This window comes from Bartonella sp. AP30XZML (assembly GCF_042195945.1).
Lineage (GTDB): Bacteria > Pseudomonadota > Alphaproteobacteria > Rhizobiales > Rhizobiaceae > Bartonella.
This window is the reverse complement of record NZ_JBHIPJ010000102.1, coordinates 57672-105001: the sequence shown is the minus strand read 5'-3', so window position 1 is coordinate 105001 and position 47330 is coordinate 57672. Positions and strand designations below refer to the sequence as shown.

37 protein-coding genes, 1 other RNA gene and 1 pseudogene (1 of these 39 only partly in view) are annotated in these 47330 nt (G+C 38.9%); 17 read left to right on the top strand and 22 right to left on the bottom strand.

Annotation, left to right across the window (positions count from 1 at the left end; all coding sequences use genetic code 11):
- The first annotated feature begins 159 nt into the window (after nt 1-159).
- The 5 genes and pseudogenes from ACFIL2_RS07385 to ACFIL2_RS07365 all read left to right on the top strand — a co-directional run bounded on the left by ACFIL2_RS07385 (nt 160) and on the right by ACFIL2_RS07365 (nt 4829).
- A complete protein-coding gene (locus ACFIL2_RS07385) occupies nt 160-1197 on the top strand; it encodes a tyrosine-type recombinase/integrase (RefSeq protein WP_375640461.1) in 1038 nt (345 codons plus the stop codon).
- 236 nt (nt 1198-1433) lie between these two features.
- Nucleotides 1434-2360 carry a D-2-hydroxyacid dehydrogenase family protein gene (locus ACFIL2_RS07380; RefSeq protein WP_375634608.1) on the top strand — a complete coding sequence of 309 codons (927 nt, stop codon included), beginning with the start codon at nt 1434-1436 and terminating at the stop codon, nt 2358-2360.
- Between the two features lie 231 nt (nt 2361-2591).
- On the top strand, nt 2592-2717 hold the full coding sequence (locus tag ACFIL2_RS07375; RefSeq protein ID WP_375632953.1) for a hypothetical protein: 126 nt from the start codon (nt 2592-2594) through the stop codon (nt 2715-2717).
- Between the two features lie 34 nt (nt 2718-2751).
- Nucleotides 2752-3801 (top strand): annotated as a pseudogene (locus tag ACFIL2_RS07370) (MFS transporter).
- A 200-nt stretch (nt 3802-4001) separates the two neighbouring features.
- Nucleotides 4002-4829, top strand: a complete 828-nt coding sequence (locus tag ACFIL2_RS07365; protein WP_375634611.1) for a TauD/TfdA family dioxygenase — start codon at nt 4002-4004, stop codon at nt 4827-4829.
- A 655-nt stretch (nt 4830-5484) separates the two neighbouring features.
- Here ACFIL2_RS07365 and ACFIL2_RS07360 read toward each other — a convergent pair.
- The 7 genes from ACFIL2_RS07360 to ACFIL2_RS07330 all read right to left on the bottom strand — a co-directional run bounded on the left by ACFIL2_RS07360 (nt 5485) and on the right by ACFIL2_RS07330 (nt 14377).
- Nucleotides 5485-7284 carry an acetolactate synthase 3 large subunit gene (locus ACFIL2_RS07360; RefSeq protein WP_375676882.1) on the bottom strand — a complete coding sequence of 600 codons (1800 nt, stop codon included), beginning with the start codon at nt 7282-7284 and terminating at the stop codon, nt 5485-5487.
- Nucleotides 7285-7554: 270 nt separating this feature from the next.
- Nucleotides 7555-8427: a tRNA (adenosine(37)-N6)-dimethylallyltransferase MiaA gene (gene miaA / locus ACFIL2_RS07355; protein WP_375680381.1), complete on the bottom strand. Its 873-nt coding sequence runs from the start codon at nt 8425-8427 to the stop codon at nt 7555-7557.
- A 774-nt stretch (nt 8428-9201) separates the two neighbouring features.
- Nucleotides 9202-10725, bottom strand: a complete 1524-nt coding sequence (locus tag ACFIL2_RS07350; protein WP_375632961.1) for a Do family serine endopeptidase — start codon at nt 10723-10725, stop codon at nt 9202-9204.
- A gap of 151 nt (nt 10726-10876) precedes the next feature.
- Complete coding sequence (gene hflC / locus ACFIL2_RS07345; RefSeq protein WP_375628861.1) at nt 10877-11815, bottom strand: protease modulator HflC; 939 nt, start codon at nt 11813-11815, stop codon at nt 10877-10879.
- A gap of 2 nt (nt 11816-11817) precedes the next feature.
- Nucleotides 11818-12957 (bottom strand): FtsH protease activity modulator HflK, encoded by a 1140-nt coding sequence (gene hflK, locus ACFIL2_RS07340; protein WP_375632963.1) that lies wholly within the window; start codon nt 12955-12957, stop codon nt 11818-11820.
- 119 nt (nt 12958-13076) lie between these two features.
- Nucleotides 13077-13586, bottom strand: a complete 510-nt coding sequence (locus tag ACFIL2_RS07335) for a dihydrofolate reductase (protein WP_375632965.1) — start codon at nt 13584-13586, stop codon at nt 13077-13079.
- Nucleotides 13583-14377, bottom strand: a complete 795-nt coding sequence (locus tag ACFIL2_RS07330) for a thymidylate synthase (RefSeq protein ID WP_375618242.1) — start codon at nt 14375-14377, stop codon at nt 13583-13585. Before ACFIL2_RS07330 ends, ACFIL2_RS07335 begins: the two co-directional genes overlap by 4 nt.
- A gap of 213 nt (nt 14378-14590) precedes the next feature.
- On the opposite strand from ACFIL2_RS07330, the gene ACFIL2_RS07325 reads away from it, so the two are divergent.
- The 3 genes from ACFIL2_RS07325 (at nt 14591) to ACFIL2_RS07315 (ending at nt 20123) form a co-directional block, all read left to right on the top strand.
- Nucleotides 14591-15898 carry an MFS family transporter gene (locus tag ACFIL2_RS07325; RefSeq protein ID WP_375676881.1) on the top strand — a complete coding sequence of 436 codons (1308 nt, stop codon included), beginning with the start codon at nt 14591-14593 and terminating at the stop codon, nt 15896-15898.
- A gap of 952 nt (nt 15899-16850) precedes the next feature.
- The gene (locus ACFIL2_RS07320) at nt 16851-18161 is read left to right on the top strand and encodes an MFS family transporter (RefSeq protein ID WP_375632969.1); all 1311 of its coding nucleotides are present in this window, start codon (nt 16851-16853) and stop codon (nt 18159-18161) included.
- A gap of 654 nt (nt 18162-18815) precedes the next feature.
- Nucleotides 18816-20123 carry an MFS transporter gene (locus tag ACFIL2_RS07315; protein WP_375632971.1) on the top strand — a complete coding sequence of 436 codons (1308 nt, stop codon included), beginning with the start codon at nt 18816-18818 and terminating at the stop codon, nt 20121-20123.
- 68 nt (nt 20124-20191) lie between these two features.
- Here ACFIL2_RS07315 and ACFIL2_RS07310 read toward each other — a convergent pair whose 3' ends face one another.
- Nucleotides 20192-20497: a DUF2853 family protein gene (locus tag ACFIL2_RS07310; protein ID WP_375662090.1), complete on the bottom strand. Its 306-nt coding sequence runs from the start codon at nt 20495-20497 to the stop codon at nt 20192-20194.
- Nucleotides 20498-20594: 97 nt separating this feature from the next.
- Between ACFIL2_RS07310 and ssrA the strand changes: the two genes are divergently transcribed.
- The 5 genes from ssrA to ACFIL2_RS07285 all read left to right on the top strand — a co-directional run bounded on the left by ssrA (nt 20595) and on the right by ACFIL2_RS07285 (nt 24585).
- Nucleotides 20595-20951: a transfer-messenger RNA gene (gene ssrA, locus ACFIL2_RS07305) on the top strand.
- A gap of 169 nt (nt 20952-21120) precedes the next feature.
- A complete protein-coding gene (locus ACFIL2_RS07300) occupies nt 21121-21672 on the top strand; it encodes an SspB family protein (protein WP_375680380.1) in 552 nt (183 codons plus the stop codon).
- Between the two features lie 8 nt (nt 21673-21680).
- Complete coding sequence (locus ACFIL2_RS07295; RefSeq protein ID WP_375612011.1) at nt 21681-21863, top strand: DUF4169 family protein; 183 nt, start codon at nt 21681-21683, stop codon at nt 21861-21863.
- Between the two features lie 10 nt (nt 21864-21873).
- A complete protein-coding gene (locus ACFIL2_RS07290) occupies nt 21874-22125 on the top strand; it encodes a ribbon-helix-helix domain-containing protein (RefSeq protein WP_273788067.1) in 252 nt (83 codons plus the stop codon).
- A 120-nt stretch (nt 22126-22245) separates the two neighbouring features.
- Complete coding sequence (locus ACFIL2_RS07285; RefSeq protein ID WP_375680379.1) at nt 22246-24585, top strand: ATP-dependent helicase; 2340 nt, start codon at nt 22246-22248, stop codon at nt 24583-24585.
- A gap of 56 nt (nt 24586-24641) precedes the next feature.
- Here the strand turns inward: ACFIL2_RS07285 and ACFIL2_RS07280 are convergent, their stop codons facing one another.
- Nucleotides 24642-25271 (bottom strand): DapH/DapD/GlmU-related protein, encoded by a 630-nt coding sequence (locus tag ACFIL2_RS07280; RefSeq protein ID WP_375632975.1) that lies wholly within the window; start codon nt 25269-25271, stop codon nt 24642-24644.
- Nucleotides 25272-25407: 136 nt separating this feature from the next.
- Here ACFIL2_RS07280 and ACFIL2_RS07275 point away from each other — a divergent pair, with 136 nt between their 5' ends.
- The 4 genes from ACFIL2_RS07275 (at nt 25408) to ACFIL2_RS07260 (ending at nt 29989) form a co-directional block, all read left to right on the top strand.
- Nucleotides 25408-25989 (top strand): SCO family protein, encoded by a 582-nt coding sequence (locus ACFIL2_RS07275; RefSeq protein WP_375632977.1) that lies wholly within the window; start codon nt 25408-25410, stop codon nt 25987-25989.
- A 26-nt stretch (nt 25990-26015) separates the two neighbouring features.
- Nucleotides 26016-26885, top strand: coding sequence for a 50S ribosomal protein L11 methyltransferase (locus tag ACFIL2_RS07270; protein ID WP_375680378.1), 870 nt, complete (start codon nt 26016-26018; stop codon nt 26883-26885).
- Nucleotides 26886-26902: 17 nt separating this feature from the next.
- Nucleotides 26903-28729, top strand: coding sequence for an aminopeptidase P family protein (locus ACFIL2_RS07265; protein WP_375636803.1), 1827 nt, complete (start codon nt 26903-26905; stop codon nt 28727-28729).
- Nucleotides 28730-29650: 921 nt separating this feature from the next.
- A complete protein-coding gene (locus ACFIL2_RS07260; RefSeq protein WP_375680377.1) occupies nt 29651-29989 on the top strand; it encodes a hypothetical protein in 339 nt (112 codons plus the stop codon).
- 753 nt (nt 29990-30742) lie between these two features.
- Here the strand turns inward: ACFIL2_RS07260 and ligA are convergent.
- From ligA to murD, 13 genes are all read right to left on the bottom strand, one after another.
- Nucleotides 30743-32902, bottom strand: coding sequence for an NAD-dependent DNA ligase LigA (ligA, locus tag ACFIL2_RS07255; RefSeq protein ID WP_375632983.1), 2160 nt, complete (start codon nt 32900-32902; stop codon nt 30743-30745).
- 111 nt (nt 32903-33013) lie between these two features.
- Nucleotides 33014-34675 carry a DNA repair protein RecN gene (recN, locus tag ACFIL2_RS07250; protein ID WP_375680376.1) on the bottom strand — a complete coding sequence of 554 codons (1662 nt, stop codon included), beginning with the start codon at nt 34673-34675 and terminating at the stop codon, nt 33014-33016.
- 6 nt (nt 34676-34681) lie between these two features.
- Nucleotides 34682-35575, bottom strand: coding sequence for an outer membrane protein assembly factor BamD (locus ACFIL2_RS07245; protein ID WP_375680375.1), 894 nt, complete (start codon nt 35573-35575; stop codon nt 34682-34684).
- Nucleotides 35576-35733: 158 nt separating this feature from the next.
- Nucleotides 35734-36618, bottom strand: a complete 885-nt coding sequence (lpxC, locus tag ACFIL2_RS07240) for a UDP-3-O-acyl-N-acetylglucosamine deacetylase (RefSeq protein WP_375680374.1) — start codon at nt 36616-36618, stop codon at nt 35734-35736.
- Nucleotides 36619-36831: 213 nt separating this feature from the next.
- Complete coding sequence (gene ftsZ, locus ACFIL2_RS07235; RefSeq protein ID WP_375680373.1) at nt 36832-38595, bottom strand: cell division protein FtsZ; 1764 nt, start codon at nt 38593-38595, stop codon at nt 36832-36834.
- Nucleotides 38596-38660: 65 nt separating this feature from the next.
- A complete protein-coding gene (ftsA, locus tag ACFIL2_RS07230) occupies nt 38661-39962 on the bottom strand; it encodes a cell division protein FtsA (protein ID WP_375613372.1) in 1302 nt (433 codons plus the stop codon).
- Nucleotides 39959-40870 (bottom strand): cell division protein FtsQ/DivIB, encoded by a 912-nt coding sequence (locus ACFIL2_RS07225; protein WP_375618227.1) that lies wholly within the window; start codon nt 40868-40870, stop codon nt 39959-39961. The genes ftsA and ACFIL2_RS07225 overlap by 4 nt, the downstream gene beginning before the upstream one ends.
- On the bottom strand, nt 40858-41778 hold the full coding sequence (locus ACFIL2_RS07220) for a D-alanine--D-alanine ligase (RefSeq protein WP_375632993.1): 921 nt from the start codon (nt 41776-41778) through the stop codon (nt 40858-40860). The genes ACFIL2_RS07225 and ACFIL2_RS07220 overlap by 13 nt, the downstream gene beginning before the upstream one ends.
- A 237-nt stretch (nt 41779-42015) precedes the next feature.
- Nucleotides 42016-42993: a UDP-N-acetylmuramate dehydrogenase gene (murB, locus tag ACFIL2_RS07215; RefSeq protein WP_375634623.1), complete on the bottom strand. Its 978-nt coding sequence runs from the start codon at nt 42991-42993 to the stop codon at nt 42016-42018.
- The gene (murC, locus tag ACFIL2_RS07210) at nt 42971-44398 is read right to left on the bottom strand and encodes a UDP-N-acetylmuramate--L-alanine ligase (RefSeq protein WP_375634624.1); all 1428 of its coding nucleotides are present in this window, start codon (nt 44396-44398) and stop codon (nt 42971-42973) included. Before murC ends, murB begins: the two co-directional genes overlap by 23 nt.
- Nucleotides 44382-45518, bottom strand: coding sequence for an undecaprenyldiphospho-muramoylpentapeptide beta-N-acetylglucosaminyltransferase (gene murG, locus ACFIL2_RS07205; RefSeq protein WP_375632997.1), 1137 nt, complete (start codon nt 45516-45518; stop codon nt 44382-44384). Before murG ends, murC begins: the two co-directional genes overlap by 17 nt.
- On the bottom strand, nt 45511-46665 hold the full coding sequence (locus tag ACFIL2_RS07200; RefSeq protein ID WP_375632999.1) for an FtsW/RodA/SpoVE family cell cycle protein: 1155 nt from the start codon (nt 46663-46665) through the stop codon (nt 45511-45513). The genes murG and ACFIL2_RS07200 overlap by 8 nt, the downstream gene beginning before the upstream one ends.
- A gap of 143 nt (nt 46666-46808) precedes the next feature.
- Nucleotides 46809-47330, bottom strand: partial view of a UDP-N-acetylmuramoyl-L-alanine--D-glutamate ligase gene (gene murD / locus ACFIL2_RS07195; RefSeq protein ID WP_375680372.1) — the 3' portion only. 873 nt of this gene lie beyond the right edge of the window; 522 of the gene's 1395 nt are visible here — the last part of the coding sequence; its start codon lies beyond the right edge, outside the window — the gene reads right to left on this strand; the stop codon is at nt 46809-46811.

The window sequence follows — 47330 nt, the reverse complement described above, 5'->3', positions numbered from 1 at the left end:
CAAAAATGCGAACTCATAGAAATCAAACCTACCGGTGAACTGCTTATCTATCTGAAAGCAGATATCCCATTACCAAACTCAGCAGTAAATCCTGACAAGCTATTGTCTTTGTCAAAAAATGAAAGTGATGAAGTTTTACTTTACAACATGTAATTTACCATGCCAAAATCACGCCCCCCTCATCTCGTCAAAGAAATTACACGCCATGGTAAAATCATATGGTATGTACGTATTGGTCATGGAAAACGTATTCGAATACACGAAACTTATGGAACGCAAGAGTTTGTTGACAACTACAAAAGTGCACTTGCCGAATTACAAGGGCTTATACTCCCTAAATCCAAAACCGGTAAGCTAGTCGAAGGTTCATTTGCATGGCTCCTTAAACAGTATCTTAATAGCTCCAATTGGCATAACCTCGCTAAAGCCACAAAGAAACAAAGAGAATACACTCTTATGAAAGTGTGCAATACTATAGGACACATTTCATACCAAGCAATAGAAAAGAAACATATCATAGCCGGTGTTGAACGGCGCAAAGAAACACCAGCAATGGCTAGAGACTTTCTACAATCCCTAAATGGGCTTTTTAAATGGGCGATTGAACAAGGACTTTTGGAAAGCAACCCTACTTTAGGTATCACAAGACCTCCTCTTAAAAATAAAGAGGGCTTTCCCGTTTGGACAGAAGAAGACGTTGAAAAATATTACCAACGCTGGTCACATGGTACCCATGAACGTGTTTGGATTGATGTTCTTCTTTACACGGGTTTGCGTCGTGGTGATGCAGTCCGCATTGGCTGGAAAGACGTCAAAGATAATATCATTCACATCAAAACAGAAAAGAGCCAATTTCAAACAGATGTCTTTCTCCCAATTTTGCCAGAATTAGCCAAAACGCTTGAAGTTGGTCCTATTGGAGAAGAAACATTCATTTGTGGTAAACGCGGGAAAAAAATACCCAAAAAAAGCTTCGGAATTACATTTTATAATGCTTGTACCCAAGCAGGTATCAAAAAATCAGCGCATGGCTTAAGAAAATTAGCAGCAACACGCGCAGCAAATTCGGGTGCAACGGTATCGCAATTGAAAGCACTCTTTGGCTGGACAAATGACAGTATGGCATCTCTCTACACAAAGAGCGCAGATCGCAAAAAACTCGCTCTTGAATCGATACAAAAGCTCCAAAAAAGTTAGGGATAGAGACAAAAAAACGTAATAAAATCAAAACTCAACTATTCCCTTACATTAAATATAACTTATTGATTTAATTATTATTGGTTACCGTTGCTAGAAATAACAATAAATCAAGGGGTATAATTTGTTAATAGGCTTGGCGTTATGTCAAAATATCAGCGATGAGATTGCTTTTTGGTTGTTTTAGAAATGAAATAATGAGCTCAAATATTGATGAATGAAACGGAAGGTTTAAATTGAAAATATTAATTCCAGATGACTATCAAAAAGCCACTCTAACATTACAGTCTATTACAAAATTAATGACATCACATGAAGTGCTGGTTATAAATAATTTAGCTAAAGAATGTGATTTAGAAGATAAGCTCAAAGAGATCGATATTCTTATCTTAATCAGAGAGCGGACTATAGTTGATAGAAATCTTCTCCTGAAACTGCCAAATTTAAAATTAATCTGCCAAACAGTCCCTATAGGTTCACATATTGATATAGAAGCTTGTAGAGACTTAGAAATTGAAATATTAGACGGTGGTGGAGATCCAACTTCTGCTGCTGAATTTGCGTGGCTCTTAATTATGTCTGCGCGTAGAAAACTCTGTAAATCTGTATCTGATATGAAAAAAGGACGATGGCAAACAACATTTGGCAACCAAATGAAAGGGGCTACTCTTGGAATATTCGGGTTTGGGCGTATTGGTAAAATGGTTGCTCAATATGCTCAAGCTTTTGGCATGTCCATTTTGGTTTATGGGAGCGAGCGTTCAACGCAAGAAGCAAAAAATTTAGGTTATCATTTTACGCATTCAAAAGAAGAATTTTTTACACGTCCTGACATTATATCCATCCATTTACGTTTAAGTGATAAAACTAGAGAAATCATAAAATTAGATGATCTATTGAGCATGAAACCTCATGCTATTTTTGTCAACACAGCGCGTTCAGCTTTGGTTGAAAAAGGGGCGATAGAAAAAATACTAAGTTTGGAAAATTCAACTTACTTTGCACTGGATGTTTATGACAGCGAACCAGTATATGAGAGCAAATTATTGCAATCAGATAGAGTTCTTTGCACACCGCATCTGGGCTATGTGACTGAAGAAAGCTTTGAGAATTATTTTGAAAAAGCTTGCCAAAATATAGCTTCTTTTATGAAGAGCACTTAATGCCGGCTGAGCCAATGTTTGTAAAATTTATCTTATGTCGCTAGCGTATCAAATTTGCACGACACATAATAGCTTATTTCCTTAAATGAAGCATATTCCTTAGCTTTCACATTAAGACCAATCGTATTGACAGATTTTTATGTAATCAGCATAAAATACCTAATTTATTGTTGCAAGCATTATTAAAAAAGGCTACTTTATTGGAATACAATTTAATTGGAGGGGGGCGGAGTGAGCAATAATAAATTTATAGAAAAGAATTATTATAGATGGATTATATTGCTTGTTGCCACTATCGCTCAAGCATCAGCTTGCTTTTTTGTTCAAGGGATTGGTCCTTTAGCTGAATTTTTTTAAGAAGGATTTCTCGCTTAGTGACTCTCAAATAGGTTTGCTGTCTTCAGCAGCGCAGTTCCTACCTATTATTGGATTACTTGTAGCTGGTGAATTACTAGACAAGTTTAACGAGCGCTATATTGTTGGAGTTGGCGCACTCGGCGTTTCTATCGCTCTTTTATTGGGAGCAATTGCAGAAAACTATATTTCCCTTTTGGTTTGTTTGCTCATTGTAGGGGGATTTTATAGCTCTGCTCAACCTGGTGGTGCTAAATCTGTTTCTGCATGGTTTCCACAATCGCAACGCGGATTTGCAATGGGAATAAGGTAAGCGGGGCTACCATTAGGTGGGGCATTAGCTGGGATGGTTCTTCCTGCGAGTGCGCTTGTCTATGGCATACAAGGTGCGTTTTTGGTCGGTGCCATCGTTTCTTTTTTAGGGGGATGTATCTTTATTATTTTTTATCACGCACCAGCAAAAGTTGTCGCTATCGTTCCAAAAAGCAAGGCAAAAGTTTCGTTCTATGCAAATGTAAAGTCTCGTCTTGCGATGTTAACTGCACCACATATGAAGAATATTATTTTTTCAGGCGTTTCACTTGTGATCGTTCAATATGTTTTAACCATTTTTATAACGATTTATTTTTATAGAATCTATCAGCTGTCCTTAAATAAAAGTGCTTATTTGTTTTTTGTTTCACAGGCTTCTGGTGCCTTAGGAAGAATTATTTTAGCAGCGTGGAGTGATCATTGTAGAAAAGGACGATTTTTTCCTGTCTTGTTTTGCATGATTGCAGTCGTTTTTGGATTTTTAATATTAATTTTAGGCATGAGTGGATTCATAATTTATTTAACTATTTTATCTGCTTGGTTAGTTTTTTTTGGATTGGGATGGTATGGCCCTTGGGTCGCCTATATTGTAGACTCTTCACCAAAAGAAAGCGTTGGCTTTTCTCTGGGGTTAGCAATGTCTATAAATCAAATCGCAATTATTACTGCTCCACCATTATTTGGATTAATCCAAGATTTTACAGACACTTATGTACTAACATGGCTGATTTTAATTTTAATTATTATTTTTTCACTTTTCTTAATAAGAAAGTAGGGAAAGATAATTGGGGAGGAAATTATAATGATAAATGAAAATACTTTTGAGTTGAGCAATCTCGAAAGAGACAAACTTTGGGAGGCTTTGGACCATGTTATTTATGATCCATACAGTGGTATTGAATATTCGGTTAAGCTAAAAAAATAGCATTTTCGCTGCTACCCCATAGAATATTGACAATTCTTATGAATCAAAAGATGTCTATTACCCCTAGAGCATATTTAATCTTTGAAAACCTTCCAATTGATAGACAAATTAATACGTCACCTAATCCTTATAATTTAGATGCGTCTTGTAAAAGTGGCTATATTAGCGAAAATTTAATTATGATGTTTTCTTTATTAATCGGAGAGCCTTATTCAATTAAATTTGAAGGCGAACATATAGTAAACAACCTAGTTCCTTTAGAGGATAATAAAAAAGATTATACAGGATTAGGATCTGAAGTTGAGTTAGATTTTCATATAGAAAATGCTGCACTAAAATTTATAAGAGGTTTAAATTTATCTCCTAAAGGGATCTTTTTATCTGGTGTTCGCAATGATGTTGATGGCCCGTTAACGAGAATATCTGATGCACGTCTCGCTCTAAAACTTTTAAATGAGGAGGATTTGAGGAGCTTAAGGGATAATTTATATATAATTAATGTTCCCTATAGATGGAGAAAAAATGGGGTAACCTCTACAAGTAAAGTACCCCTCGTTCAAGGGGACGGTGAATTCCCAGATATCAGCGCTGTTTTTTATCCAGGCATGTTAGAACCACAGTCAAAAAAAGCCAAGGAAGCTTTAGATCATTTTTATGAAGCTATTAAGGCTGTATTTTTTGGAATTGATGTACAACCAGGAAGATTATTATACATTGATAACAGAATGGCTCTACACTCTAGAGATAAATTTTCTGGATCATTTGATCGTTATAAAAATCCAATGCGGTGGATTCAAAGAGTGTTTGTGTCTGCAGATTTATGGAATCATAGATATGTAGAACAAATAAAAGAAAGAGTATTTGATTTTCAATGTTAATGTCCTGATAATGATATGGTGTTGAGTATTATTCTGGTTTATATATTGACTACACACCTCATATGTATAGGTTTCTCCCACATAATCATACCTGATTATAAGCTATGGTGGCCAATTGATTTTCCATGGCTGTATTTGATCTTTGTTATTTTTTCCCTTCCTTCAGTCCGCTAGGGGATTCTCCTACCAAGCCCTTGAAAGAGCGATTTGAAGTAATTTCATAATGCGAAATCAAAACATAGTGACAAACTTTTCTATTGTTTTCACAAGTATGACGGTTTGCATGGTTGCACCCTTCAAGCACAGTGGATTTTTCTTGCACGATGGAATCTTTCATATATGAGACAACATAATTAATTTATAACAGATAATTCAATGTATTATCTAAAAAATGCAACGAAATAGCTATTAATGTGAACATATGAATTAAAAAAACAAACATCGCGTACAAATAAATTCAAACATAATTGGGCACACGACTTATAACATTTTTTAGATGAACAAATAATAATACACCCCATGTCTTTAAACACAGAATGAAAATCATAAAATGAGCTCTAAGGATAATAGAAACTCTCCACAAAGAAGAGAAAGAGATGAAGACTCCAAAGACTTCATCATCACCATCCTTCACTATTTTATTAATATATTCATTTTATACAAGAATCTTTCCCTCAGAAGAAATAGCATTTGCAATAGCTTCTTCGCTTGCCTCATCGGGTAATAACATCTCATTATGGGCACATCCTGATGGGATCATAGGAAAACAATTTTCTAAATGATAAACACGACAATCGAAAAGAACAGGCTTATCACAGTCAATCATTTGCTGAATTTTATCATCAAGTTCATCGGGTTTTGAACAATGAATTCCTACGGCTCCATAAGCTTGTGCCAATTTCACAAAGTCAGGCATAGATTCCGTATAAGAATGAGAAAGACGATTACCATGCAGCAATTGCTGCCACTGGCGAACCATCCCCATATACTGATTATTTAAAATGAAAATTTTCACCGGTGTGTCATGCTGAATAGCTGTTGCAAGCTCTTGAATATTCATCTGAATGGAGGCATCACCAGAAATACACACAACAAGCGCATCAGGATGCGCTATTTGAACACCTATAGCAGCAGGTAAACCATACCCCATCGTTCCAAGACCACCAGAAGTCATCCAATGTTTTGGTTCATCAAAATGATAATACTGCGCTGCCCACATCTGATGCTGCCCGACATCCGTTGTAATATAAGCATTCGCATCTTTGGTAAAAGCATACAGCCGTTCAAGAGCATATTGCGGCATAATGACATCTTTTTTCTCCGCATATGCCAATGAATTACGAGCTTTCCAACGGTTAATTTGCGTCCACCACGCCTCACGGACTTCACTGTTAAACGCTGGTTGCTGTATCTTTAAGAGTTGCGTCATATCTCCTAAAACACAAGCCACATCACCAATAATTGGAACTTCTGCTTTTACAATTTTATTGATAGAAGAAGGGTCAATATCAATATGAATAATACGCGCATGAGGTGCAAATGCATCAAGGCGCCCGGTGATACGATCATCAAATCGTGCTCCAACAGCTAACATGACATCACAATCATGCATGGCCATATTAGCCTCATAGGTTCCATGCATTCCAAGCATTCCAAGCCAATTTTTACCGGAAGCAGGATAAGCACCAAGTCCCATTAATGTTGAAGTAATCGGAAAATCCCCCAATTGAACCAAATTACGTAAAAGCTGTATAGCTTTCATCCCCGATGAAATAACACCACCACCAGAATAAATAATAGGGCGTTTTGCCTCAACTAAAAGAGAAACGGCAGATTCAATAGCCTTAGTATTCCCTTTCATCGATGGAAAAGAATGTAAAAACTCCTGAACTTGAGGTGCTCTATAAAATCCTGAAGCAAATTGAACATCCTTAGGAATATCAATCAAAACCGGACCAGGACGACCTGATTGAGCAAGAAAAAAAGCTTCATGAATAATAGCCGCAAGATCATTGACATTTTTAACCAGCCAATTACGCTTCGTACAAGGCTTTGTAATTCCAACTGTATTAGCCTCTTGAAAAGCATTTGTTCCAATCACCGTTGTTGACACCTGCCCAGAAAAACAAATAAGAGGTATCGAATCCATAAGAGCATCTTGCAAAGGTGTAACAGCATTCGTTGCCCCTGGACCAGAAGTCACAAGCATAACCCCTACCTTCCCTGTGCTGCGTGCATAGCCTTCAGCCGCATGCCCTGCGGCTTGTTCATGGCGCACCAAAATATGCTGGAGTGTATCTTGGTGATAAAGAACATCAAAAATAGGCAAAACAGCCCCACCAGGATAACCAAAAATATGTTCAACGCCTTGATCTATAAGAGCTTGAACCACTATTTCAGCGCCCGACATTATTTTTCCATCTGCACTCTCTTGCTTTCTTGGATCATTTCTCATTTTTCCCACTCACCTACTTTATAGGACAATAAAAAAGCCCCTAACGGAGCTCATAAAAAAAGCCCCCAAAGGAGCCCATTACACAACACATACTGTATGATTACCCCCATTATTCCAACGTATAAAATATATAAAAAATTCCTTGTAGGAAGATTTCTAATTCCATTGATACCATTCGTCAATAAAAAATTATATTTTCTAAAAAATTTCTTTTTCACGAATTATCTTTTATCTTTCGATAAGTTTCTTTGCAAAGCTCTAACTCTTTTATCAAAAAGTAAGCACCCATTCTTCATCAAATTGATTACGAAACCATGTCATTTGTCTTTTTGCATATCTCCTCGTTTGTATTTTCACCGCTTCAAGAGCATTCTCAAAGCTTCTATATCCATCCAAATAAGCCATAAACTCAGGTATACCAATAGCCTTCATTGCTGGTAATGAAGAGGAAAGTTTAAGTTTTTTCATAGCCACCACTTCTTCTAAAGCTCCTCTTTCAATCATAGAATCCAAGCGTTTATGAATACGTTCATAAAGCAGAGGACGGGGTGGCATGAGAAGAATTTTTTCGGTCAAATTCGGCGCAATGATAGGTGTTGTTTTTTGTTTCTGCCACCAACTGAGCGTCTTACCGGTTGCATCATAAACTTCCAAAGCACGGACAATACGCTGTCTATCGTGCGAAGAAATTTTTTCAGCAACAACAGCATCAATCTGCAACAACTGGCGATAAAGACTTTCAGGTCCCTCTTTATCAAGCAGCAAACGCCACTTCTGCCGCACAACATTTGGAACATGAGGGATTTCCGAAATCCCCTCTAAAAGAGCACGAAAATAAAGTCCTGTCCCACCAACAAAAACAACTGATCTTAAAGAAAAAGTAGCCAATAGCTTCTCGACATCACACAACCATTGCCCTACTGAATAATTCAAAGTAGGACTCACATGACCATAAAGATAATGGGGAACAATCGCGGTATCAGCCTCCCCCGGCCGTGCCGTTAAAATATTTAAAACATCATAAACCTGCATTGAATCAGTATTAATAATGAGAGCATTCTTTTCTTGAGCCATTTGCAAGGCAAGTTCTGACTTCCCACTTGCCGTTGGCCCCGCTATTAATGTAACTTTTCTCTGTGTCATGAATAGCAATTTCTCCCAATCAATAACTTATTGCAACATGCAGACACCACCAAAGCCCCCTATGAAATTTATAAAAAATGGGCTTAATAACAACACCAAAGGAATTTCCAAGCATTTTTGCTATCATAGTTCAATAGTAAACTACAGCCATAATCATTCTGTCCGTTAGTCCATTAAAAACAAACATATTCTTTGTCATTATTTATGAATAATAATACTGAGCTTAACCTATACAATCAAACAGCTTTATTTTTTCCTATAAAAACAGTATACTAATCTGCTTTATAATAGGAGATTCAGAACTTGTCTTCTTCACGCTCTCTTTTTTATAACTATTTCTTCATCCATCACCAAGAAAGGTGTAAATATATATAACTAATTTAGTCTAATATGATTTTTCTCTAAGATAGTTTTTTTCAAACTGAAGTGAAAAAAACGTTCTCCATAGCACATAAAGTACAATCACAAAGGACTAAAAGTCTCACTAAATAAAACATTATTTATAATAATAATTGACTTAAACACAAAACATAGATCTCTTATGCAGCATTTCAAAGTCTAGGCTGTTGCAAGATTGGAAACTAGCAAATCTATGATGGTGCCAACTTGTACTTTTATTTAACGTAGAAACAGAGCTGCCCAATGGATTTTATATTGCACACCCCATGCTCTCTATCGTGAAATGAGCTTGAGAAACATTGGATATCACATGCCTGACTTGCAAAATATCCCATTACTAAGGCTGATAAAAAACAAAAAAATAATTTTTAAGGATCAATCCATTAGGAGCGTTACGAACCGTAACTCTCCATCTGGACGCGCTACAATAAATAGAGCATTTTTGCGTCCAGCTTCACGTAATTTATGAATACGTTTTTTAGCCTCATCAATTGTTGTGATAGAACTCTGATTGATATCAACAATCACTTCACCAACGCGAATACGCTTTTTATCCGCTGCACTATTTTGTGCAACAGCTGTCACCACTAATCCTCGAAGTTTATCTGAAATTGAATAACGATGACGCAAATCCTCTGTCAGTTCAGATAACGTCATTCCCATAAATTGCATTGTCACGTTTTTCGACAGATCTTGATTTTTTTTATCAGCAACTTCTTCTGTATCTTCATTTGGATCTGTTTCAATCAAACGTCCAAGCTTAACTTTTACTGTTTCTTCTTGCCCATTGCGTAAAATAGTAACGTCCACTACTTTTCCTTCTGAACTTTCTGCAACTAAACGCGGCAAATCACGTGCATGCTTAATTTTGGAATTACCAAAGGAAAGAATAACATCTCCAGTTTGTAACTGGCTATTATCTACATTATTTTCTTCCGTCTGTTCTATTTTACCAGCCACCAATGCTCCCACAGCATTGTCCAATTTTAAACTTTTTGCAATATCCTCTGTTACCGGCTGAATACGAATAGCCAACCAACCACGCCTTATTTCTCCAAAATCACGCAATTGATTAATAACAGAAAGAGCCATATCCGATGGAATAGCAAATCCAATACCGATAGATCCTCCCGAAGGTGAAACAATTGCTGTATTAATGCCAATGACTTCACCATTTCTATCAAATAACGGACCACCAGAATTGCCCCGATTAATTGCTGCATCTGTTTGAATAAAATTATCATAGGGACCAGCATTAAGATCACGGTTACGTGCAGAAATAATACCAACCGTCACACTTCCACCAAAACCATAAGGATTACCAATAGCCATAACCCAGTCACCAATACGTGCTTTTTCTGAGTCACCAAAACGCACAGCTTTTAATTTTTTACTTCCTGCATCGACTTGAAGCAACGCCAAATCAGTTTTGCTATCCTTTCCAAGAAGCTTTGCCTTTAGTTTTGTACCATCCGTAAAATTAACTTCAATATCATCAGCATCTACAATAACATGATAATTTGTAACAATAATCCCTTTTTGCGCATCAATCACAAAACCAGACCCTAAAGAACGCACCTTTTGAAATTGACTATCTTTTTGACCATCCTTGGGTATAAAAAAATCACTAAAATATTCCTCCAGCAATGAATCTTTTGGGATAACGGGTACCGAGGTGTTTGCATCCTGTTCTGTTCCTTCAACAGTCTGCGCCGTGGAAATATTCACAACTGTTTCCAAAAGCTCAGAAGCTAAATCAGGAATAGAAAGCAATGCCTTGCTTGTCTCGGCTCCCCAAGACAAACTCACTGATCCTGATAGAAACAAAGTCACACAAAAAACAACTCTTGTGATAAAAAACTTTAAAAACGTATTTTTACTCACGACACTTCTATCCATGACATGCCTTTAATCAAAGATGCAAAGAGCCCCACTAAATTTATATACGGAAAACCAGCACGGCTCGATACTCTCTACCACTTTTACCATAAAAGAAAATGGTCACAGATCATTCTTTTCATGCAAAATCTCGTATCTGCAATCCATTATTTTATCTATTCTCTCCCGATTTTGGATCAGTTTTACTGAGGCCAGTATTCATTGTCGGTAAGAATGCTTTATTTGCCTGCGGCGGATTACGAAAATAGAAAAAGAAATCCTCATTTGGAGAAATCACCATCGGTGTTTTCTCTAAATTCTTGTATTGTTCCATCGCCAACCAAAAATCGTAAAAAGACGGATTAGCCTCCCTCGCATTCAATAAAAGACGAATACTTTCAGCTTGACCTTCACCACGGGTAATTTCAGCATCACGCTTTGCAGCTGCTACAATTTCTTCATATTCACGATTAGCTTCTGCCACAATACGATCTCGCTCCTGCTGACCACGAGCCCGGATATTTTCCGCAGCAGCTTCACGTTCAGCTGCCATTTGCCGATAGACATCTTCTGAAACAGCATCAGTCAAATCGGTTTTACGAATACGCACATCAACAATGGCAATACCCAACGAACCTGCATCTACAGAAAATTGCTTCTGTACTTCAGCCATCATCGCGCCTCGTTCATCCGATAAGGCTGCTTTAAATTCTCGCTTACCATAAACAGCACGCAAAGCGTCAATAAACCGTGGTGCAAGGTTTTCACGTGCCGCAATTTGTGGACGCCCAGAAGCAATGCGCTGTAAAAACAACTTAGGATCTGTAATACGGTAAATAAAGAACGCATCCACCTCATAATACGCACCACCACGAACCTGTACAGATTGTGTAGGAACATCGTAACGCAATAACCGATTATCAACAATGATCATCTTATCGATAAAGGGCGCCTTGAAATAGATTCCAGGATTAGATTCTACCTGAACAATTTGTCCAAAACGCTTAATTGCTACCTGTTGACGAGGATAGACGATAAAAACGGACATCCACAAAATCATCAAAACAAACACTATAGCACTAAAAACAAACAAAAAGCGAGATTGCTGCATAATTAATCTCCTCCAGAAATACGAGAATCTAAGAGTAACGCAGGACGCGCTGATGTTGCCTTTACTTTTTCCGATGACTTGCTACGCAACAATTCGTTCAAAGGCAAATAAGGCATCGCTGGAGAATTTGCCTGATCAAGAACCAGCTTATTTGGTGAAGAAAGAATCCGCCCCATCGTCTCCATGTAGAGACGGTAGCGAGCAGCTTCTGGTGAAATCGCAGCCTCTCGAGCTATCGCCTGAAAACGTTCAGCACGCCCTGTTGCCTCTTCAACCATTTGTGCCTTTTCACCTTTTGCGATTTCCCGTGTGCGTGAAGCTTCACCATTTGCTAAACCAATTTTCGTAAAACGCACACGATTCCCCTCTTCAATCATTCTTCCACGTTCCTGCTCCGCCTGCTGAACAGAATTAAACGCAGCAGCAACCTTTGTCGGAGGAGCAGCTTCACTGATAGAAACACGGCTTATTTCGACACCAAGTTGATATTTATCCACAGTCAACTGGATAATCTTTCTAACGTCATTAGCAACTTCTTCTTTCTTGTCACGTAAAACATCATCAACCGGCCGCGAACCAATGACCTCACGCATTGCACTCTCAGCAACTTGGCGGACAGTTCCCTCTTGATCATTCACATTGAATAAAAACTGACTAGGGTATGAAATCCGATAATAAACGGAAAAATTAACATTAACGATATTTTGATCACTCGAAAGCATTAAACCATCACTTTGTTGCGCCTGACCGGGCTTCCCACCAATCGCGATTGTTTTTTCCGTTAAAGGTACTTTCATATAGGTCTCAATTGGCCAAAAATGAAAATGCAACCCATCACCAATAATGCCTTCTTTAGGGATGCCAAAGCGCAACTCTACCGCTTGTTCATTTTGCTGAACAATATAAATTGACTGGTATAGCCAAAAAAACACAATAAGCAGAAGGAATAAAACAGAAAAACTGCTTCTCCCGAATTGTTTAAACTGATCCTGCCCTTTGCGCAAAATTTCATTAAGATTAGGACCATTTTCACCACCATTACCGCCACCAGAACCAAAGAGATTCTTAGCTGGTGTTTTTTTGTCACCACTGTTTTTATCGCCACTCCACGGGCCACCACCATTTTGATTTGTCCAGGGCATTATCACCTCTTTAACTGATTACCACTACTCGAACACCAACCATTTGCTTGATCTTATAGGGTGTCTCTTACCTCATTACAATACAACTGATAAACCCTTCCACTTCATATTACAAAAAATTATTTCCGCTCATAAACAACAAAACGTGTCGGATGACTATCTTTATCCCCTTTTGGAATATCTTGTGTTTGCACAATAGTCCACTTTTCTTTATCAAAAACAGGAAAAAAACTATCACCTTCTATAGAAGCTAAAACTTCTGTAAGGAATATTTTATCAGCCATATGCAACCCTTGTTGAAAAATTTCACCCCCACCAATAATAAAAATTTCCTCTACATCATTTTGAGAAGCAACATTTGTTGCAAGAGAACAAGCTTGCGATAAAGAGTGAGCAACAACAGCCCCTTCAGCACAAAAGGTACAATCACGCGTAATGACGATATTTGTACGCTCTGGTAAAGGTCTCCCAATAGAATCCCAAGTTTTTCTTCCCATAATAATGGGCTTACGCAACGTCAAAGCTTTAAAGCGTTGCAAATCCGTCGATAAATGCCACGGCATTGCACCTTCACGACCGATAACACCATTTTCTGCAACAGCAGCAATTAAACAAATGGAAATCGTCATATTGCTACCGGCGCTTTAATATGGGGTTGTGCTTCATAATTAAGCAACTCAAAATCCTCAAATTGAAAAGAAAAAAGATCTGTTACCGCTGGATTTATGCGCATACATGGCAAAGCATTTGGTATACGAGACAATTGATATTTTGCCTGTTCAAAATGATTAGAATAAAGATGAGCATCTCCCAGAGTATGAATAAAATCGCCTATTTTAAGACCGCTTACTTGCGCAATCATCATCGTTAGCAATGCGTAGGATGCAATATTGAATGGAACACCTAAGAAAATATCCGCCGAACGCTGATAAAGTTGACAAGATAATTTCCCCTCCGCAATGTAAAATTGAAAAAGACAATGACACGGAGGCAACGCCATTTCCTCTATTAATGCAGGATTCCAAGCTGACACAATCAAGCGACGAGAATCTGGCGTTTCCTTAATCATCGTTAAAAGATTGTTAATTTGATCAATATGGCGTCCATCAGGAGCAGGCCAAGAACGCCACTGATAACCATAAACAGGACCAAGATTTCCCTTTTCATCAGCCCACTCGTCCCAAATTGACACACCATGCTCTTTCAACCAAGCGATATTTGTATCGCCTTTAAGAAACCACAAAAGTTCATAAATAATTGAACGTAAGTGTAGTTTCTTTGTTGTCAACAACGGAAATCCTGCTTGTAAATCAAAGCGCATCTGATACCCAAAAATAGATCGCGTTCCAACACCCGTTCGATCTGTCCGATCAATACCCTGATTTAAAACATGAGATAAAAGAGCAAGATATGATTTCATAGGACTATTATGTCCGATTCTTCTCATTATAGAAAATAAAAACTGTAAAATCCGTACAAAGATAATTCAAATCTTTTTCCAAAAACATCTTACACAAGAAATTATCATGATCTGACTAAATTTTTGATGCAAAAGATAAAATACTATAGACAGCTTCTAAAAAAATGACATAAATGAACAAAGATGGATGAACATGAAATAAAGGGATCGACTATGGAAAAACAAGAAGCTTTAAAACCACATGATACAAGAAAACGTATCTGGGCTATCGTGTCCAGTGCATCAGGTAATCTAGTAGAATGGTATGACTTTTATGTTTATTCCTTTACATCTATTTATTTTGCATCACAATTCTTTCCCTCAGATGGCAATGACGTTACGCAACTTTTAAAAGCGGCGGGTGTTTTTGCTATTGGTTTTCTTATGCGCCCAATCGGCGGATGGCTTTTTGGCTTCATTGCCGATCGTTATGGACGCAAACGCTCAATGCTTATCTCTGTTTTTATGATGTGTGGTGGTTCGTTCTTAATCGCCCTACTTCCTACCTATGAAACCATTGGAATGGCAGCAGGAATTCTTTTACTTTTACTCAGAATGCTTCAGGGGCTTTCTGTCGGTGGTGAATATGGTACAACAGCAACTTATATGAGCGAAATCGCCCTCAAAAATCGCCGAGGATTTTTTAGCTCTTTCCAATATACCACACTGATTGGTGGTCAACTTCTAGCCAGTCTCGTTATATTCATTTTAGCGCTTTATCTCACCGAAGATCAGCTAAAAGCGTGGGGCTGGCGTATTCCATTTGCCATTGGTGGACTAGGAGCAATTGTTGCGATTTATCTACGCCGCACACTCCATGAGACAACGACCAAAGAAAGTCGTTCTAGTGCACAAGCTGGTAGTATTAGGGGACTTCTGAGCAACCACCGAAAAGCTTTCTTTCTGGTTATTGGCTTTACAGCTGGAGGATCGCTCACATTCTACACCTATACGACTTACATGCAGAAATATCTGATCACAACCACTGGCTTTGATAAACATACAGCCACAACAATCATGACAGCTGCACTCTTTGTTTTCATGTTACTCCAACCCCTCTTTGGTGCTGTTGCAGATAAAATTGGAACAAGAACTTCACTCCTTATTTGGAGTGTCTTATCTATTATCTTTACCATTCCTGGACTTAATATGATTGGTAGTACTGATAGTACATGGATTGCTTTATCAGTCATTACTGGAATGCTCTGCATTATGAGCTTTTATACATCTATCTCTGGCATTGTAAAATCAGAAATGTTTCCCGCTTCAGTACGAGCAATAGGAGTTGGGCTCTCTTATGCTATTGCCAACGCACTGTTTGGCGGTTCTGCTGAATATGTTGCGCTTGGATTAAAAGATCTTGGATATGAATCTGTCTTCTATTTTTATATAACCGGCATGATGATTATTGCATTCATCTCTGTTCTCTTAATGCCAGATGCTCGCAAAAAAGGGTATTTACAAGGAGACGATATTCATTAACCTTTAATGTTAAAAAACAAGGATTTTAACAAAAAAGCCCAGTATTCTGGGCTTTTTTATATTCTTTCCGATAGCAGTTTAAAGCTCACAATTTTTTATCCCTTCAAACACTCTAAAGAAGCAATGTTCCCTCCTGCACACGCCGCTTATAAAAATAAATGGCTTCATATTATTATGTAATAAATACTTCTTTTACTGAATTTAATTCACTGAAGATAAAAAACGTTTGATTTATTTTAATATTCCCATTCCCACTCAAAGTCGAAGACAAGTGATTATCTTTCAAGAAATTTTATCAATAATAAAGATTACACTCATGATTTTGTTTAATACGTTCTTAATGGTACCCCTCATGCAACACAAATCCTTTCATGAAAAATAGAAAATACCATTATATTATGAATTCACACACTTTTTTGAGAAACATTTCTCAATGCACCCAACTCCATTTCACAACGGCACTCGTGAATGACATAACGTAAAAGCCCCGTAAAGTATAAACATGGGCACTACTCTCTTTACACTTAATAAAAGTGCAAGCCGCTATCATTATATTATTGATGAACTCTTAATATTGTACTCCCCCTTAACACTTAAGATCATTCATAAAAAGTATTTTAACAGATACACCAACCTTGCATGCAATAGTCAATAACATCATTTTACGAAACAACATCAAGCATATAAACTAAAGAGTATCATATCTTCATAAACACTCTGCATATGCAAATAATTCACAATCAAACAAAAAATAATATTTCCTTAAGGATAGTAAAAAGCGTATGATTTACGCAATATAACAACACCATGAGCCCAAAACACCACTGATAGCTCTAGAAAAAATCTTTATGTTTCCCTAAAAAATTATCATGATACAATGGCGTTTTTATAATGCACATCGTAAATAGCTTTAAAAAGAAGAAAAGTTATAAATCTAAAAGGGGAATACTTCATGAATAATCAAACAACTTTAGATCCACATGATACAAGGAAACGTATTTTTGCTATCATATCCAGCGCATCAGGAAATCTGGTAGAATGGTACGACTTTTATGCTTACTCCTTTGCATCGGTTTATTTTGCATCACAGTTTTTTCCTGAAGATGAAGATATTGTTACACAACTGTTAAAAACGGCAGGAATCTTTTTTATTGGCTTTCTTATGCGTCCAATTGGAGCATGGCTCTTTGGCTGCATTGCCGATCGTTACGGACGCAAACGCTCAATGCTTATTTCTGTTTTTATGATGTGTGGTGGCTCTTTTCTCATTGCCATACTTCCCACTTATAAAACCTTGGGAATAACAGCAGCATTTCTTCTCCTTTTAGTCCGTATGTTTCAAGGACTTTCCGTTGGCGGTGAATATGGTACAGCAGCAACTTATATGAGCGAAGTTGCACCGAAAAATCGTCGCGGGCTCTTTGCTTCTTTTCAATATGCAACAACGATCTCAGGTCAACTTCTCGCAAGTTTTATAATATTTATTTTAGCCCTTTACCTTACTGAAGATCAGTTAAAAGCGTGGGGATGGCGTATTCCTTTTGTGATTGGTGGCTTTGGAGCAATCGTTGCAATTTATCTGCGTAGTTTGCTCCATGAAACAACAACCCACAAAAGCCGCTCTGAAAAACATGCTGGTAGTCTTCGAGAACTTTTTCGCAATCATAAAAAAGCTTTCTTTTTGGTTGTTGGCTTTACAGCTGGTGGATCACTCACATTTTATACATACACCACTTATATGCAAAAATATCTGATCACAACCACGGGCTTTGATAAACAAACCGCAACAACGATAATGACTGCCGCCCTCTTTGTTTTTGTGCTACTCCAACCCCTTTTTGGTTCCCTAGCCGATAAAATTGGAGCAAGAGCTTCACTCATTAGTTGGGGGGCATTATCCATTATCTGCACCATTCCTGTACTTAAAATGATCGGTAATGCCCATAATCCATGGACAGCACTCTTAATTATTATTGGAATACTCTGTGTTATGAGTTTTTATACGTCCATTGCTGGTATCATAAAAGCAGAATTGTTCCCTGCTTCAATCCGAGCAATTGGTGTTGGATTTGCTTTTGCCATTGGCAACGCACTCTTTGGCGGTTCTGCTGAATATGTAGCGCTTGGATTAAAAAATATGGGATACGAATCTGTTTTCTTTTTTTACATCGTTGGTATGATGGTCATTGCACTCATCTCTATTCTTCTTATGCCCGATATAGATAAAGGAGGATATCTCGATAAAGACGATAGACTTCATTAAACTTATTTTCTGGATAAAAAAAGCCCAAGAAATTGGGCTTTTTTTGATCTCCTCTCCACCCTAGTAAAGAACGAAAAGCCCGCCCTACATTCGTCTTACAAACGACTCAGTTTCTCTTAAATTGTCTATAGTTACTGCCTCTTTATGTAATTTACTTGATAAGATTCTATGGGCAGCCCTACCCTAAATATTTATCACGATATCTAAAAAAACACCTCATACGGAAAACCTTATCTGAGGCTTACCTCACCCTCCTAAATGATGATATGTTATGATACAATAAGACAAGTAAGGACACAAAATCCCCTTTTACATTACTTAAGCTTTATGAAATATTTTCAGTTTTGGGGCTTTCTGTTCATAAAGACCATCTCTTCTATGATCTTCCGGTATTATGCCAATAATTGCATTCTTCTCATAAAGTTTAAAGGTATCTTGATCTACTTTTCAATATTCTCTCCCTTTAAATGCAATGTGATAAATTTTTATTCTACAACACAAGTAAAAATCTTAAAACGAATGACAACATAACTCTAATAAATCATCTTAAAGAGTTTCCCTAAGAAATTGTTGTAATACAATTGAATTTTTCTGGAAATCATAAACAATTATGTTTAGAAAATATGAACTATAAATCCAAAAGGGGAACAATTCATGAAAAATGAAACAACTTCAGCATCACAGGATGCAAGAAAACGTGTTTTTGCTATTATAGCAAGCGCATCAGGAAATCTCGTAGAATGGTATGATTTTTACGTTTACTCATTTGCATCAATTTATTTTGCATCACAATTCTTTCCCTCCGATGGTGATACGATTACGCCACTGTTAAAAACCGCAGGTGTGTTTTTTATTGGCTTTCTTATGCGCCCTATTGGAGCTTGGTTTTTAGGGTTTGTCGCCGATCGTTATGGACGTAAACGCTCGATGCTTATATCCATTTTTATGATGTGTGGTGGCTCTTTTTTCATCGCCATACTTCCCACCTATGAAACCTTAGGAATAACATCAGCAATCCTTTTACTTTTAGCTCGGATGATGCAAGGACTTTCAGCGGGTGGTGAATATGGTACAGCAGCCACTTATATGAGCGAAGTTGCCCTCAAAAAACATCGTGGGCTTTTTGCTTCTTTCCAATCTGCCACCCTTATTACAGGTCAACTTCTTGCCAGCTTCATTATATTTATTCTAGCATCTTATCTCTCTGAAGATCAGTTAAAAGCATGGGGATGGCGCATTCCTTTTGTAATTGGTGGATTCGGGGCAGTGATTGCGATTTATCTGCGTCGTTCTCTCCACGAAACAACCACGAAAGAAAGCCGCTCTCACAAACACTCTGGCAGTCTTAAGGAACTACTCACCAAGCATACAAAAGCCGTTGTCGTAATTGCATGCTTTGCATCAGGAGGATCACTCACATTTTACACCTTTACGACTTATATGCAAAAATATCTGATCACAACTACCGGCTTTGATAAACATACCGCAACAACGATTATGACAGCTGTACTATTTATTTTCATCCTATTCCAACCCATAGCTGGTATCATAGCCGATAAAATTGGAACAAAAACTTTACTTATCATTTGGAGTATACTCTCTGTCATCTTTACATTTCCTGGACTCTGGATAATCGGTAATACGCATAGTATATGGATTGCCTTTTCCGTCATTATTGGCTTGCTCTTCATTATGAGCATGTATACATCCATCTCTGGTGTCGTAAAATCAGCAATGTTTCCCTCTTCAATACGCGCATTAGGCGTTAGCATCTCTCATGCCATTGGTAACGCCTTATTTGGTGGTTCTGCTGAATACGTTGCGCTTGGATTAAAAAAGTACGGTCATGAATCACTCTTTTATTTTTATATAACCGTCGTGATGATCATGGCATTCATTGCTCTTCTCTTTGTCCCAAGTATGCGTAAAGGAGGCTACCTCCAAGAGGATGAAAAACATTAATCCTTTTTATCAACGAAAAAGCCCAAGAAATTGGGCTTTTTTTATCATTATCACAAATTTAATATTGTTTAAATTTTATGAAGTGCATTAAGTTGCTTAGCAACTAGATAATAAAAAGTCATACGACTTTTTCTACGCTCTCCAGACATCATCTCAGCCACTTTTGAAACAGCCCTTTTAGCACTCTTCTCATCAGCTTCTAAAACATCTTGAACCCATTTTTCAACACGTTCTAACTCTTTTGGATCCGACGTAGCAACAAGCGCCGCATCCTGCTTTTTCATCACCAAAGCTAAACGACGGCTAAGTCGTTCTACTGCTGCTTCATCGGGATTTGAATCATATAGTTTAATATCTGCTAAATTATTTGTCATTTTGCATCATCTCCTCTCCAAAAATGAGCGGACTATATTTTACAGCCGCACCATATAGCTCCATAAATAATTAGAGGATTAAAAATATTAACAACCCCCCCTTTTCCTAAGACTGTTCTTCATCTATATTTAGAGGGCTGGTTTACCAGCTATGGTAATAAATGGACGGTGAAATAAACCTATTGGACCCGGGGGCGGTACCCGGCGCCTCCACCAAAATATAAGAAACCAAAGTTATATTTTGGTGGGGGCGAAATAGGATCGACAAAGGTGTAAAGATCGCTCTTTTACTCGGCATTGTACCACCGTTATCGGGCTAAATGAGTAGTTGCAAATGACAACTATGCGGAAGCACGTCTCGCCGCTTAAGGTGGTGTGAATGTTTCAATTTGAGCCTTAAACCGTCGCAGGTTTAAGCGGGGTTCGGAGGCACCTGGCAACAGAAGCCTTCACTTTTTTAAATGTTGTTAATTGATCTTTCAGACATTATTTACCATAGAGTTTCGTATTTATTCGATTTATTGAGGTGCATCGTAGAAAAAATCTGCTAATTTAAAATATATTCTATCACACAATATCAATACGCCCCATTCTGCTACGTAAAATAAAAGGAATAAACTTCGATGGTTAAAGATCAAATCCGTTACGATATTCTCGTTCAGGATGCGCTTCGTGGAGTTATCCGTAAAGTTTTATCGGAAGTTGCCAAAGCAGGTCTTCCGGGAAATCATCATTTTTTTATAACTTTTTTGACAAATGCCCCAGGCGTTAAAATTTCTCCTCGGCTAAAAAATCGCTATCCCGAGCAAATGACAATCGTCTTACAGCATCAATTTAGAGATCTCAGTGTTTCAGAAACAGCTTTCGAAGTAACTCTCTCTTTCAGGGAAATAACCGAAAAGCTCGTGATTCCTTTTACTTCCATTCAGGTCTTTTACGATCCTGTAGCAGCATTTGAAGCAGCATTTGATCTGCCCTCAAATCTGACCTCTGGAGAAAGTGAAAATTCAGAAAATACCTCAACTACGCCCATTACCTTATCAAACAAACAAAAAAAAGAAAATACGCTTACAAAAGAACAAAATCTCAGTACAAATAAAGAACCTTCAAATAACGATGCAAAACAAAGTCAAAGTGCTGATGTTGTCTCTTTAGATTCCTTTCGGAAAAAATAATTTTTCTCATGACTGAATTGATTAATCTTCGCCAATTTCGAAAACAAAAAAAACGTACAGAAAAATCTCTTTGTGCTGAGCAAAATCGTTATCGTTTTGGACGAACAAAAACTGAAAAAAATTTTGAGCAGCAAAAATCTTTAAAAATGCAAAAATTTCTTGATCAAAATCGTTTACGAAACGACGAATAAAGGTGGAAAAATGCACGAAAATAATTCTATCGATTGGTCAAAAGTCATTCCACGAAAGATATCTGTTCGCGTTGATGGACACGCAACAAGCGTCTCTTTAGAACCACCATTTTTAGATATTCTAAAAGATATAGCCCGCAAAAAAGGACAATCTTTAGCCTTTATTATCACCGATATTGATAGCAAAAGACCACAACAAGTAAATCTTTCAGCTTCGTTACGCGTTTATGCCCTTCAAAGCGTTCTCACCCAACGCCTTTAATGTTTGTGCTTATTTTTTTACGTTCTCTTTCTGTCTGTTCAACTGAAACTGTTGTGACTTTTTAAGAGGAGTTTTTTTAATCTAGAACTTCAATAAAAAAAAGACTACAAAAGAGAGATAATGAGTAATTTTTCTGATCACACCATACCTTTCTTTGAAGAAGATTCCCCTCCAGACCATGATAAGAAGAGCTCTGGTTTTTTCTCCCATACTCTAAAAGAACAAAAATCATATAACACAGACTATTTAGAACAACTCAATCCAGAACAGCAACAAGCTGTTATGAATACTAAGGGACCTCTTTTAGTTCTTGCAGGTGCTGGTACAGGAAAAACGCGCGTTTTAACAACCCGTATTTCTCACATTTTACGCTCTGGACTTGCCTCTCCTCAGCAAATACTTGCTGTCACTTTCACCAACAAAGCAGCACGTGAAATGAAAATACGTATTGGTGAACTTATTGGAGAAGTTGTTGAAGGTATGCCTTGGCTTGGAACCTTTCATTCCACTGGAGCTAAAATTGTACGCCGTCACGCAGAGCTTGTTGATTTAAAAAGAAACTTTACAATTCTCGATAGCGATGATGTTCTTCGACTTTTAAAACAACTTATTCAAGCTGAAGGATTAGACGATAAGCGTTGGCCCGCACGAAACCTTGCCATGATGATTGATTCTTGGAAAAATCAAGGACTTTCACCAACACATATCTCAAAAAGTGATGCTCATTCCTTTGGTAACGGCATGGGACGTGAACTTTATCACAGTTATCAAAATCGATTAAAAGATCTTAATGCTTGTGATTTTGGTGACCTTCTACTTCATTCTATCTCTATCTTCCAACATAATCCAGATATTCTTCGCGAATACCATTCTCAATTTCGTTATATTCTTGTCGATGAATATCAGGATACAAATACAGCACAATATCTTTGGCTTCGCCTTTTGGCCCAACATCCTCAAGGTCAACATGTTAATCTTTGTTGTGTTGGTGATGATGATCAATCCATTTATGGATGGCGTGGTGCAAAAGTCGAAAACATATTACGTTTTGAAAAAGATTTTCCTTCTGCTAAAATTATTCGTCTAGAACGCAATTATCGCTCAACATCTCATATTCTTAAAACCGCCTCCCATCTCATTGCTCATAATGAAGAAAGACTGGGAAAAGTCCTTTTTTCTGCTCAAATAAAGAGTGAGGAAGAAAAGGTAAAAATTCATTCAGCATGGGATTCGGCAGAAGAAGCTCGAGCAATCGGAGAAGAAATCGAACGCGCACAACAAACCGGTCATGCATTAAATCATATGGCTATATTGGTACGCGCATCATTTCAAATGCGTGAATTTGAAGATCGCTTTGTAACACTTGGCCTTAATTATCGCGTCATTGGTGGTCCTCGTTTTTATGAGCGAATGGAAATACGTGATGCCATGGCTTATTTACGCGTTGTTGTCCAACCTACTGATGATTTAGCTTTTGAGCGTGTTATTAATACACCGAAACGCGGCATAGGAGATGCAACCCTGCGCATTCTTTATGAGAGTGCACGTGCACGTGCTGTTCCTCTCTTTTCTGCTGCCGCTGACATCATTGAAACAGATGAATTAAAGCCTAAGGCACGCAGTGCGTTACGAAGCCTTATTGAAAACTTCCGCCGCTGGCAAAATATGCTTCAAGACACTCCTCATAGAGAACTTGCCGAGATCGTCCTTGATGATTCTGGTTATACAACCATGTGGTTAGAAGATCGTTCACCAGAGGCTCCTACAAGACTAGAAAATCTTAAAGAAATGATTCGTTCCATGGAACAATTTGAAAATCTTCAAAGTTTTTTGGAACATGTTGCACTCGTTATGGAAACGGAAAATAATGAAAATATGGATGCAGTCAACATCATGACACTTCATTCAGCCAAAGGGCTTGAATTTGAAACAGTTTTTCTTCCAGGTTGGGAAGAAGGACTCTTTCCCCACCAGCGCTCATTAGATGAAGGTGGACGTTCAGGATTAGAAGAAGAACGGCGTCTTGCTTACGTAGGTCTAACAAGAGCAAAAAAACATTTGCATATATGGTTTGTATCGAATCGAAGAATTCATGGACTTTGGCAACCTGCTCTTCCCTCCCGTTTTCTAGATGAATTACCAGCAGAACATATAGAAGTTGTAGAAATGCAAACATCCTATGGTGGTTATGGAAAATCTTCCTTTCAACATCACGATTCCTTTTATAATGACTATGCAACAGCAAGACAAAAGCGTGCACAAAAAAACAAGAATATTGAAGGGAAAGTTATCTCTCAATCAATCTCTCATGTACCATCAGATTTTTCTGTCAATGATCGGATTTTTCACATAAAATTTGGTTATGGTCGTATTACAACAATAGACGATCATAAATTGACAATAATGTTCGAAAAAGCCGGAGAAAAGCGTGTACTAGACAATTTTGTAAACAAAGCTTAATTACAAGTAAACCACGATCAGTTTTTTCAAGAAACCACTTTATTTTATTCTGAATGTCATTTCCATTTACGAACAAAAGCTTCAATGGGCAAATTTTGCATATCAGGCAATGCGTTGTGAATTTTATCAAGCGGCCAATCCCACCAAGCCATATCTAAAAGGCATTCTATGACATGATTGGGAAAACGCATCCGCAACCGTTTAGCAGGCACCCCAACAACAATCGTATATGGCAAAACATCTTTCGTTATAACAGCGTTCGCGCCAATGATAGCGCCATGACCAATTGTCACCCCAGGCATAATAACCGCACCATATCCAATCCACACATCATGCCCAATAATAACACGTTTTGCACAACGCCTTTCACGAAAACCACTATCTAATGCCATATAACGAAAATATTCGTTTGGACGATAGGTTATTTTATGCGTTGAAACGCGCTCCATAGGATGCTCCAACGCATTCATCCGTACATGAGATGCAATAGAACAAAAGCGCCCAATATCGCTATAAATAGCCTCACTATTACGCTCTAAATAAGAAAAATCTCCAACGGTTACATCCCGTAAAATCACCCGCTCATTAATTTCCACATAGCGCCCTAATTTACAACCATGCAGCCGCGCTGTCGTATGGATACGAGGCTCACTTTCATGAAATCGAAGATCTTTCTCAATATTCATACATCTTTCACCAATGTTTCATCAATAGATATGGAAAGACATACCAATAAAGCCAATAAAATCAACCATGAAACAAACATTGCAAAACAAACCTGCCGATGTTACAATTTCTCGATCTATCTAAGAGAGTCAAACTATGAAAAATGTAATACGCATCTTGGGGCTGACAATCATATTTCTTGCAGGTGTTTTTATTTATGATACGCTGACAAATAAGCCTTTAGGTGATAACTTTACTCTCACTGATTCTAATGGAAAAAATATTACTGAGGCTGATGTTCGAAGCAAGCCTTCAATAATTTTTTTCGGCTTCACTATGTGTCCTGAAAGCTGCCCTACCACACTGATGAATCTTGATCGATGGCTTACAGCCCTTGGTCCTGAAGCTGATAAATTAGGTATATGGTTTGTGACTGTTGATCCTGAACGTGACACACCAAAAGTACTCCATGATTATCTCAGTAATTTTAACAATAAAATTGTTGGCATTAGTGGAGATCCTGATAAAGTTCATAAAATGGTCAATTCTTTCAACATCGTTGCTGAAAAAGTTCCTGAAACAGATGGAAACTATACATATAACCATACAGCAGCAGTTTTTTTACTCAAAAAAGGTGGAAAATTAGCTGGCGTTATCCGTTATGACACGAAAGAAAGCGATAGCGAATTAAAAGATGAAATCGCCATTGAACGGTTAAAAAAACTCATCTTAAACTAAAAAAGCCGATCAAAAGAAAGAACAGCATGTCGCAACAAATTCGCCTCTATTATACTGCTTCTAAAAATGAAGCAGAACGGTTCTATACCCTTATAGAAACAGCCTTTGACGAAGAAGGTTATCCTCTTGCTCTTACAGAGATAGATGAACAAAATGCTGTATATGAGCTTTCTCTATATGTCGATCAAGACAATCAAGAGAACGCATTGAAACGTTTTGCCAAAATTCTTTCTATAGATTTTGATAAAATTAATATGGAAGTTTTACCCAACATTGATTGGGTACAAAAAAGCCTAGAAGGACTAAAACCTGTGCAAGCTGGTCCTTTTTTCCTTCATGGAAGTCACAACCGAAACGCCATTCCAGCAAATGTTCTCCCTATTGAAATTGAAGCTAATCAAGCTTTTGGCACCGGACATCATGGAACAACAGCCGGTTGTTTAGAAATGATCGCCAAAGTCATGAAACACGAAAATCCCCAAAATGCCCTTGATCTTGGTACTGGGAGCGGTGTACTAGCCATTGGCATAGCAATGCTCAAACCAATTACTGTGCTTGCATCCGATATTGACCCAATTGCTGTTCAAGTTGCACAACACAATATCGAATTCAATGATGTCAATGAATATGTTACAGCTATTACAGCAACAGGTTTTGCCCATGATGCAATTGCATCACGAGCCCCTTTTGATCTCATTGTTGCCAATATCCTTGCTAATCCGCTTATTGAACTTGCGCAAGAAGTGGTAACGGCACTTCAAAAAGAGAGGTCACTTATACTCTCTGGAATTCTTGAAGAACAACATGCCCATGTTTTGGAGATTTATATAAAACAAGGACTGAAGCATATCGAAACATACCACCGGCAAGGATGGGTTACGATACACCTGAAATAAAATAAAAGGACGTCGTTATGTATCAATCTTTTGAGGCGACAACAAATCCTGCTTATGCAGCAGAACGCATTTCTTGCCTTCGTAAAGAACTCAATCACCTTGGACTCGATGGTTTTCTTGTTCCGCGGTGCGATGAGCATCAAGGAGAATATGTCCCCCCTCATGCTCAACGTCTTAGCTGGCTAACCGGCTTTACTGGCTCAGCTGGGATTGCACTGATTTTAAAAAACAAAGCCATCATATTTACAGATGGGCGATATAAGCTCCAAGTTCGCCAACAAACTGATCCTGATATTTTTAATTATGAAGATCTCATAACTTGTCCTCCCTCACAATGGCTTGAAAAAAATGGTCAAAAACTTTCTATTGGCTTTGATCCATGGCTCCACACGATTGCTGCCACCGATGCATTGAGAAATGCATTAGAAATGAAAGCAGGTGGAAAACTTGTAGAAGTTCAACATAATCCCATTGATCTGCTCTGGCATAATCAACCAAAATTACCACAATCTGCCTTATCAATTCACCCTCTCAAATATGCTGGGTGCGATACAAATGAAAAACTCGCTTTGATTTACAAAGATATACAGCAAACTCATGCAAATGCTTTTATTTTTACAGACCCCTCTTCCATTGCATGGACATTCAACATACGGGGCAATGATGTTTCCAACACGCCTTTTTCCCTTTGTTTTGCTCTCATTCCACTTAACGAAACACCAGCTTTATTCATTGACAGCAAAAAACTTGGTGTAGAACAGAAACAATATCTAGAACGTTATGCAAAATTATATGAACCAGAACAGCTTATTCCCAAGATCAAAGAGTATGTTCAAAAAGGGACAGTGTTTGCCTTAGATCCACAGCTAACATGCGAAAAATTACGAACTGTTATTGAAGAAAAAAATAGCTCTTTTATCACACTTACTGATCCTGCTGCTCTACCACGTGCCATTAAAAATGACACAGAACTCAATGGCGCACGCAAAGCGCATCTACGCGATGGTGTTGCCCTAACCCGTTTTTTTTCTTGGTTAGATAAACAAATACCAGGGTCAATAAGTGAAATTTCCGCTGCTCAAAAATTAGAAGAATTTCGCATAAATACAGCAAAAGAAATGGGAGAAAAACTTAAAGATCTTTCTTTTGATACAATTTCAGCAGCAGGAGAAAATGGTGCCATTATTCATTATCGTGTAACAACGCAAACAAATAAACAACTCAAAACCGGTGAACTTTACCTCGTTGATTCAGGTGGACAATATCGTGATGGTACGACTGATGTCACACGCACCGTAGCAATTGGGAATATTGGAGAAGAAGAAAAACACTGTTTTACGCTTGTTCTCAAAGGCATGATTGCTCTTTCAACTATCAGATTTCCAAAAGGCACACGAGGACAAGACCTTGATTCTCTTGCACGCATTGCATTGTGGAAAGCTGGTTTTGATTATGCCCATGGCACCGGTCATGGTGTTGGATCTTATCTTTCTGTCCATGAAGGACCGCAAAATATTTCTCGCAAAGGGTGCCAAGAACTCATCTCCGGTATGATTCTTTCAAACGAGCCAGGCTATTACCGCGAAGGCGCTTTTGGTATCCGTCTTGAAAATTTGATGATTGTGAAGCCAGCACAAAAAATTGATGGTGGAGATATAGAAATGCTCTCGTTCGAAACACTCACACTTTGCCCCATTGATCGACGGTTAATCCTTCCAGAGCTTTTGACACAAGAAGAACGGCAATGGCTCAATGATTACCATGCGCGCGTTTATCAGATGAATGCACCTTACTTGAACGAAGAAGATAAAAAATGGGCAAAAGAAGCAACAATGCCCCTTTAAATGAAGCAACGTATAACTTTTACTCTTTCTACAAAACACAGGATCTTCTCTTTTTAAGGGAAAAATATGTATCTGCATCAGGAAATACAAAAAATATTTCTACAAGATACTTCAAGTTTTTTGCTGGTACGGTAAACGCTAACCTCGGTGAAGCAAGATGAGATACACCTATACGTGGTAATACTTATCTTGGCGATCTCCATCTAGACATTATTATATCCCTATTTCTTTTATATGGAAACTTTCGTTATATTTTGTAATCCTCCGCATCGTATTTCTAAAACACCTATTATAACCAGCTTATTACGCTGTTTGGATTCAAAAATTCTGCATATTTATTCGAATAAATTTTACCTTTTTGTTTGCTTCATAATGATAATTTATATTTTTAAATTCTTGAGTTATTTTCAACAGCTGTAATTCCTTATAATACATATTGCTACAATAAAATAGAATCTGCTATGAAATAAAAGTTAAGTATTTAGAATTTAAAAGAAATAGCATGATGATAACATCAGCGTTAAGGTTTTTTATTTATTTGCATAGTTAACAGTACAATATTATTTTCTAGACTATTACTTATTGTTGAAAAACGTTATCCACAATATAAATAGTTTCCAACTGCACAGTATGAAAACAACATATATGGAGGTATATGTTTTTACCTGAACATGTCATTCAGCTAAAAAATTAATAACAATAACAGAGTATATGAAAAACTACATAACACAAAAACAGTCACATAAGTAAAGAAGATTCAAACTCTCTACAAAATTTCACAAATACTTTGAAAAAGACACAATAAAGCGTGTATCTTATGGCTTGTTAGTTAACAAAATCTTAAGCACAGATCTTAATAAGCTATATCCTTATCCAGTATTTTAGAAATAAAGTGATTATCCTAATGCGTATAGTTTTATTTTGTTCCATAATATTATTTTTGGATACTATATTGGGCCTTCTGTATTGAAGAAAATTACTAAATTTAAGCGAGTTCCTATTGCTGTATTTTCTGAAAATCAAGTCATTACTCCAAATAAGTACGATAAATTATACGAAGAGTACGTAAAGACACAATATCCTGATAATATATACGAAGAGCGTCTAGAAATTGCGAAAAAATATCTGGATAATAAGAGTTATGGTGTATATCATGTTCTAAACCCTGGTATGATAGTGCTAATTCCTGAAAATAAATCTTATCCATGCGAAAGTTATTTGGTGTGCATGCCTTGTGGACTTATTACAGAGAGAGTATAATAAAAAATTTCCAGCATTATCCCTACCTACCTACATACATAAGTTACGTTCTCAATATAATTGGAAAGAAAGCGATTTCATTTGGGCAAAAAATCTGGTCATGAACTCGACAGATCTAATGTTTAGATATGCACGAATGGTATTTAATTCTGAAATATTCTCAGTCCAAATACTAGCTCTAATAAACGAAATTTCCTATGCTGAGAAATTTGAGAGAGATGAAGGAAGTCAGAAAAAAATTATGCTGCTAGACGCATTAGCGAATATCCGAAATTTTGTAATGAAATTGGACAAGTGTACCATCTAATAATGCCTGATAAGCATAGATACCAGTAATCTTTTATAATTCAACATAATAAACAACTCGCAGTTATATCCCTTATTCATTTATAGCGGAATGTTTTATTATATTTTGTAATCTTCCGCGTTATATTTCTATTACGTCATTATAATTGGTTTATTACGGCATTTTGGATTAAATTATACATATTTGTTCAAAAATTTTACCTTTCTTCACAGTAATAATTTATATCTTTTACTAATAATAACCTTGTATATTATTCATCATAATAGTTTAAGTTTAATATTTAAGTTCAACGTTAATCATTTTTAATAACTTAATAAATATCAAAATATATGGCGCTCTGTTTTTGCAAAAAACAGCCCCTATTATCCCCCTTTTTGATTTCATCCCCCCAAAAATGTAAGAGAGATAATCATACAAACAGCATACGATCTTCTGGAAAAATCCCTCTAAACATTATGTTTCTCAATCAGCTGTAGCCAAGCCTCTTCATCGATAACCTCAACACCTAATTCCTCAGCTTTAGCCAACTTGGAGCCCGCTCCAGGTCCTGCAACAAGAAGATCTGTTTTTTTAGAAAGTGAACCAGATGTTTTAGCCCCTAATCGCTCTGCCAATGCTTTTGCTTCATCGCGTGACATATGCGCCAAAGTTCCTGTAAAAACAATGATCTTCTCTGCTATTGGTGAAGAATCTGCTATGATAGGCTCCTCATCAAGAGGTATTACTTCTTCAAGCAAAACAGATAAAATCTCACGGTTATGCGCTTCTTGATAAAAATCAACAATTGCGCTCCCTACCTGTGGTCCAATTCCTTCGATATTGGTAAGCTCTATCCAAGCCTCATTTCCTTCTTCATTTTCCTTATCACATGGCATAAGTGCTTCCATAGCCGCAGTCTCAAAAGCTGTATAATTTTTATAAGCGCGTGCAAGGCGGCGTGCATTCACTTCGCCAACATGACGAATCCCCAATGCAAACAAAAAACGGCTCAACGGAATTTCTCGGCGCGCATTAATGGCATCATACAATTTCCGCACTGAAACAGTACCAAAACCTTCCATATTTTCCAAACGTATCAAAGACTTTTCTTGGCGCCGTTGTAAAGTAAAAATATCGGCTGGTGTATGAATACAAAGCGCCTCATCTTGAGCATAGAAAAAAAACTCTACCTGTTTTTTACCCAAGCCTTCAATATCAAAAGCATTGCGTGAAACAAAATGACGAATACGTTCAATTGCTTGTGCAGGACAAATAAGCCCCCCTGTACAGCGACGCACGGCTTCTCCCACTTCACGAACAGCATGACTCCCACACACGGGACACAGATGAGGAAACACAAAAGTAGAAGCATTTTTTGGACGCTTTGCAGCGACAATATCAACAATTTGAGGGATCACATCACCAGCGCGTTGTACAATCACGGTATCGCCTACACGGATATCACGCCCTTCACGAATGGGCTCTCCTTTATGACCAATTCCCTTAATATAATCCTCATTATGCAAACTAGCATTGGTCACCACCACTCCACCAACAGTAATAGGCGTAAGACGTGCAACAGGTGTCAAAGCTCCCGTGCGCCCAACTTGAATGTCAATATTCTCCAAAAGCGCTATCGCTTTTTCTGCTGGGAATTTATGGGCGATAGCCCAACGCGGCGAACGAGAAACAAACCCCAAGCGCTTTTGGAGCATCAAATCATTGACCTTATAAACAATGCCATCAATATCATAGCTTAAAGAATGACGGCATTCTTCGATATCGTGATAATAGCAAATAATGTCTTCTACTGTCTTAAAGACTTTTGTTAATGGATTGATAACAAAGCCATACTCTTTTAGCTTTTTCATCATCTCCATTTGACTTTCTGCCAATATTTCACTCACCTCACCACAAGCATAAGCAAAAAATTGAAGTTTTCTGCTAGCGGTTATCCGTGAATCAAGCTGACGGAGAGAACCAGCCGCCGCATTTCGAGGATTGGCAAAGGTTAACTTGCCCTTCTCTTGTTGGCTGATATTCAGTGCTTGGAAATCCTCCCGCCCCATATAAACTTCACCACGCACCTCAATGATACCAGGAAAATCACCTTGCAAAACTTGTGGAATATCAGCAATTGTTCGGGCATTTGCCGTCACATTTTCACCGACAGTTCCATCCCCACGCGTTGCCGCACGCACAAGCTGCCCCTTTTCGTAGCGCAAAGACAAAGATAAACCATCAATTTTTGGCTCCGCTGTTATTTCCAACACTTGTGTTTCTGGAAGCCGTAAAAAACGACGAATACGCTCAACAAATTCAGTAACATCTTCAGAGCTAAACGCATTATCAAGTGAAAGCATAGGCTGTACATGAACAGATTTTTCAAATTTTTCAGAAATTGGTGCTCCAATTTTATGTGAAGGAGAATCAATACGTATAAGCTCTGGAAAAAGAGCTTCAATTTCTGCATTACGACGACGTAAAGCATCATATTCTGCATCAGAAATTTCAGGCTGATCATCACGATTATAAAGCACATCATGACGTGCAATCTCTTTTGCCAACCACTCTAATTCACGTTCTGCTTCAACAGCTGTGAGATTTTTATATGCATCTTTGTTCATAAAATCTATTCCAAATTACAAGCGCTGCCACAAGGGCCTCCCACGCCTCCTCATCAAGTGAATCTCAATAAATATAAGCTTTCTAGTATTTTTATCGCTGACTAATTACCTTTATGCGAGAAGCTTTTGAGCCGCTGCACGCGCTTCTTCAGTAATCTGTTCTCCAGCCAACATACGGGCAATTTCTTCTGCACGCTCATGCTCTTTCATTTTATGAATCGCAGTAACAAAGCGTCCTTTATCATGACTCTCAATTTTTGAAATAAGAAAATGACCATGCGCTTTCGATGCAACCTGTGGAGCATGCGTAATAGCGAAAACTTGGACATGTTCTGATAAGCGTTGCAACCGTTGCCCAATAGCCGCTGCAACAGCCCCCCCAACACCTGTATCAATTTCATCAAAAATCAGCGTCGGTGCTGATCCTCGATCAGATAAAACAACTTTTAATGCCAGCAAAAAACGAGATAATTCACCGCCAGAAGCCACACTAAGCATCGGCCCAGCACGTGTTCCAGGATTTGTCCGCACCCAATATTCAATACGATCACATCCCTCTGCACTCCGCTTTTCCACATCACTTTGCATTTCAACAATAAATTCAGCCCTCTCTAACTTCAATGCCGGCAACTCAGCCATAACACTTTCAGATAAATGCTTTGCTGTCTCCCGACGCTTTATTGTTAAGGCTTGCGCCAATGTATCATAATTTTTCTTTGCCTGCTCTGCCTCATCTTCAAAACGTGTCAATATAGTCTGAGCCTCTTCAAAATCAGCGAGTTCTGCGTCCATTTTATCGCGTAACTGAATCAATTCATCCGCAGAAACTTGATATTTACGAGCAAAACCCCGAAGAGAAAAAAGACGCTCTTCTATCCGTTCCAATTCATCAGGTTCAAAATCTAATGCTCGTATTGCCGTCTCAATACCTTCTTGTGCTGTTGCAAGTGCATGCAATGCCTCATCAATAGATTTCACCACAGGTGCAATAAGTTCTTGCGCCTCAGGAATTTTCCGCTCCAAACGCCTCACCAAATTAGAAAGCACTGGGATTGGTGATTTTTGACCCGTTAAAAGATCATCTGCTTCTTTAATATCTGTTGCTATTTTTTCTAATTTAAGCATATCAGCACGACGAAGAGAAAGAGCTTCCTCTTCACCAACTTTAAAATCAAGCTTTTCAAGCTCTTCTACACACGTACGAAGATAATCAACCTCCCGTACAGCACTCTCTACTTTAAGACGCTGCCGTTGCAAACGCTCCTCAAATTCACGCCATGAGTGATAACACTGACGCAAATTTTCCACTTCATCTTCAAGACCACCAAAGGCATCTAATAATTGGCGATGTGTAGCAACATCAACAAGCGCACGATCATCATGTTGTCCATGGATTTCAACCAGCAAACGGCCAACACTCCGCATCAATGCAACACTAGACACCTGATCATTGATAAAAACACGGCTACGTCCATCACTTGATTGCACACGTCGTAAAATAATATCACCCTCATCATCAAGACCATTCTCACGAATAAGTTGACGTGCAGGATGTGAAACAGACACATCAAAAACAGCTGTGACCTGCCCGCGGTCAGCCCCATGACGCACAAGCGAAGCATCACCCCGCCCCCCTAGAGCAAGTGATAAAGCATCAAGGAGAATAGACTTCCCCGCACCCGTTTCTCCAGTTAAAACCGTCAACCCCGCTGTAAAATGAATATCGAGCGTTTCGATCAAAACAATATTATGAATCGAAAGCTGTACCAACATAGAGAATCAACGTATCCTCTTCTTGTCACCACCTAAAGCATTTGAGATCCAAGAAGATTTATGCTCACGTGGCGATATTTTATTCTTCTGCAAGAGATTATAAGAAAATTTATACCACTCACTTTTGGGATAATTACGTCCTAAAATAGCTGCTGCCGTCTGTGCTTCCGCCGTTAAGCCGAGAGCAAGATTAACTTCAGTCAAGCGGAAAAGTGCTTCTTCAATTTGATTTGTATCAGAATACTCCTCAACCACGGTACGAAACCGTCTACTTGCCGCAAGATAGCGCCGTCCCTCTTCATAATAACGGCCAATCTGCATTTCTTTACCAGCCAGTTGTTCGCGACCAAAACGGATTTTATCCTTAGCATCCTTGACATACTCAGAATTAGGATAACGCTCTATAAGAAGCTGCATAGCAGCAATAGCACGTTTCGTGTCACGTTGATCACGCGTAACATCAGGAATCCGACGGAAAGAAGAAAGACCAATAATATAGTATGCATAAGCCGAGTCAGTCGACCCTGGATAAAGAGTAATATAGCGTTGAGCCATACTAATTGAATCATCATACTTTCCGAGTCGATAATTAGTAAAAGCACCCATGACCAAAGATTTACGTCCCCAGTCTGTATAAGCGTACTGTTTTTCAATCTTCAAAAACTTCTTCGATGCGTCCCCAAGCCGCCCACTTTCAAGGCTAGCAAGCGCCTGATTATATAAAACATCTGGTGGCTCTATTTTCAAAACATAAGCAGATGGATCAAGGGTATTTTTCTCTTTAAAGAGGCATCCCGCTAACATACAGGTGCTTCCCAAAAGCACCACCCCCAATATCTTGCGTACAATGTTAGATTTTCTATATGTCTTATTTCCAATGCACACATGAGATTTTTTCATAGTTTTTCCGGCCTCCACAGAATATCACCTTGTAGCAATAACAATTTATCAAAGGTTTTATACCATATCACTTTAAAATCCACATAACCAATTTAGCAGTTTAGGTCAATCATCCCCTTAAAAATCAAATAAACGATAAAAAAATCTTGTCAATTTTTTTACTCTTTCTCTAAAAAGCTTTTTTCATAATATGATTCGTCTGCCAAAACAGCCTTCACCAATTGCGCATTAATTCTATGCCCACTACAATAAGAACGAAATAATCCAATAAAAGGTGCCCCAAGCAAAGCAGTATCACCAATCGCATCAAGCATCTTGTGCCGAACACATTCATTCTCCCAATAAGGACCATCGGGATTTAAAATTTTATCATTAAGGTCGATAACAAGAGAATTTTCCAAAGAAGCACCTCTCGCCTTTCCAGAAAGCCTTAATTCCTCCACGTCTTTGATAAAACCAAAAGTGCGCGCACGTGACAAATCATCCCTAAACCCTCGTGTGGTAAGATCAAAACTGAAATGTTGCTTACCAATAGCAGAAGAAGGAAAAGAGATCGTTATATCAAAACGACGTCCATCGAATGGCAAAAGCTCTGCAACACCATGAGCTCCTTCAACCCGCACCGGCTTTTTTATAATGAAATAAGAACGCAACGCATTTTGCTGTACAATACCAACATCTTCAAAAGCTTGGCAATATAGCCACGCTGAACCATCCAAAATAGGAATCTCATTATGTGACACTTCAATAACAAGATTATCCAAATTATAAGCAGCAATTGCCGCCATCAAATGTTCAATTGTTTCAACCCTTACATCTTCATCTCCAAGTACTGTTGATAATTCAGTTTCTCCTGTTTGCGATGCATGGGCTTGAAATATTTTCTCTGTTCCGTCTAATCCACAACGCTTAAAAACAATACCACACCCAACATCCGCTGGACAAATCTTTACCACTGACAAACAGCCACTGTGAACGCCAATCCCCTTAAATGTTACTGCTTTTTTAAGAGTAAACTGATATTTTGGTACTAAATTCATCATATCATTTTATTAAATTGCTTGTACATCTTTTAACAAAATTTATAAAACTATAAAAAATATTCATAGTAAATAATAAAAAAAAACCGCTTATTATAAGCGGTTTTTTTTAACAAAGTATTTTATCCAAAAAACAGTAATATATTTTACTGTATAATTTTTGTCTGATCATTAAAGAAATAATAAAATTTCTTACTTTACCTCATTTTTCATCAATTAATTTGCCTGACGACGTAAAAATGCTGGTATTTCCAACTGATCTTCTTCACTTATAAAAGTACGCTGATCTTGTGGTACCTGAGGATGCAGCTCACCAGAACGACGTGGAACATAAACAGAAGCATCTTGAGAAAGCGCCTGAGAATTTTTATTGTAAACATGAGACTCTTTCTGCTGAGACGATCTAACAGCAGGCTCCAACCTCGCTTCTGGCTCAGCTTCTTCACGATGTGTCAAGCTCTGTTTCAAACGCTGCCAAAGATTACGAGGACCTTGATCAGTCACAAATGTTCTTTGACTTTGTCCATGAGCAACAGGTGGAAAATCCTTTAACTCAGGCATACGCATTGGAGCGCGCGCTTGCATTTGTTTTGGTTGCACTGGCTTTTCTTTTTGCTTCACAAGCCCTGTCATCTCATCAAGAACATGCGCTGTTGCCTCCATACTCACAGGAGCCGTCATCGCCTGTTGAGAACCACGGCTTACTTGCATACGAGGCACATTTGATCTCTGTTCCTGAACAGCATTTGAACCATACGCAACAGCATTCGTCGCACTTCGTGTCATCATTGAGTCTGCAGGATGTGCAAAAATTTGACTTTTGGGACGGAACTGTTCTCCGGTTGATTTACCCTTCTCTATTTCAAGTGATTCGATTACTTCTACCATTGACTCAGAACGCAGAGGCGAAGATTGAACATGAAAAGAACTGTGTGACGTTCCAGGATCGCTCTTGCGTATTGAAGAAGCAGTCCTTTGAATCTGAGGATGAGAGGACTGAACCACATCACTAACTTCACGATCAATACCGGTGGCAACCACAGAAACACGAATAACACCTTCCAATGACTCATCATCAATAGCGCCAAAGATCACATTCGCATCAGCATCTACTTCTTCACGAATACGATTAGCAGCTTCATCAACTTCAAAGAGAGTCATATCACGACCACCCGTAATAGAAATCAATAAACCACGCGCCCCACGCATAGAGGTATCATCCAACAATGGGTTTGCAATAGCAGCTTCAGCCGCAGCCAAAGCACGCCCATCACCAGATGCCTCACCCGTTCCCATCATGGCTCGACCCATTTCGTGCATAACAGAACGAACATCAGCAAAATCAAGGTTAATCAAACCCTCTTTAATCATCAAATCCGTAATGGAAGCAACACCAGAATAAAGCACTTGGTCAGCCATAGCAAAAGCATCAGCAAACGTTGTCTTATCATTTGCAATACGGAAAAGATTTTGATTGGGAATAACAATCAATGTATCGACAGACTTTTGTAATTCTTCAATACCAGCCTCTGCCGTTTTCATACGACGTGCGCCTTCAAACTGAAACGGCTTTGTCACAACACCAACAGTCAAAATACCTTTTTCACGCGCTGCGCGAGCAACAACGGGAGCAGCTCCTGTTCCAGTTCCTCCCCCCATACCAGCAGTAATGAAAACCATATGAGAGTCTGCAAGATGATCAATAATTTCATCAATACATTCCTCCGCCGCCGCTTGTCCAACTTCCGGCAAAGCCCCAGCACCCAAACCTTCTGTCACAGCTGCCCCAAGTTGGATAACACGTTCAGCCTTTGACATAGCCAAAGCCTGTGCATCCGTATTTGCAACAACAAAGTCAACTCCCTGAAGACCAGCATTTATCATATTATTCACGGCATTCCCGCCACCACCTCCAACACCAAAAACGGTAATGCGTGGCTTCAATTCCGCGATATCTGGCCGATGCAGATTAATCGTCATTTTCTTTTCCTTCTCATAAGACACCGCAAGCCAAAGCGATGAAATTTATCCAACTAGACACTTAACTAAAAACTCTCACGCAACCACTGACCAACACGCTGAAAATATCCACGCGTGCCCATCGATAAATGATTTCCTGCCGCCTGCATTGTTTTTTCTTCAAACCCCACCAATTGCGGATAAATTAACAACCCAACAGCAGATGTAAACGCCGCCCCTTTTGCAAGAGAAGGAAGCCTCGAAATACCTAAAGGCCGCCCGATACGAACATTTCTTCCTAATATAGTACGTGCCATTTCTGGCAATCCTGTTAACTGGCTTGCTCCCCCAGTCAAAATAACACGTTTACCAATGATATGACCAAAACCAGAACGATTTAAACAATCACGGACCATTTCTAAAATTTCTTCAACACGCGCACGAATGATACGCCCAAGAACCGCGCGAGGATATTGAGTTTCACGCTGTTCACTCCCAATTTCTGCTACATTAATCATTTGCCGCTCATCAGCACTTGTTAAAAGTGCTGAACCATAAACAACTTTTAAACGTTCCGCCTCTGTTAAAGACATAGAAAATCCGCGCGCAACATCAAGAGTCACATGATGCCCCCCAACAGCAAGAGCATCCGCATGAATAAATTTCCCCTCAAAAAACACTGAAAATGTTGTTGTTCCACCACCAAAATCAATACATGCAGCCCCTAAACGCGCCTCATCATTCATCAAGACAGCAAGACCACTTGCAAAGGGAGTAGCAACCATTGCTTCAACACTCAAATGTGCACGATTAATACAAGTTTCTAAATTACGCAAAGAGGCTGTTTCTGCTGTTACCACATGCACGTCGACACCAAATGTTTCCCCTGCCATGCCAATAGGATCAAAAATTCCTTTATCTCCATCCAATACATAAGAAACTGGAACTGAGTGCATAACATGACGTTCAGCATCAAAGGCTTTACGCGAAACATCTGAAAAGGCCATACGCATATCACGCTTGGTGACTTCACGACCATTCAAATGGACCTTTCCATTAATCAAAGCACTTTGTAATCGACTTGAGGAAAAATTCACAATCACTGAATCCACCACCAAACCCGCCATTTTTTCTGCCGCATCAACAGCCAATCTTATGGATTGTTCTGCTGCAAACATATCCATGACAACACCAGATTTAATACCACGTGAACGCTGCACTCCAAAGCCTAGAATTTCCGTAGAATGTGTACGACCATGTAAATAGTGCGCATGCTTCAAAGGACGCAAACAAGCAATAAGACAAACAATCTTACTTGAACCGACATCAAGTACCGTTAAAAAACGTGTTTTACGCCCCTTCAAATGATGTGATCTGAGCAGCATCATAGGCTTCCTGCCTTTCGCGCTTTTAAAATACGTTCTTCTTCTGCTACAGTAGTATGATAACGCTCCAACGTTTCATCTGATAAAGAAACAGTAATTCGATCAGCAAGACGTAAATCAACACTGAGAATATCGCGAGATAAAAGATCTTGCATTGTACCGGACGAAAAAAGAGAAGAAAGCCTTTCAAGAGCACCATTTTCAGGCAACATAACGCGCATTCCATTATTCAAAACAAGATCCCAACGTCGATCACCTACCCGCACAAAAGCACGAATACGATCATATACTTCCGGATAGACTGACAGCGCTTGAATAAACACTTTAGCAGCATTTTGTGCACCCTGCCCAACCACAAGAGGTAAATCCCGAACAATTTCCCCTTTAAAAGGCACAATGACACGACCTGTATTATCAACAATATCCATTATGCCATCATGTTGCCAAATGGCATAGGGTTCACGCTCCACAATGGAAATGCGCATTCTATTGGGATAAATTTTCTGAACATTAGCCGATTGCACCCAAGCCTGTTTTTCCAAAAGAGAACGTGCTCTTTCAACATCAAAAGTGAATATAGAAGGCGCAACATCAAGTTTTAAAATTTTAAAAATATCCTGCTTTGCCAAGCGCTTATTACCGCTTATATCGACATGAGTGACCACAAAACTACTATCCAATATGATCGTATTTACGATCACAGCCATCTGACCACTTGATGAAAGTCCATAAAAAGCCGTAACAAAGAAAAACCATACAACAGCAAAAGAGCCGAAATGGCGTGGAATATGAATATTGACAAAAACAAACTCAAACATAAACCGGAGAAAACGACGATAAAGACGTGGCAAAGCCGGCACTGAAAGCACCTCCATCGGAACATTTGTTTTATTAACATTCAACGCATACATGATGCGTCCTCCACCATCCATTGAACAATATCGCCGTAAGTACGGCCGCTCGCTTTTGCAATATCAGGAAGAAGAGACGTCGATGTCATACCGGGTTGCGTATTAATTTCAAGCCAAACCAATTCTCCCGTTTTCTCATCAAAACGAAAATCAGAACGGCTAACACCTCGACACCCTATCGCCTGATGGGCTGCTAAAGACATTCTTTGCACACTTTGGTAAATATTTAGTGAAAGTTGTGCAGGACAAATGTGAAGAGAACCACCCGTTTTATATTTCGAGTCATAATCGTAGAATGGAAAGTGTTTATCGGGAAGAATTTCACACACATCCAGCACTTCATTCCCCAAAACAGCACAAGTCAATTCACGACCAGGAATATATTTTTCAATCATCACCTCATCAGCATACCCCCACTCAACTCCCCCAATACTATGCGGCGGTGCTGCTTCATTTTCCTGGACAATGACAACACCAAAACTTGATCCTTCACACACAGGTTTAATTACATAAGGAGGCTCCATGGGATGCGTTTGTCCCAAAGCAAAGCGGCTCATGATACGAGAAGGAGCAACACAAACCCCAAAATTTTCAACGATAATTTTTGCACGTCCCTTATCCATTGCCAAAGCGGATGCCATCACACCAGAATGGGTATAAGGAATTTTTAAATATTCAAGAATCCCCTGGATCCGGCCATCTTCACCAAATGGACCATGCAATGCATTGAAGGCAATATCGGGCTGCAACTGTTCAAGAACAGAAGCAATATGAGCGTCAACATCCACGCGGCTCACGCGATACCCCTGCATCTCTAGAACATCAGCACACGCCGCCCCCGAAGATAAACTTATAGACCGTTCAGAAGAAAAACCTCCCATTAACACAGCTATATGTTTATCTTTCATAATAAATCACCCTCTTTCGCATACTATATGTAGTCTATATAGAATACATCAGCACCACATACAGGAAAAACAAAGTTTATCCTTGCGAATCAATAACCTAGCATTTTGCATAATGAATCAGACTCAAAAGCCTGATGCAAGAGATTCTTTGTTAATTTATTGATTCTTAATAGAATTTTTTATTATCTCTTTGAAATGACTCAATTTTTTATTTTCACTTTTTTAGTGAACAATAAATCAATGAAATGGATCAAAAGGAGAAACACTTCGACCACGCTCAAATTGACCAATACGCTCTATTTCCCATTGTAAAAGGTGGGCTGAATTTGCAAAAACACGCGCACGCACTGTTTCTCCCAATGCTTCAAGATCATATCCTGTTGCTTGCCCTGTATTAATCATAAAATTACAGTGCATTTCACTCATTTGAGCGCCACCAATCTGTAAACCACGACACCCTGCTTCATCAATCACGCGCCACGCGGATGTATTCTCAGGATTTTTGAAAGTTGACCCCCCTGTTTTTTCGCGAATAGGTTGCACTGTTTCTCTGTGGAGGGCAACTTCATCCATAGCAGCACGAATATCATCTTTATTGCCGAGTCTTCCTTCTAATAAAGCAGCCGTAAAAATAAAATCTTTAGGAATATCACAATGGCGATAGGAATAATGCATATCTTTCACACTCAAGATATGACGTTGCCCTTTACGATCCAGCGCATAGACCTCGACAACACGCGCTGCAGTTTCAACACCATTCGCACCCGCGTTCATTTTGAGAGCTCCTCCAAGACCTCCAGGAATACCATGATAAAAATGAAAACCTGCAATCTCAGCTTCTAAAGCGGCAGCAGCTAAATGTTTATCCGCCGTACCAGCACCAACTAAAAAGCCTTTTGGAGAAACTTGCTTCACTTGCCCAAATTTTTTTGGCGAAAGACGAATCACAACACCAGGAACCCCCCCATCACGCACCAGAAGATTAGAACCAATACCGACAATTGTTACAGGAACAAATTCAGGCAAATTTTGAAGAAAGAGAGCCAAATCTTCTTCATCAACAGGCTGATAAAAAAGCTCTGCCAACCCGCCCGTGCGAAACCACGTTACCTTACGCATCTCAACATTAGGTGTAAGCTTTCCTCTCACGCCACCCAACAGTGGTTGCAATTGCGCCAATAGCGCCTCACCATCAATGTGCTGAAAATTTACCATGACCATCCAATACCGCTAATTGATGAGGCAACGCACAAGCCCATTGTGTGATATTGCCAGCACCAAGAAAAACAACATAATCCTCTGCCTGAGCAAATTTTGAGACAAGAGACACGACATCTTCCAGACTATGTATCAAGCGCACATCACGATGACCCGCCATTTTAATATGCTCTACCAATTCTTGAGAACCAAATCCTACAATAGGCTCTTCACCAGCCGCATAAACGGGCGTAATCAACACTGTATCTGCATCATTAAAACAAGCAGAAAAATCATCAAATAAATGATACAAACGTGAATACCGATGGGGTTGTGCAATCGCAATAACACGCCCTTTTGCACTCTCACGTGCTGCACGCAAAACAGCCTTTATTTCAACAGGATGATGTCCATAATCATCAAATATTTCAATGCCACGCCAATTTCCTGTTCGCGTAAAACGCCGTTTTACTCCGCCAAATTCTGCTAAGCCCCTTTTTATAGCTTCATTTGAAATGCCTAGTTCATGCGCAATAGCAATCGCCGCCGTTGCATTAGCAACATTATGCTGCCCTGCCATGGGCAAAAGCAAATTTTTCAACTCAATCTTTCTTCCTGTTTTGCGTGAGCGAACAAGAACATCAAAATGCGTTTTTTGACCATCCATCGAAAGATTAAGAAAACGAACATCCGCTTGTGGATTTGCACCATAAGTGATCACCCAACGATCATCAATACGGCCCGCCAATGACTGAACCTCTGGATGATCAAGACACAAAACAGCAAAACCATAAAAAGGAACATTTTCTACGAATTGCCGAAAAGCCTCACGCACAGCATCAAAACTTCCATAATGATCCAAATGCTCAGCGTCAATATTAGTAATAACAGCAATATCAGCAGGCAGCTTTAAAAATGTACCATCACTTTCATCAGCTTCAACAATCATCCAATCGCCATCTCCTGTACGAGAATTCGTACCATAAGCATTAATAATACCGCCATTAATCACCACTGGATCAAAATGACCAGCATCAAGAAGGGCTGCGACCATTGATGTGGTTGTTGTTTTACCATGTGTACCACCCACCGCAATTGCACGCCGAAACCGCATCAGCTCCGCCAGCATTTCTGCACGTCTGACAAGCGGCAAATGTCTTTCCTTTGCAGCAATATACTCAGGATTTGTTTTTTTAACGGCAGTAGAAAAAACAACAACCTCTGCATTCCCTAAGTTTTCAGCACAATGACCTATATGAACGTTAATTCCTTTTTTCCGCAAACGTTCAACATTTGCACTTTCAACTTGATCTGACCCTTGAACTTTATAGCCAAGATTATAAAAAACCTCCGCAATTCCACTCATACCGATCCCCCCGATTCCGATAAAATGGATAACGCCTATATCAAGTGGCATTTTCATTAAAAAGCTCCTCTTTTATATCTGACAACAATCGCCCTGCAATTAAGGACTCAGCCATATCAGCAAGGCAACGGGTTGCATGAGGTTGTCCAACTTTTTTTGCAGCAAGCGCTTGTTTTTCCAATAAATGGGGCGCACAACAAGCGTGCATTAAAAGAGAAAAAAGCTTTTGTGCATTTAAATCTTTTTCTGATACAATTTGCGCACCACCTACACGAGCAAGCAGAGCTGCATTGGCAGCCTGATCATGATCTAAAGCATGGGGATAGGGAACAAGCAAAGCAGGTCTACCAATCACCGCTATCTCACAAACGGACGAAGCCCCAGCGCGCGACAAAATAAAATGAGCATGTGCCATACGTTCAGCCATATCATCAAAGAAAGGAGCAACTTCTGCTTGTACGCCCATATCACGATAGATTTTGATCAACCTTCCTGCTTCACCGCGGACTTGCTGTACAATTCGTAAACGTTTACGGTTCTTATCATCAAATAAAGCAATAGCTTCTGGAACAATATGTGAAAAAGCAGAAGCCCCTTGGCTACCTCCAAAAATCAAAAAATTAAATGGCTTTTCTCCCTCTGAAGAATGATAAGGAATTTTGGCCGCCTTCAACACAGCCTCACGGACAGGATTCCCCGTCAAAAGTATTTTATGAGCATAAGCGCCTTTTGGTGACAACAAACCACCAGCGATTGCACGCACAAAAATTGCCAACACCCGATTGGCACGCCCCATAACAGCATTTTGTTCATGAATAAATGTTACACGCCTCGTTAAGGACGCAATAAAAAGAGGAGGAAAGCTCGGATACCCCCCAAATCCTCCAACAAGAACAGGACGTAATTTATAAAACAACGCCAACGATTGCCCCATCCCCCTTAGCAAAGACCAAAACGTCTTTATCAGAGCAAAAGGATGGCGTCGTGTAAATGTTGCCGATGAAACGATATGAATATGCCCTTCATCAAAGCACCGAACAAAAGGTCGTGCTCTTTCATCTGTTATTAAATGAACATCATATCCACGCTGCCTTAATTCAACAGAAAGGGCTTCAGCAGGAAAAAGATGTCCACCTGTACCACCAGCCACCAAAACAATAACTTTTTTATCATTCATAAGGGGTATCCAAGACAGAAGAGGAAGAAAAAGCTGAAAGGCGCGCTTCTGGCCAACGACGTGTTAAACTGAGCAAAATGCCCATTGAAAACGCAATCGCCATCATCGAAGAACCACCATAAGAAATAAAAGGCAATGTCATGCCTTTTGGAGGAATTAAGTGAAGATTAACGGCCATATTAATCGCTGATTGAAAGCCAATCATCATTGCTATGCCAGTAATACCAAGACGTATAAAGGAATCACGTGTATTCATGGCTATATACAATGAACGCATAACGATAAAGCCAAAAAGCATCATAATTAATAAACAAAGAATAATACCATATTCTTCAGCAGCAACGGAAAATACAAAATCTGTATGGCTATCAGGAATGATACGTTTTACTGTTCCCTCCCCAGGGCCTTGCCCAAACCAACCACCATTCAAAATAGCCTCACGTCCTACATCCACTTGAAACGTATCCCCTTCACCTGTCAAAAAACCATTAATACGCTCGCGCACATGATGCAGAAAAAGATAAGCTAAAATAATTCCTACAACGCCTAAAATGAGAAAGAGAAAAATAATGGTAAGAGGTACACCAGCAATAAAAAATAGCCCCCCCCATGTTGCACTTATTAAAACTGTTTGTCCAATATCAGGCTGCAAAACCAGAAGCACACAACAAATGGCATAAAGTAGAATCGCTAACGTATAACCCAGAATTCCCCTCCTGCGTATCTGTTCTGAAAAAAGCCAAGCGGACATAACCACAAAAGCTGGCTTCATAAACTCTGAAGCCTGTACAGAAAAACCAAATAGTAGAATCCACCTCCGTGCTCCCTTTAATTCTGGACCCCAAAATAAGGTTGCAACCATAAGAGCAAGCGTTACAATGAGCAAAAGAGCACATAAACGACGAATATTAGAAAGCGAAAAAAAGGAAATGGTAACCATCGTAAAAAATGCTGAAATGCTAAAAATGATATGCCACCGAACAAAATAAAAACTATCAGCAATTCCGATTTTTTTTGCAATAATAGGGCTGGCAGCAAAAGACAGCATAATGCCAATTCCCATTAAAATTAAACAAGCTGCAAAGATAGAGCGATCAATCGTCCACCACCAATTAGCAATTGGATCTCTATCTGCACGCGTCACCATGATATCCACCTTATCCATTTTATAAATTATCTCAAAGTGATATGGTTCCCCAGCCTGTTTAACAAACACTTTAAAAACTAAATTACACAAAAAAAGATTCTGGAGTCTTAACGCAAAAATATTTTTTTATAACTGATGCTTTTTTATTGTAACTGCATCACAAAAGAGACAAATGCTTCGCCTCGCATTTCATAATTTTTAAATTGGTCATAACTTGCACAAGCAGGTGACAAAAGAACCGTCACCTCTTTTTCCTTACAACCCATTGCGTCAACAGCTGCTTCACGCACCGCATTTTTCAAAGTTAAACTCATAGAAAAGGGAAAAGCAGATCCAATAGTGCGAGAAAATTCTTCTGCCGCGCTCCCAATCAAATAGGCTTTACGAATTTTAGGAAAAAATTCTCTAAGAGACTCTATCCCTCCCTTTTTTGCCTGTCCCCCAACAATCCAAAAAATATCATTAAAGGTGGAAAGCGCAGGAGCTGTTGCATCTGCATTAGTAGCCTTGCTGTCATTGATAAACAAAACCGCCCCCATTTTACGCACCTGCTGCATACGATGATCCAACCCTTTATAACTTGCTAAATGCTTGTTCACAGAAGGATCAGTTATTTTTAAAGCCTGCAATGTTGCTAATGCCATAAGGGCATTTTGCGCATTATG

Coding starts and splice junctions, on each gene's coding strand:
- ACFIL2_RS07290 (WP_273788067.1), top strand. CDS start 21,874: ATGCACGAAAATAATTCTATCGATTGGTCAAAAGTCATTCCACGAAAG.
- ACFIL2_RS07295 (WP_375612011.1), top strand. CDS start 21,681: ATGACTGAATTGATTAATCTTCGCCAATTTCGAAAACAAAAAAAACGT.
- ACFIL2_RS07350 (WP_375632961.1), bottom strand. CDS start 10,725: ATGGATAGAAGTGTCGTGAGTAAAAATACGTTTTTAAAGTTTTTTATC.
- ftsA (WP_375613372.1), bottom strand. CDS start 39,962: ATGATGCTGCTCAGATCACATCATTTGAAGGGGCGTAAAACACGTTTT.
- ACFIL2_RS07285 (WP_375680379.1), top strand. CDS start 22,246: ATGAGTAATTTTTCTGATCACACCATACCTTTCTTTGAAGAAGATTCC.
- lpxC (WP_375680374.1), bottom strand. CDS start 36,618: ATGATGAATTTAGTACCAAAATATCAGTTTACTCTTAAAAAAGCAGTA.
- recN (WP_375680376.1), bottom strand. CDS start 34,675: ATGTTGGTACAGCTTTCGATTCATAATATTGTTTTGATCGAAACGCTC.
- ACFIL2_RS07325 (WP_375676881.1), top strand. CDS start 14,591: ATGGAAAAACAAGAAGCTTTAAAACCACATGATACAAGAAAACGTATC.
- ACFIL2_RS07335 (WP_375632965.1), bottom strand. CDS start 13,586: ATGACGATTTCCATTTGTTTAATTGCTGCTGTTGCAGAAAATGGTGTT.
- miaA (WP_375680381.1), bottom strand. CDS start 8,427: ATGACACAGAGAAAAGTTACATTAATAGCGGGGCCAACGGCAAGTGGG.
- ACFIL2_RS07365 (WP_375634611.1), top strand. CDS start 4,002: ATGTCTATTACCCCTAGAGCATATTTAATCTTTGAAAACCTTCCAATT.
- murG (WP_375632997.1), bottom strand. CDS start 45,518: ATGAATGATAAAAAAGTTATTGTTTTGGTGGCTGGTGGTACAGGTGGA.
- ACFIL2_RS07265 (WP_375636803.1), top strand. CDS start 26,903: ATGTATCAATCTTTTGAGGCGACAACAAATCCTGCTTATGCAGCAGAA.
- ACFIL2_RS07200 (WP_375632999.1), bottom strand. CDS start 46,665: ATGGTGACGCGTGCAGATAGAGATCCAATTGCTAATTGGTGGTGGACG.
- ACFIL2_RS07220 (WP_375632993.1), bottom strand. CDS start 41,778: ATGAAAGATAAACATATAGCTGTGTTAATGGGAGGTTTTTCTTCTGAA.
- ACFIL2_RS07280 (WP_375632975.1), bottom strand. CDS start 25,271: ATGAATATTGAGAAAGATCTTCGATTTCATGAAAGTGAGCCTCGTATC.
- ftsZ (WP_375680373.1), bottom strand. CDS start 38,595: ATGACGATTAATCTGCATCGGCCAGATATCGCGGAATTGAAGCCACGC.
- ACFIL2_RS07275 (WP_375632977.1), top strand. CDS start 25,408: ATGAAAAATGTAATACGCATCTTGGGGCTGACAATCATATTTCTTGCA.
- ligA (WP_375632983.1), bottom strand. CDS start 32,902: ATGAACAAAGATGCATATAAAAATCTCACAGCTGTTGAAGCAGAACGT.
- hflK (WP_375632963.1), bottom strand. CDS start 12,957: ATGCCCTGGACAAATCAAAATGGTGGTGGCCCGTGGAGTGGCGATAAA.
- ACFIL2_RS07385 (WP_375640461.1), top strand. CDS start 160: ATGCCAAAATCACGCCCCCCTCATCTCGTCAAAGAAATTACACGCCAT.
- ACFIL2_RS07310 (WP_375662090.1), bottom strand. CDS start 20,497: ATGACAAATAATTTAGCAGATATTAAACTATATGATTCAAATCCCGAT.
- ACFIL2_RS07245 (WP_375680375.1), bottom strand. CDS start 35,575: ATGAAAAAATCTCATGTGTGCATTGGAAATAAGACATATAGAAAATCT.
- murC (WP_375634624.1), bottom strand. CDS start 44,398: ATGAAAATGCCACTTGATATAGGCGTTATCCATTTTATCGGAATCGGG.
- ACFIL2_RS07300 (WP_375680380.1), top strand. CDS start 21,121: ATGGTTAAAGATCAAATCCGTTACGATATTCTCGTTCAGGATGCGCTT.
- hflC (WP_375628861.1), bottom strand. CDS start 11,815: ATGCAGCAATCTCGCTTTTTGTTTGTTTTTAGTGCTATAGTGTTTGTT.
- ACFIL2_RS07320 (WP_375632969.1), top strand. CDS start 16,851: ATGAATAATCAAACAACTTTAGATCCACATGATACAAGGAAACGTATT.
- murB (WP_375634623.1), bottom strand. CDS start 42,993: ATGGTAAATTTTCAGCACATTGATGGTGAGGCGCTATTGGCGCAATTG.
- ACFIL2_RS07360 (WP_375676882.1), bottom strand. CDS start 7,284: ATGAGAAATGATCCAAGAAAGCAAGAGAGTGCAGATGGAAAAATAATG.
- ACFIL2_RS07270 (WP_375680378.1), top strand. CDS start 26,016: ATGTCGCAACAAATTCGCCTCTATTATACTGCTTCTAAAAATGAAGCA.
- ACFIL2_RS07225 (WP_375618227.1), bottom strand. CDS start 40,870: ATGTATGCGTTGAATGTTAATAAAACAAATGTTCCGATGGAGGTGCTT.
- ACFIL2_RS07330 (WP_375618242.1), bottom strand. CDS start 14,377: ATGAAATCATATCTTGCTCTTTTATCTCATGTTTTAAATCAGGGTATT.
- ACFIL2_RS07315 (WP_375632971.1), top strand. CDS start 18,816: ATGAAAAATGAAACAACTTCAGCATCACAGGATGCAAGAAAACGTGTT.